Genomic DNA, 57671 nt, shown 5'->3' with positions numbered 1-57671 from the left:
TTTGGTCACGGTTTTGGCCAGCCAGTTTGCTTTTACATTCGCCATGGCTTCGGCGTTATCCAGAAAAAGAATGTAGGCGTTCTTATCTTTAATGACACTATCTATCTGCGCCCATTTCAGAATGCCACCCTCTTTGGCATTGATGCGCATCAGAATCTGCCGACTGTCTATTTCGTAGATGTACTTCTGAAACAGGGCTTTACTCTGCTCCATCTGGGCGATACCCGTAATCTGAACCGCCCAGAAAAGGACGTACAGAATAGTGAGCAGCACGATAACAATGTAAATCCAGTAATTAGGATAAACGCCGGTCAGGCTGAGCACCACATTCAGAAAAATCAGGCCCAATGGCACAAATGCCCATTTCCAGTTGTCTTTCACCCACTGACGCAGGGCGATGTTGATGTACGTTTTTTGATCTAGTGCGTACTTTTTAGTTTTAACAATCATGGTACTTTACAGGAAAGTACAAAGATAGGGGGAAATAGGATGTATGATGTAGGATATAGGGTATATGATGTATTGATTCGCGCCAGCCACACCATATACCCCACACCATATATCATACCTATCTACCCTTCTTTCCTGAAGTGCAGCGCATTGATAACGTACTGCTGGCTATTGGTTTGGTGCATGAGTACGTAAACAGAGAACTGCTTTCCGTTTGATTCGTACGTACCAGTGCTATAGCGGAGTCGGTCAGCTGATCCCTCATAGGTCAACTGAAACCTGCGCGGGGGGTATTTACGAAAGAACGACCGGAGAATCAGTTGCGCATGGTCAGCCTGAACGGCGGGAAAATCTACCCTTTCCGAATCGATCACCAGTTCAATCGTTCGGGCAAAACCGGTCGATAATCGACTGGCATCCCCACTTCGCATGGAAACGACTACGGTTTGGGAGATGTTGTTCCCGACCGTATTTTTACCGGGTGTTACCCAGACTAGAAGGCCTAGAACAAAATGAATTAATGTGTGCATAATTGGTTAAATGAGACCACTTTGCTACACTATTTGCCAAAAGTATGCCAACTAGTTAACCCGCGCCGTTATTTCATCGGTTACCTGCTTTTTCCCCATCTTTGCGGGATACATTCGTTTGCCCGATTTACCTATGGATACGGTTCAACCAACGCTTATTCTTACCAGCGAACAGATTCGCCAGAAAATCAGACGGATTGCGTTTCAGATTTACGAAAATAATTTTGATGAAACAGCCCTGTTGATCGCCGGTATTTCGGGCGAGGGCTACCGGCTGGCTGAGGCACTGGCGCACGAATTGCAAACGATTGCTCCTTTCACCGTTCATTTAATCCGACTCGATGTGGACAAAACGCAGGTGTCTCAACCCACTGTTCATTCCACCATTGACTTTACTGACAAGGTCATTATTGTAGTCGATGATGTGCTGTATACGGGCAGGACGCTGGCATTCAGTCTGCAACCTTTCCTGCAGGTGCCGATTCGCAAATTACAGGTGGCCGTGCTGATTGACCGCAATCACCCGCGCTATCCGGTTGCTGCCGATTATAAGGGCTACGAACTCAGCACAACCATCAGTGAACACGTGGAGGTGATATTGAGTGATGAGCAGAAAAGAGGGGTATACCTGCGATAGTGCAGAGGCCGGAAAAGCGGGTATCCGCTTTTCCGGCTTAGGTTTAGGCCCTGGTACTCCGAATCAGGCCGATACCGGCGAAGAAAAAAATTCCGCCCAGAATAAGGTACACAAATGACGCCTGCGCTACGCCCCCTTTGGCAAAATCCATACCGCCATAAATCAGGCCAACCAGACCCACCAATGTAAGTACAATACCAAATATGCTTTTCGCATTCATAGACTCTGCTATTTACAGTGAATGATAAATTATTTACCAGACAACTAATAATAGCCGGTATTGTCTATTGAAACCCGAATATTCTTTATTTTTTCATTCCAGCAACACCAAAATATCTTCCTTCGTGAGCGATTTCATGAAGGTATCTTCGGTAGAAATCAGGCTTCCGGCCAGTTGTTGTTTGGCCCGCTGCAACGACAGAATTTTCTCTTCCACCGTGTTTTTAGCAATGAATTTATAGGAAAACACTGTTTTCTGCTGCCCAATGCGGTGGGCCCGGTCAATGGCCTGGGCCTCAATGGCCGGATTCCACCAGGGGTCGAGGATGAATACGTAGTCGGCAGCCGTCAGATTATGACCAAGTCCCCCGGCTTTCAGAGAAATAAGGAATAATTTGACCGAATCGTCTGTCTGAAACAGCGTTACCTGGCTTTGCCGGTCGGTGGTGGAGCCGTCCAGGTAGGCGTATTTGATTTTCTTCTCTTTCAGGTATTGCTGCACAACGTTCAGATGCTTGATAAACTGACTGAATACCAGAATCTTGTGATTTTCAATCATCGCGCTCTCCAGACGCATCAGCATATCGTCCAGCTTGCCGGAATCACCTTCGTAATCGGCATCGACCATACGGGGGTGGTTGGCAATTTGCCGGAGTTTGGTAAGCCCCTGTAGCACGATCATCTGCGATTTTGCCATACCCGATTCTTCAATATGGTCCAGAATCAGGTTTCGGTAATAGGATTTGGCTTCCTCATACTGGGTTTCCTGATCGGGCGTCATTTCGCAGTAGAGTACACTTTCTACTTTTTCGGGCAAATCGGTGGCTACCTGCGCTTTGTTGCGCCGGAGCATAAAGGGTTTGATGAGGTTATACAACCGTTCCGTTTTAACCTCATCGTGCCGCTTCTCGATGGGCACCTGAAACTCGTTTCGAAAAAATGACTGGTTACCCAGCAAACCGGGATTGATAAACGACATTTGCGACCATAAATCCAGCGTACTATTTTCGAGCGGAGTGCCGGTCAGGATAAGCCGGTGCTCGGTGTTAAGCTGCATGACCGCTTTGGTAATGTGCGAAGACGGGTTTTTTATGGCCTGCGATTCATCCAGAATAGCGTAGTTGAACCGGTAATCGCTCAGGATGTCGATGTCGATTCTAACAATACCATACGAGGTCAAAATAAGGTCGTAGTCATCAAATTGAGCCGTATTTTTATCGCGATAGGTGCCGGTGTACACCATCACCCGCAGGCCAGGCGTAAATTTCCGGGCTTCGAGTTCCCAGTTATACAGCAGCGAGGTGGGCATCACCAGCAGGCTTGGGTTGATGGCACCCGCTTCTTTCTGGCCCTGTAGCATAGCCAGTGTCATCACCGTTTTCCCCAGTCCCATATCGTCGGCCAGGCAACCGCCAAACCGGTACTGGCGCAGGAAATTCATCCAGTCATACCCTGCTTTCTGGTAAGGTCTCAGGGCACCATTGAAGCCATTGGGAAGGGGGAAACTTTCAATTTTCTCGAAGTCGCGCAGGCGTTCGAGTTTGCGGCTGATAACCGTTGTGGCCAGGCTGTCCTGCTCCAGTTCCTGCACCAGCGCGAGGTGATGTTTTTGCAGCACCAATCGTCCTTCCGTGTTGTCAGGCCCATCCAGGTACTCCATGAAGCCAAACAGTTCGGAGTACTTGGTAAACCAGGCATCCGGAATAACGGCTACTTCGCCATTGGGCAGCGTAAACTCGTGTTTTTTGTTCAGGATAAGCTTCCTTATTTTCAGGAAGGGAATTTCAAACTCCCCAAACCGCACGTTGGCGTATATGTCAAACCAATCGCGCCCTTCCTGAATGGATACGTTGATGCTCGAATAGCCCAGAAAATACCGCTTCGTATTCTGTACATCCTGCCGAATAAGAAAACCGGCTTCCTGCAATTGACTACTGTGATCCGACAGCCAGGTGAACACTTCTGTTTTTGGCAGGTCCAGCCGACCGCCCTGCAGGTCAATGCCTATATCACGCAGGAAAGCCAGCTTTCGCCGTTCCAGGTCCTTATCCCGACGAATTTTGTGGAAAAGATACGAGTCTTTATACGTTTCCATGCTCACATTACATGAGGGCCCCGCACCATCGAAGCGAAAGGTGAAATCACCGTACTGAAAGCCCAAATCGAGCATAATGGGCTGGTCGGGGTTATCGTTGTCAACCGCAGTACGGGTTCGGGCTACTTCATTGCCAAACACAGATACCGGCGCTTTTTGACTGGCCGGTTGCAGTTCTGAAATGGTCAACACGGGAACGGGAACCAGCGATTCATCCCGAATCTCGAAGCCTTTGGCACGCACATCATAAGCCGCAATGAGCGGAGTCACAAACCGCTCGTAGTACTGCTGCTCTATATTCCGGGGAATAACGATGTGATTTTTAGAAAAGAACGGGCGTATTTTTTTGCCGTCGACCTGTTTACTGAAATGATAAAGCCGGTTGCCTACAATCATGTAGGCAGGCTCATCACATATCATCAGGGCCTCTTTGAACTGAAAGTCGACCCGCTCCGTTTCGGTCCCTTTTCCATTCGTTCCGCCATCCGTATATGACTTTACGGGGTAACGAATGATGGGGAAATAGTGTGTTGAGGTCGGATTGCGGTCGAAATGAAAATAGACCCGCGCTTTTTCGGGCATCCAGTTGATGGGTTCCCAGGCAGGATTGCCATCATTGCCCATAATATAAAATGGCTTGCCGGGCAGGAGCGCCATAATCCGCGCTTTCATGGTTTCGAGGTACGTCCCGATCGTATCCTGCGCTCCTTTATCACCCTTTTGAGGGTCGTATATTTTCAGAAAAAAGTCGACAGCGGGTAGCTTTCGGGGATTGAACTTTTTAACGATCGTGTCCTGCTGAATACTGTCGATTAATTTGACCAGTTCAAAATCCCGTTCATCCAGCCCTTTCGCAAATTCACCAACATTCTGGGTAGAGAGCGTTTGGTTCTGCAGCGTTAACTCGCCCCGGCTATTACGCTGCACAACAAAAGCCTCGATGAGGTAGCCCAGAAACTCGTGATTCAGCAGCGAATACACAATTTGGAATGGTTGCAACGGCGAAACTTTCATGCAGACTGTCGTTCCCCGTCAATCCTCTCAGACCAACCAGAACGACCGTAAAAGGTGAACGCGTACGGAAAAAAAATTGACCGGATAAAGACATTGACAAATAGCCTGAAACGCAGGCAAAAGCACTCATAATGAATACATTATGACCAATTCGCATTTGTCAACGATTTCAAATATACGAATCAAAACAAAATGAACAAGTGAGAATTCTGCAAAACCAATAAACGGTAAGAATAGACGGCAGGAAATTAGTATCCGGTACGATTGCGGGAATGCATCCGCTGTTTGGCAGGGCCAGCAAAAAGAAACGATAAACGCGTTATCACCCATACCAGCGGTACACGCGTTAACCGGTAAAATAGATACCCGTTAACGATGGGCGATGCAGATGGGGTTTATAAATTGACCAGCCGGGCCAGATTCCGTTCAACAATTTCCAACACAACTACTTCGGGTTTCTCCGAACGAATGAGATCCGTACGAATCGAGTCGCTTTGCGTCATGTAAGCTTTTGAAAAGTAGCTGGGCATGGTTTCTGCCAGTGTCAACGTAAATGAATCGCCCATAAACAGCAGACTTGGTGCTTTTGCGATGGAACCCGAAAACCGCTGCGCCGGCCACCCGCCCGCCGGATTGGGAATCCGTTCGATTTCCCGGTAGCTCATAGGGGCCGGTGGGATTGTGTGGTAGTTTATTGAGTCGGTCAGGTCCTGATTCAACGCCATCATCACCACCAGATCACCCGAATATCCTTTTATAGGCACGATGGTGTAGTCCTTCTCCGACGCGTTAGGCAGGGCCGGAAAATCCTGCCGGATACGCTGAGTAATGGCTATTGTGGCCATCAGGCAACCGTAATTGTTCCAGTGCGTATCAGTTTTCATGTACGTCTGATGGGTCGATTTAGCGGCCAGCAGAGCAGGCCGAACATCAATAAACGGGACGTCGGTATGGTTGGTCAGGTACGCTTTGAGCAAGTCCAGGTTTGACGTTACCGACACTTCCTGCATGTAATCCGGCAAATTTTCGGGATAAATACTGTAGCTGTCCGGGGCAACAACAAAGTAAAATTTTATTCCCTGAGCGGCCAGTTGCTGCTGTTTATCCCGGAGTTTCCGGGCAATTAGTGCTAACGTTTCCGGCGAAAGAGGTTGTAATCCCAAGTGCTGATCGGCAACATTAGCCAGGTCGTTACCGGGGTAAAACCAACCGTTTTTGCCCAATACTACTTTTTGCGGCAGTGGTGATACACCCAGCACGTAGTATTTGAATTGGCTATACTGATAAAAGAGCGCATTCCGCCAGCCAAAGTTTTCTTTATAATACTGGTTGAATCCGCCGATGTACGATAATACACGGGGAAAATGAAACGTCGGCAATGGGGTAAGTACGTTCTTTTCGGTGCTCTTGAAAGCAGCAGAAAATTTAAAAAACTGGTCGAGGGTGGGTAGCACCAGACAGATGGCAAAAAGTATCCCTGTCAGAAAAAAACGATACCTGCCTACCCGATTTATTGACTGATCCAGGTGTTTTTCGGGCTCACCTGCCTGCCGAACGGTTGCGGTAGATTTGCGAAGTGATTCCATTGTTAAAATCGAAAATAGATAAAGGGGTTGTAGGTATTGGCCGCCATGTACATGACCGACACAATAAATAAACCAAACAGGCCTACTATATAAACCGTACTCAACACGTAAGGAGTTATGGAATTAACGAACGCAGGTTCTATCCGTGCTCTCAGCCGATGCAGGAAATGGTAAGCCGGCATTGAAAAGATGATACCCAGCAACAGCGTTAGTCCGAGTTCGACGGTAGTGAAGTAGGAAAGGGGCAGGATGGTTTGCGTTACCTTGCCCATGCCCGCCATTTTTTGCAGATAGTCGATGGCACTCGACAGGTTATCGGCACGGAAGAAAACCCAACCAACCAGCACAATGAGCAAGGTGTACAGATGAGAAAACAGGGGCCAGACCCGTCCCAGCCATTTACTCAGACCCGCCCGTTCCAGTGCCAGAAACGCCCCGTGATACAGCCCCCATACGATGAAACTCCAGCTGGCACCATGCCACAAACCCGTTACAAAAAAAACGATAAACAGATTAACGTAGGTACGGACACGCCCCACCCGGTTGCCCCCCAGCGGTATATATACGTAATCCCGAAACCAGGTCGACAGCGAGATGTGCCACCGTCGCCAGAAGTCCTGAATAGAACGGGCCGAGTAGGGATAGTTGAAGTTCTCTTTGAAATCGAACCCGACCATTTTTCCCAGGCCAATGGCCATATCGGAGTAACCCGAAAAATCAAAATAAATCTGTAATGAATACGCCACAGCACCCAGCCAGGCTGTTTCGGCCGGATACGTAGCCGGATTGGCGTTAAAAACAGTATCGGCTACGGCAGCAAACGTATTGGCCAGCAGGAGTTTTTTGGCCAGGCCAATGATAAATCGTTCGGCTCCAATACCAAACTTTTCGAGGGTAACAGTACGCTGGGCCAGTTCGGGAGCAATATCGGCGTACCGAACAATAGGCCCCGCTATCTGGTGCGGAAACATGGCAACATAGGCGCCAAACTCAATAAAACTACGATTCGCCCGGATACGGCCCCAGTAAATATCGAGCGTATACGATATGCCCTGAAAGGTGTAAAAGCTGATACCAATGGGTAGCGCAATGGCCGAGAAAACAGTAGTATCAACCTTGAAAAGACCCATTATCGCACCAAGCGACCCGACCGACCCAGCCAGAAAAAACGCGTACTTATAATAGAACAGTAACGATAAACTGCCGGCCAGTGAAAGAGCCAGCCCCCCCCGTCGGCGTCCGGTTTCGACCAGCCGACCTGCTATGAAATTGATGGAGGCCGATAGCAATAACACCAGCACCACCGGCCCTTCTCCCCAGGCGTAAAAAACCAAACTAGCGGCAAACAGAAAGGCATTGCGCCACTGCTGGGGCAGTAGGTGATAAATGAGTAGAAAGGAGGGTAAAAAAAGAAACAGAAAAATTGCTGAACTGAACAGCATAATTTAGAGTATATTGAAAGAGTATGGAAATAGGTTTTTATCATGCGTATCAACCGGGCTATACAAGAATAATATAATGCCGTCAGACTCTATACAAAAGAAGGCATCTTTTTTCTAACGGTTGTTATAGCTACACAGACTTCGTTATTTTGAGTGTGTCAGGCTACCTCTTTTTTTTGATTGATTACCAGTTTTTAGTTCTTGTTAATACATGTAGACTTTATCATGCGTAGCCGACAAAAATGGAATCAGTTACTTTTTGATATCAGTAAATCGGTCGCTGCTATTTTACTGCTTGTCCTGGCCGTAAACAGTTGCACCAGAGAATACCCGGCATCCGTCGGGAATATTATTCCACCCGTAGTGATTACTCCCCCCGCATCATCGTCGGCCTGTTCCTGCACCACATCGCCTGGAAGTACTACCACGTCACCCGGTACCAGTACTACCACATCGCCTGGAAGTGCTACCACGTCGCCCGGAACCAGCACCACATCAACTGCCGCCACAAAGGTGGATACACTAGCAATCAAACCGCCTGCTTTTTCGCCCAACGGGGGCAATTTTTATTTTAGCACTATCGTCAAACTGGCAGCCGATTCGCTTCCTCCGGGAGCCATGTATGAGTATTCGACAGATAATGGAAATAACTGGCAAACAGGCCAGCAATTTACCCTCACAACCGGCGCGCGGGTTCTAACCCGGTTACGGGTAGGCGATAAGGTTTCCGGTAGCCGGGCGGCTGTATTTTCGCTTTTTTACAAACGGCTGCTGGTCATTGGCAACAGCATCATGTTTCACGGACCGGCTCTCAACTTGGGCTGGACCAACTCGAATGGCATGGCGGCATCGGCCCCGGAAAAAGACTTCGTACACCTGCTCACGACCCGACTCCAAACGATTAATCCTGCCACCACGCTGCAACTCCAGGCGGGCACCGGGCTCGAACTCGACTTTGGCAAACCCACCTACCTAATGGACGAGTTCGATGCGCCAATGCAGACGTTCAAACCCGACCTGATTGTTATTCGAATTGGGGAGAACGTATCGGACGGGGAGGTGCAAACCCGGAAATTTGAGGGTCAGTTTCGCCAGTTTATCGACCGGCTCATTCAGCTCAGTAGCGGGCAACCCGTTAAGATAGTAACAACCACCAGTGTTTGGGAGAAACCCCAGACCGATGCTGTAATCCGAAAAGTGATTGCCGAAAAAGGCCTGACGCTGGTTGATTTGGGTTGTATGGTAGGGCAAAGTCAATATTTCGCGGGGCAGTATGCCAACAAAGGCGTTGCAGCCCACCCCGGTGACGTAGGTATGCAACGTATTTCGGATATGATCTGGGATAAGATACAGTAGCTACCCATGAATAAATTCATTAGTGTGCAGGTAACCCGTATGCTGTGCGTTCGGCGTTTGACATACTGGTAAAAACAAAACTGTATTGTATCTTTATCTATGCTGAGTGGCGTAATAAATAATTGACTACTAGTTTGTTATTTGTGGTTTGTCTAAAAAAAAATATTGTACAGAATCAAACGCGTCCGCTGGTTTTAAGAGATTGGCACAATTTTGGCCCCCATTATTCCAACTAACAATTATGCCTGTCGTGGTGAATAATATGCTTTTTCGGTTTAGGGTCCTCATTTACTTGCAGTGGGCTATCCTGGGTTTGTTTGGAACGCTGTTTGTCTCCACTGTTTCTGCACAAAACACAAACTGTCCCTCTTGTGTGCAGCTCAGCATCCGGCGTTTGACCGCAGCGGAATTGAATCCGCCCCCGCCCCCACCGCCGTCCACTACCTTACAGACGCCGTCTTTTGAGTCCTCTGCGCGGGTGGTGCCTTTCGGTGAAACCGTAAAAGTTGTTGCTTCCAGTTTACCAGCCGGAGCCGTTTTGGAGTATTCGACAGATAACGGAAATACCTGGACCGCGGGGAGTCAGGTTCCGGTTAATAATAAAATAGACATTTCAGCACGTGTTCGTCTAAATCAGACATACTCCTCCGTAGTTAAGGGCAGCTTTACTCCTTATTTCAGACGATTGCTGGTCATTGGTAACAGTATCATGTTTCACGGACCCGCTACTGAACTGGGCTGGACCAACTCCAACGGCATGGCCGCTTCGGCACTCGACAAAGACTTTGTCCACCTACTCATGGCCCGACTCCAAACGATTAACCCTGCCACCACGCTGCGGCTACAGGCAGGTACCGGACTTGAACTCAACTTTGGCAAACCTACCTATGTCATGGATGAGTTTGATGAACCAGTTCAGACGTTTAAGCCGGATCTGATCGTGATTCGGATTGGGGAGAACGTATCGGATGGTGATGTGCCGTTACGTAATTTAGAGGGTCAGTTCCGCCAGTTTATTGACCGGATTATTCAACTCAGTGGCGGGCAACCTGTCAGGATCGTGACGACTACCAGTGTTTGGAACAAACCGCAAACGGATGCCGTGATCCGAAAGATAATTGCCGAGAAAGGAATGACACTGGTCGATTTGAGTTCTATGGTGGACCAGGGCCAGTATTTTGCCAGTCAGTATGCTAATGGCGGTGTAGCAGCCCACCCCAACGATGCAGGCATGCAACGTATTACTGACCTGATCTGGGAGAAAGTCAACCAATAGGCTGTCTTTTCTGAGCCTGTTGCCCCGTTCAGATTTTGCCCGTACTTTTGTTCGATTGGAAACCGTATGCATGCATACTAATTTTTCGTCAACAAAATTATGGCCGAAGCCTTCATTTACGATGCCGTCAGAACACCGCGTGGTCGGGGCAAAAGCGACGGTGCCCTGCACGATGTGCAACCCATTCAACTCCTGACCACAGTACTACGCGAAATCCGCGACCGCAATCAGCTCGATACCGCCCTGGTAGACGATATAATTATGGGTTGCGTTACGCCCATTGGCGAGCAGGGGGCCGATATAGCCCGTACTGCCGCACTGGAAGCAGGGTATGCCGAGTCTGTGGCAGGCGTACAACTCAACCGCTACTGCTCATCCGGCCTGGAAGCGATCAACATGGCAGGTGCTTATGTGATGTCGGGGCAGGTAGATGCCATCGTGGCCGGGGGCGTAGAGTCCATGTCGCGGGTGCCGATGGGGTCCGATGGGGGTGCGCTGTTCATGAATCCACAGATCGTGGCCCGGCATAAGATTGTACCGCAGGGCATTTCGGCCGATTTGATTGCGACCAAATACGGCTACTCCCGCCAGGATGTAGACACCTTTGCGGCCGAATCATACCGCCGGGCCGTGGACGCTCAGGCCGGGAATCGGTTTGCCCGAACGCTGGTTCCTATAAAAGACGATATCGGTATGACCCTGCTCGACCGCGACGAAGGCGTCCGACCCGGCACCACAGTGGAAAGTTTGGGAAAACTCAAACCAGCCTTTGCTGCCCTGGGGCAGATGGGATTAGATGCCCTGGCCCTGCTCAAATATGCCCAGTTCGATACAATAAATCACGTTCACCACGCCGGTAACTCGTCTCAGATTGTTGACGGAGCCGCTGGCGTACTAATTGGCAGCAAAGCATTTGGCGAAAAATCCGGCCTGAAACCCCGTGCCCGGATCAAGGCCTTCGCCATTGTTGGTTCGGAGCCGACCATTATGCTCACCGGACCCATTCCGGCCACTCACAAAGTACTCAAACGAGCCGGTATGACCATCAGCGACATTGATCTGTTTGAGGTCAACGAAGCCTTCGCGGCCATACCTCTTCTCTTCATGGACGAGTTCGGAGTCGATCACAGCCAGCTGAACGTTAACGGAGGAGCCATTGCCCTCGGTCATCCACTGGGTGCTACCGGAGCCATCATTTCGGCTACTCTCATCGACGAACTCGAACGCTCCGGCAAGCAGTTCGGCCTGGCAACCCTCTGTATCGGGGGCGGCATGGGCATTGCCACTATTTTTGAACAGATCAATTTTTAGTCGTTCATGGTCACTGGCTCTCATTTCTGTTGCATGCTACCAACGGCAGTAAATGACAACCAATGACCATGTTAATGCTAACCAGTGACAATTACCAACCATGATAAACTACTCCCTCGACCAAAACATCGCTATCATTACCTGGGCCATGACCTCCTCGCCCATGAATGTCCTGAATGATGAGTCGATACCACAGTTTGAAGCCGCTCTGGAGCAGGCTTTTGCCGATGAATCGGTGAAGGGTATCATCATCACCTCGGCAAAACCAGAGTTTGTGGCGGGTGCCGACCTGAAAATGATCCTGCGGAATAACGACAAAGACCCGGCCGAAATGCTGAAGGTTACGGCGGAACTGAACCGTATTTTTCGCCGGATGGAAACGTCCGGAAAGCCGATCGTAGCCGCTATGAATGGCACAGCTCTGGGTGGTGGCTATGAAATCTGCTTAGCCTGCCATCATCGCATTGCCCTCAACAGCCCAAAGTCTGTTATTGGTTTAGTCGAAGTAACCATCGGTCTCTTGCCGGGCGGGGGTGGTACACAACGACTCCCCCGCATGATTGGCATACAGGCGGCCCTGTCGCTGATGCTGGAAGGCAAAAAAGCAGGGGTGCCCGAAGCCCTCAAACTGGGTATGGTCGATGAGATTGCCGACAGCCCGGACGATATGATGACGAAGGCGAAAGCCTGGATTGCCGCCAACCCCACACCCCTTCGCCCCTGGGACGAAATTGACCGTAAGACGGGAAAAATCGTTGGCAAAGACAATTTCAAGGTGCCTGGCGGGAACGTTCAGAGTGCAGTAGGTGCCCAAACCTTTGGGGCCGGAACGGCCATGCTGATGGAAAAAACCAAAGGTAACTATCCCGCCCCACTCGCTATTATGGCCTGTGTGTATGAAGGCTTACAGGTAAATATGGACCGCGCAATCATGATCGAAGCCCGGTATTTTGTGCAGGTGGCTACGTCTAAGGTGGCGAAAAACATGATTCAGACTCTCTTTTTGGGTATGAACGAAGCCAACAAGGGAATCAGCCGCCCAAAAGAGGTACCCAAAACGGACGTGAAGAAGGTGGGGGTTCTGGGAGCAGGTCTCATGGGTGCGGGCATCGCATATGTCTCAGCACAGGCGGGTATCGAGATCGTTCTAAAAGACATATCGACAGAGGCTGCCGAAAAGGGAAAAGACTATTCACGGCAGTTGCTCCAGAAAGGCGTTGAACGCGGTAAAGTAGATCCCGGCAAGGTAGAAGGCATTTTGAATCGAATAAAGCCGACCGATTCGGTGCAGGATTTACAGGGTTGCGACCTCATCATCGAAGCCGTTTTTGAAAACCGTGCGCTCAAGGCACAGGTGACAAAAGATGCTGAACCGATGCTGGCGACCGGTGGCGTATTTGCCTCCAACACCTCTAGCCTACCCATCAGCGGGCTGGCACAGGCTTCGGCCCGGCTAGAGAATTTCATTGGCATTCACTTCTTTTCACCAGTCGATAAGATGGCACTGGTCGAAATCATCGTGGGGCAACACACGTCCGAATATGCTCTAGCCGTTGCGATGGATTACGTCCGCAAGATTCGAAAAACCCCAATCGTTGTCAACGATGCGCGGGGCTTCTACACCTCGCGCTGTTTTGGCACTTACTCGGCAGAGGGCATGGAGATGCTCAAAGAGGGAGTGAATCCGGTGCTCATCGAAAACGGGGGTAAAGATGCCGGTATGCCCGTTGGCCCCCTGGCCGTTACGGACGAAGTGGCCCTGGATCTTGTCTACAAAATTGCCGAACAGGGCGTTCAGGACGGAGTTGTTCGTGAAGACGATACACGCTACCAGGTATCCAAAACATTCGTTGACCTCGGGCGAACGGGTAAAAAAGCGAGAGCAGGTTTCTACGACTACGCTGATGACCGAAGCAAGAAACTATGGCCGGGTTTACAGACTCTTTTTCCGCAGGCAGAACAGCAACCTACGCTGGAGGAAGTAAAAACGCGTCTGCTTTACCGGCAGGCCATCGAAGCCGTTCGATGCCTGGAGGAAAATGTTGTCCGCACCAAACTGGATGCCGACATTGGCTCTATTCTTGGCTGGGGTTTCCCGGCGTACACTGGTGGTGCTTTGTCTTTTGTAGACTTCGTTGGTATCGAAACATTCGTAACAACGCTGGACCGGCTGGCCGATACGTACGGTGAACGATTCCGGCCTACTGCGACGCTGCGGGAACGCGCAGGCAGAAAGACGCTTGTTTAGGCGGTTGAAAAGCCAGCCCAGCAGGATCATACTAACCGAAAACTCATCCGGTGGTACTTTGTTGGGCCAAATTGCCGGATGGCGGCCCGGTGAACGGGCGTTGGATAGCCTACATTCTGCGCCCAACCGTAGGCTGGAAACTCCCGGCCGAGTTGCGCCATAAGGTCGTCCCGGTAGATTTTGGCCAGTACCGAGGCTGCCGCAATGGACAAATAATGGGCATCCCCTTTGATGATGCAAGTATGTGGAATCAGCGGGTAGGGTACGAACCGGTTTCCATCCACCAGCAGGTGCTCCGGCATAACGGACAACGCATCCACTGCCCGGTGCATAGCCAGAAAGCTGGCTTTAAGGATGTTGATCTGATCAATATCGGTATGCGATACCTCAGCTACGGCCCAAGCTATTGCTTCCCGCTCGATATCAGTTTTCAGCCTTTCGCGTTGCCGGTGCGATAACTGCTTGGAGTCATTCAGGATTGGATGCGTGAAATCTTTTGGCAGAATAACCGCTGCCGCCACCACCGGCCCGGCCAGGCAACCCCGGCCCACTTCGTCCAGACCTGCTTCAATAGCATCGGCGTTATAGTATGATTTCAACATAGCAGGGGTTTTCTTTTGCTTGCGCATGGCATCAGCCAAACAGCCCCAAAGATACAAATCAGCTTGCTACGCCTGGCTACTATGGTAACGGCGTAGTCAAAATAGCCAGACAGGTTTTGATGCCTGAGCGCAGATTACCCAGCCGCAGATTTTCGTTCGGGCTATGTTGGTTGTTATCCATGTTGACCAGGGGAACAATCACTGCTGGCACCTTTAATGCCTGAATAAACGGAACAACGGGCACGGTACCCCCCATGATCCGGACGATGACGGGATCCTTACCAAATCCATTGGTTACGGCTTTACGCAGCCAGTTACCCATCGGCTCATCGATACCGGTACGGAATGCGGGCGTACCGGCATTTCCCTCAAAAAAAACGATTTGAGAATACTTCAACCGCTCTTCAGGCGTAGGCACATGCTCCAGCACGGTAAATCCCTGCTTTTCGATGTGTTTGCGAACCAGATCGATCATCCGCTTACCATCCGTTTCCGGCACTAACCGAATATCGAAACTCGCTATGGCTTCTTCAGGAATGATGGTTCCGGAACCTTTGCCAACCACAGCGGCTTTCATGCCCCGTATGTTGAGCGATGGATACTGAAGTGATTCCTGATAATTAGCCCCTACTTTTTCTTCTTCGGCAATCAGCAAGTTCTTGTTGATTGCCTGCTTGTTGTCGGGTACAGCGGCCATGATTTTTTTGGTGGCATCATCAAACGCAATACCATCGTAAAAGCCCGGAATCAGCACCCGGCCCTGCTCATCTTTCATGGATGTGATCAGCCGCGCCAGCCGGAATGCCGGATTCGGCGAATAATTACCATAGTGACCGCTGTGTTGCTGGGTAATGGCACCGTAGGTTGTCATGGTAAAACCGGCATTCCCCCGGCACCCGAACGTTAGCGTCGGAATGTTCGACGAGTGTATCGGGCCATCCATCACGATCATGTAATCGGCTTTCAGCTTGTCTTTGTACGAATCCAGGGCGCTTTTCAATCCACCGGAACCCTTCTCCTCCTCGGTATCAATAATTATCTTGATGTTGAAGGGTGGCGTTTGTTTTTCTGCCTGTGCGATATCGAGAGCGTTCAACAGCATGACAATTGGCCCTTTATCGTCCGAGGTTGAGCGACCGAACAAACGCCATTCATCGTTGACGCCCGTTTTTGGCCTGTCCCCATCCAGCTCTTTGTACTCCCCAGTGCCTGCTTTTTCTTTGAATACAGTCACCCACGGGTCTTTCTGATTCCATTCGGCAGGTCGCACGGGTTGACCATCCATATGGAAGTAGAATAAAACGGTTTTTGTGGCTTTCGGACTGGTCTTTTCCGCTAAAAACAGCGGTAATTGACTGGTTTTGAGAACGGTCGTCTGAAACCCTCGCTTGGCGAATGCTTTTTCGGTCCAGGTAATGTTTTTGAGAATGTCTTCGGCATTGACGGCATCATTGGGAAGAGACACATAATCGCTGAGTTCGTCGATAGCGGGCCATAGCTGCTTTTCGACTAACGCATCCATCTTAACTTCGCTTAGCTTCTGGCCCGACACCACCAGCGGGATGAATGGCATTATAAGCCAGCAAACCATTCGAATCAGTTGTACAAAACCGGTCTTTGTTCTTCGCTGATCACTTACTGATTGGATCGTTTGTCGGGTAGTCATGGTCAAAACCTGTGTTAATTCGTGCAGCATCGAAATAAGGCAACCTGACCGACAATACCAACCAATCTATGTTGAATCCCTGTTTACACAATATAAAATAGCAGATTAGCTACAAAAGTACGAATCACGATAAATCTGCATAGCACTATCGTCTGTCCTTTTGCCGTGCATCATAGGGAATGTACCTGATTCTTAGGGCCGCGAGTCCGTTAAAAAGATTCTTGTTCAACGTGGCAAAATATGAGTCATTCAGGGTGTCAAAGTACCTCTTTCGCTCCCCGATATGATTTTGCTGGAACTGGCTGATTGTACGGTCGTGCTTGGAGTCATTCAGGATTGAATACGAGGAATCCATTGGCGAAACAACCGCTTCCGTCACTACCGGCCTGGCAACCCAGACCTACTTCAATGGCATCGGCATTATGGTGTGATTTCAGCGTAACAGACGCGCACAGAATTCACCAATAAATATAACTCCCGACCATGTTGACCACAGCCGGGAGCGTAAAAACTCTAAAATACACAATCTAGACTACGAGCCGCACATCTCGCACCCTTCCGGGTCATCGAGGGAGCAGGTCATGGCGGCATATTGCTGTTCTAGATCCGTTACCATCGGTACGGGTTGGGGCGTAGCGTTCTGGGCGTGCTCCTTGGCGTACTGAACGTAGTCGAGGGGTTTTTCGACCGCTACGGCTTCGGCGGTTACCGGCTCCAGTTGTGGTTCGGCCTGGGGCTGCACAACGGTGAACTTCACGGCATCGGAAGCGGCTTTCGTGCGGAGGTAGTACATACCCGTTTTCAGGCCCGCTTTCCAAGCGTAGAAGTGCATGGAGGTCAGCTTACCGAAGTTGGAGTCCTGAATGTGGATGTTCAGCGACTGCGACTGGCAGATGTACGCCCCCCGGTCGGCGGCCATGTCGATGATGTGCTTCTGCTTAATCTCCCAAACCGTCTTGTAGAGGTCTTTGATATTTTGCGGAATGTTCGGAATCGCCTGCACCGAGCCATTGGCCAGAATCAGGTTGTTCTTCATCGCATCATTCCACAAGCCCAGTTTCACCAGGTCTTTAAGCAGGTGCTTGTTCACCACCACAAACTCGCCCGACAGTACACGACGGGTGTAGATATTGCTGGTATACGGTTCAAAGCACTCGTTATTACCCAGAATCTGCGAGGTCGATGCGGTGGGCATGGGGGCCAGCAGCAGCGAGTTCCGAACGCCATGTTCGACCACCTCTTTCCGCAGGCTTTCCCAATCCCAGCGATTCGACTTAGGCGTTACCCCCCACATATCGAACTGGAAAATGCCTTCCGAGATGGGTGAGCCTTTCCAGGTTTCGTACGGACCAGATTCTTTGGCCTGCTCCATGGAGGAGGTCATTGCTCCGAAGTAGATAGTCTCGAAAATATCTTCGTTCAATCGGCGCGCTTCATCCGATTCAAACGGCATCCGCAACATGATGAACGCATCGGCCAGCCCCTGTATACCGATACCAATGGGCCGATGGCGCATGTTGCTCCGACGGGCTTCTTCTACCGGGTAATAGTTGATGTCGATAATCTTGTTGAGGTTGCAGGTAGCCGTTTTGGTTACCTCATACAACTTCTGGTGATCGAGCCGCATTACGCCGTCCGGGTCACGCTTGATAAACTTCGGCAGGGCGATGGACGCCAGGTTACAAACCGCAATTTCGTCAGGAGCCGTGTACTCGATAATCTCGGTGCAGAGGTTACTCGACTTGATCGTGCCCAGGTTCTTCTGGTTCGACTTCTTGTTGGCGGCATCCTTATAGAGCATATAGGGCGTACCGGTTTCAGTCTGCGATTCCAGAATCTTGAACCATAACTCCTGTGCCTTTATCGTCCGGCGGGCGCGACCTTCGCGCTCATATCGCGTGTATAAAGCCTCAAACTCATCGCCATAGCAATCAGCCATGCCGGGACACTCGTGTGGGCAGAATAATGACCAGACATCATCATCTTCCACGCGCTTCATGAACAGATCGGGGGTCCAGAGGGCGTAGAACAGATCGCGGGCACGGCCCTCTTCTTTACCAGAGTTCTTTTTCAGGTCCAGGAAATCAAAAATATCGGCATGCCAGGGTTCCAGGTAAATGGCAAACGAACCTTTACGCTTCCCACCGCCCTGATCCACGTACCGGGCCGTGTCGTTGAATACGCGCAGCATCGGCACAATCCCGTTTGAGGTACCGTTGGTGCCTTTAATGTACGTTCCCGTTGCCCGGACGTTGTGAATGCTCAAACCAATACCGCCCGCCGACTGCGAAATTTTGGCGGTCTGCTTCAGCGTATCGTAGATTCCGTCGATGGAATCGTCCTTCATGGTTAGCAGGAAACAACTCGACATCTGCGGCTTGGGCGTTCCGGCGTTGAACAGGGTTGGCGTGGCGTGCGTAAACCACTTTTCCGATAGCAGGTTATAGGTTTCAATGGCCGCGTCAACGTCCTCCATGTGGATACCAACCGCCACCCGCATCAGCATGTGTTGCGGACGTTCGGCAATCCGGCCATCCAGTTTCAGGAGGTATGATTTTTCGAGCGTCTTGTAGCCGAAGTAATCATAGCCATAATCCCGATCGTAGATAATAGTCGAATCCAGCAAGGCCGCATGTTGCCGTACCACGTCGTACACCTCCCGTGAAATCAGGGACGCATTTTCGCCGGTTTTCGGGTCTTCATACTGATATAGTTTTTTAATAGTACCCGAAAATGACTTGTTGGTTTCCTTATGCAGGTTGGAAATAGCAATCCGGGCGGCCAGAATGGCGTAGTCCGGATGCTTGGTCGTCATCGAAGCGGCTGTTTCGGCAGCCAGATTGTCGAGTTCAGTTGTCTTTACACCGTCGTACAGACCATTTACAACTTTCAACGCCACTTCTACGGGTTGAACATAAGCGGGATCGAGACCATAGCACAGTTTCTCGATACGGGCGGTGATTTTGTCGAACTTGACGGACTCCCTACGCCCCTCGCGTTTGATTACATACATATGTCTTTGGATTAGTTATATAGAAAATGACAGATACGGCTTATATAAGGTAACAGGGAGTTAACAAAAATATATAAAAGATAACAAAATCTAACTTCAGGAAACGGTAAAGCGAATCCGAATGGTGTTCTAAAGTTCCACTGAAATAGACGGAAAAGCAACCCGGAAGGTTCGGGCATCTGAGCAAATCCCTGAAACGTTCAACTCTATCACTTAGGTTAAGAAATTGTTAAGTCGTCAGTGTGAATGACTTAGCAATACGCCTTTGGAGAGCAATTCTTAGAAATAAAAAAAAACAGATTTTATCGGTCGGATAGGTAAACCAACTGGTGGTTATCACTATTCCGTGGAGGAAAAGTATTTACGGGGAAATATAGAAAGAAAACGGGGTTAGGTCAACCAATGAGGATACCTTTATTAGCTAACGGCCATACTTTAATTCATTCGCTATCAGGCACAAAAAGAACCGAAAAAACAGTTGCCAATCCCTGGAAAACACCTTACCTTTGCAGTCCTTTTCGGTCGGAAACCGAGAAGATGACAAGAAACTGAGATTAATCATGAAAAAGGGCATTCACCCGGACTACCGCGACGTGGTATTCCACGACCTGTCGAGCGATTATAAATTCCTGACGCGCTCCACGGTTCAAACCAAAGACACTATCGAGTTTGAAGGCCAGACCTATCCGCTCGTAAAGATTGAAGTTAGCTCGCAGTCGCACCCGTTCTATACGGGCAAAAACGTACTGCTCGATACCGCAGGTCGTGTGGACAAGTTCCGCAAGCGTTACGGTACCAAAGAGGGTGCCGTTCAAACTGCCGCTCCTGCCGCTTCTGCCGACAAGGCGTAAGCTTCAGACCAAAGATTAACACGAAAGACTCTCCTGTTGCGTTCATAGGCAGCGGGAGAGTCTTTTTTTGGACCATTCCGACCCTTTTTCATGGCGGCTTTCTCTGGAGCAGGCATAATCGCCTGCCAACCGACCGGCGTAGAATCCATTACCTTACTTGTGTAACCTGCACAGTTATGAAAAAAATCCTCATCATTGAAGACGACCGGCGGATTGCCCAGAACATTAGTCGCGGGCTGCGGGAAGAAGGCTATGCAACGGAGGTCGTATATGAAGGACTTAACGGCCGGCAAATGGCTCTGCAACCGGGTATCGACTTGCTAATTCTGGATATTAACCTGCCCGGTTTAAATGGGTTTGAAGTATGCCGGAGCGTCCGGGCGGAAAAACCTCAACTCCCCGTTATCATGCTTTCTGCCCTGGGTGAGGTGGAAGACAAAGTAGAAGGTCTTACGCTGGGTGCCGACGATTATCTGGTGAAACCGTTTGATTTCCGGGAGTTGGTAGCCCGGGTAGCTGCGTGCTTCCGGCGCACTACGCTGACCACCGACCCAGTTGATGACGAAGTATGGACGATAGCCAATCTAACCATCAATCTGACGACCAAAGAAGTTCGTCGAGACAAGGTTGCGATTGACCTGACCGCCCGTGAATTTGCCCTGCTGGAATACCTGATGCGCAACCAGGGGCGTGTCCTCTCTAAAATGGACATTGCCGAAACGGTATGGCATCTGCATTTCGATCCGGGGACCAATGTGGTGGAGGTGTACATCAATTACCTGCGCAAAAAAATTGACCGCGATTTTATCCCTAAATTGATTCACACCCGGCCGGGTATGGGGTACGTCTTGAAAGAGGAATAACCAACAGCCTATCGAGCGGGCACCCGGAGCTGGTTTTCCGTCATTATCTTCAATCGGTATGCGGTTCTCCCAAAAAAATCTGTACGGATTTCCTTCCTCCGTTTCTGCCATCAACGACCATTCCCTCAAATCATTTTGCGTCTGATGGGCCAGTTCGTTACCTTGACGAGGTAAAAACAGATTAGCCTGTGATCTCCCTGGTTTAGGCCCTAAAAGGCCAGGCCGCATTCTGCAAAGCGGCCCTATTTCTTCTCTGCGCACTGTCTCCTGTTGTCAGGTCCGGTTTTGCGTGGCCTGTCCATACCCTATGCGACCGATAGGGGCAAAATCACTGTTTGTACAGTACGCCTTCGGGGATAGCAAATCACATTGCACGCACAAAACAACCGCCGGGCGATAATACGCCCTGACGCGGCTTGCAAGCCTATAAACCAATGAACAAAATGATCAATAATAATTGGTACGAGACCTTCTTTTCCGGTATAAACTGCGAAATGTGGACAAAAGCCCCGACAATGGATTGGACAAAACAGGAAGTAGCTTTCCTGGTAGATACACTGAATGTTCAGCCAGGAGCGACCCTTTTAGATATTCCCTGCGGCTTCGGGCGGCACGCCCTTGAACTGGCCAAACATGGTTTTCGGATAACTGGCGTTGATATATCCACTGAGTTTCTGTTGGCACTAAACGAACGGGTTGATGCAGAACAATTGGCTATTGAAGTCATTCAGGGTGATATGTTGACGACAACTATTAAAGGCTCATTTGATGGAGCTTACTGCCTGGGTAATAGTTTCGGGTATGTCGATTACAGCGGTATGGACATATTCGTTAAAAAGGTAGCAGCCGCCCTAAAACCAGGTGCCCGCTTCGTTATCAATTCGGGTATGCTAGCCGAAAGCATATTGCCCAATTTCCCTAAAACAGGCCATTATGTGCTCGATGAATTGACAATGGATATCAATAATTCGTATGCCACAGGCGATAGCTGTATGCTAACCGAACTGACCTACACCAAAGCGGGGCATACGGAGGTACACTACTTCAAGCACTATGTATTCACGCTTTCCGAAATAAAACGATTGCTGGCAGGGCATGGATTACGGACAATCGACGTTTATAAATCAACGGAGAAGCAACTATATCTGTTTGGTGACCAGCAACTGTACCTGGTCGCCGAAAAATCGTAGCCCTGAGTAGGTAAAATTTTTTAAAAATGTCTTTTCCATTAAACTCCAATTCATTTTCTCATGAATCAGTCAGATAAATCAACTCCCCGCGCGGACGCGCCCGGCATGGATTCGCCCCGTGAGGATACGTCAGAACAAGCTAAATCGGGCACCAGCCGCCGTCAGTTTATACAGGCAGGGGCGCTGGCAACGGCCGGCTTCTTTATTGTTCCCCGGCACGTGCTGGGTGGCCCCGGCTTTGTGGCCCCCAGTGATAAACTTAACGTTGCCGGCGTAGGCTTCGGTGGTAAGGGCTTTAGCGACGTAACCAACTCCTACAACAAGGGAGCGAACAATGTGGTTGCCCTGTGCGATGTGGATTGGGGTCTGCCCCGCGTAAAAGAAATGTTTACCAAGCACCCCAATGCCAAGCGGTACAAGGATTTTCGGGAGATGCTGGACAAGGAAGGTAAAAATATCGATGCCGTAACGGTGTCAACGCCAGACCATAATCACGCCATTGTTGCCATGCACGCCATGCAACGGGGCAAGCACGTCTACGTACAAAAGCCGATGACGCATAATATTTACGAAGCCCGTATGCTTACCGAAGCAGCGCGTAAATATAAAGTTGTTACGCAGATGGGAAATCAGGGATCATCCAACCCCCAGCAGCTGGAAATGGTATCGTGGTTCGATAAGGGTATGATTGGTAACGTACATACCATTCAGCTCTGGACCAACCGCCCGGTTTGGCCGCAGGGTATCCCCGTACCACAACCAGCTCCCGAAGTACCCTCCGATCTGGATTGGGATCTTTGGATTGGGCCAGCGCAGAAAGTTGGCTATACCCCCGCTTACCACCCATTCAAGTGGCGCGGCTGGTGGAACTTTGGCGCCGGTGCCCTCGGCGATATCGGTTGCCACATCATGGATACCCCGTTCCGGGTGCTGGGTCTGGGCTACCCGACTGAGGTAGAGACCAGTGTAGGTGCCGTGTTCCTGAAAGACTGGACCCCGGAGTATATTCCGGAAGGATGTCCACCCTCTTCGCACGTGGAAATTATGTTCCCGGCAACGGCTAAGAATAAATCCGAAGTGAAAATGGTGTGGACAGACGGTGGTCTTCGCCCGTTCCGCCCTGAGTTTTTACCCGAAGGTGAACCCATGCCCGAAAACGGTGAAAACGGCGTGATTATGGTTGGCGACAAAGGCATGATTATGTGCGGCATGTACGGCGAAAATCCCAAGCTGTTCACCAAAGACGGCAAGAAAATAGAGGGTGCGCCTAAGCCGGACATCGTGAAGCAGATGCCGGAAAACGGTCATCAGATTCTCTGGACCGAAGCCTGCAAAGCAGGATTCAACAGCAAGGAACACAAGGGGCTCACCTCATCCTTCGACTTTGCCGGTCCGCTGACGGAGTCGGTACTAATGGGTAATCTGGCCATTCGGAGCTATATGGTTCGCACACCAAATGGCAAAGGGTTTAGCTACCCTGGCCGTAAGAAACTAAACTGGGATGGTAAAAACATGAAGATTACCAACTTCGATGAAGCCAACCAGTTCGTAAAACGCGAGTACCGCGAGGGCTGGTCATTAACGGCTTGATATGAATGAACCGCACAGGCGGCTCCGAATGTAAAATGGACAATGGTATAATGATAACCAATCTCATTATACCATTGTCCATTTTACGTTATTCATCCAGCTATTTCCGCTGAAACCCTTCATTGAAGAAGATGGTCAGCCCATCCTTCCCGGCCACGATAATATCTTTCCTCCCCGTTTTGTGCAGGTCTGCAACGGCGAAGTAGATACCCGTTCCTTTTCCAACGCCCGCCGGACCAGAAGCAATATCGTGCTTTACGAACTGCTTCTGTGCAGCATTCCACGTAAAATAGTATAGCCCGACAGAGTCTTCTGCACCGGGGTCTTTTCCATTATGGGCCCGATACCGTTTACCCGTAACTAGTTCCGGCCGACCGTCGCCCGTAATATCGACCCATTCCAGGCAGTGATACTGCGAGTTTTTTTCATCAATTACGTGCTTTGTCCAACTCCGTTGCCCGGTATTATTTTTCGTTTGTTCATACCAGTGCAACCCATAATTATGGCCCTGCCCTACAACCAGGTCGGTCAATTTATCGCCGTTTACATCAGCAGCAATGACGGGTACGCTAGCCGTACCGAGCGAGAATTCTTTGTGTAATTCCCAGCTACCTGCTATCCGGTTAGCAGGCGCTTCGAGCCAGCCATCAGATACGATCAGATCACCCCGACCATCGCCATTGATATCACCAAAGCCCAGTCCATGTCCCTGCGTGGGAGCTACCGTAATGGTTTGAAACTTCCCTGGTGATACTAATTTCAGGTATTTCAGCGGATGACCCGGATTGTTTGGCACAATATCCAGTTTCCCATCGCCATCTACATCCCAGGCACGGGTGGTTTCCACATTACCTACTTTACTGATTTCGTGTAATGGCCACTGCGTTTTTCCGTTACCGGCGGCTGGATTCTCGACCCAGCGCAACGTCTGGTCAAACCAGCCGCCAGTGATAAAATCCAGCCGCCCATCGGCATTGACATCCATCGGAATGGTGGAGAAATCGTCAAAATACTGGTCTTTTCGGGGTTCATTGCCAATCAGGTGACGCTGCCGAAAGTGTGGTCCCTCGTACCAAAAATCACCGGAAACGATGTCCAGCGTATCATTCTTATCCACATCGAATACCCCAACGGATTCGTAACTCTCAGCGGCCACAAAATACCGCCGAAAACGGAGCGCAGGTTCGGGAGCCGTCAGGCTAACCAGCAGGAAAGGAAACAACAGACTCAGTGAGGCTCGGCGCATGGGCATTGCTGGTTTTTTCAACTGAAAGACTTTTTCGGCCAGAAAATACCTGATTTGTTTGCCCAAACCACCCTTACCTGTTTTGTAAAGATCCCCTGTCGGGTATTTCCGGTCTGGCCAAAGCTGAAACGTTTACATAGGCTGTTTGCACTTTTAAATGCACCCAGCCTGGAAACATTACTATATTTCGTAAGACAATGACAACGTTCGTGAAATGGGCAGGTTAGCGTATGTCAGAATGATTATTTTCTCAAATGGACAAGGCACAAAATTTCCTCATTGTTAGCCAGACAAACGCAGTTTTAACTCAGTATTATTTTTTAATTACTACTTAACTGTTTTTTAATTTTTTTCTAATGTTAATGAGTAGTTATACTGAACTTAGGGTTTTCCCTACAAATAAGTTTTTCCCCTTTTAGTGCTATTGGCTAAAGCAGGTTGTCTCACTTTTCTTCTTAACCATTAAAAAAAGTTAAAAAGCAGTATACTATGAAAACATTCTTACCTTCTCGAGTCTCGTTCAGCAGGCTGCTCAGTGTACCCGGTACGCTGCTCCTGCTGGCTTCACTTTCGACTGGCGGAGCATATGCCAGTACTCCATCGGCCTCAAATCCGCCTAACTATAAGCCGGTCAGCAAAGCTGACCGAACACTTACGGGTCGCGTTACCGATGAAAAAAATGAAGGCCTGCCCGGCGTTAGTGTTATCCTGAAAGGCACACAACGCGGAACAGTTACCGACGTTAATGGGCAGTACAAACTGGAAGTACCCGATGGCAGTTCGACCCTGGTTTTCTCCTTCGTAGGGTATCTGTCGAAAGAGGTTCAGGTTGGCAATCAGGCCTCCATTAACGTAAATCTACAAGCTGACAGCAAGGTGCTGGACGAGATCGTAGTAATTGGTTACGGTACCAGCAAAAAGTCTGACCTGACCGGTGCCGTATCGGGCGTGAAGGAAGCCGAACTGATGGAACGGCCTGCTCCTTCGCTCAACCAGCAACTTTCGGGTCGTCTGCCGGGTGTGCAGGTCAATACCAACTCGGGCCGTCCCGGTGGCCGGACTACCGTTCGGATTCGGGGATTTAGCTCCATCAACTCGTCCAACAACCCGCTTTACGTGGTGGATGGCGTGATGCTGCCACAAGGCACGGGCGACCAGTTCAGTAACCCGATTGACTATATCAACCCGAACGATATTGTTAACGTTGAGGTACTGAAGGACGCGTCTTCAACGGCTATTTATGGTGCTCGTGGTGCCAACGGCGTCATCCTGATTTCGACCCGCAAAGGGAAAGCCGGTGAAAGCCGGGTTACCTACGACGGTCAATTCAGCGTAAATACCATTGGTCCCAACAAGCCACAGGTGCTGAACGCCAAAGAGTACTTAGCGACCGAAGATTTGGCCTACGCCAACATGGCCAAGTACGATCCCACTGGCTGGGCGGCTGGCAAATGGGCCTATCTGGACCCAAAGGTTAGACGGACTGCTTTCAGTGCGGCTCACCCAGGGGTTTTTGATGCTAATTTGAACCCCCTCTACGATACCGACTGGTTTAAAGAATCAGCACAAAACAAACTCTCCCAAAATCACCAGTTAGGCTTTAGCGGTGGTAACGAGCGTACCCAGTATTCGCTCTCGCTAAACTACCGCGATGATCAGGGATTGATCAAAACCTCGTACATGAAACGGTATTCGGGCCGCTTTTCGCTCGACGATCAGGTAAAGAGCTGGCTAAAAATCGGAGGTACGCTGAGCTACAACAACCAGACCGAAAACCTGGTGGACGTGAATGACGCGGTAGCCCGGCAAATTGTGGAAGACTTCCCCTTCCTGCCCGTGCGGTATCCTGACACCGGTATTCTTGCTGAAAACCGGGATTACCCCTACGCCGAAGGAACGATGAGCTCAGTACACCGGCTTCTGGATCGTAAGTATATCCAGAATACCCAAACAATCCTGGGTAGCCTGTTCACCAACATCACGTTTGGAAAAGGGCTGGAGATGCGTACGGTATTGGGTGCTAACGTCCAGACCCAGGAAATCAATCAGTCGCAAACCCGTACGCTGAACATTGGTAACAGCGGTAACGCGTCGACCAACAACAACAAAACCTCGTTCTGGTCACTGGAAAACTACCTGACCTACAACAAACAGATTGGTCGGGACCACTCCTTTACGGGTTTACTGGGTATCTCGTGGCAGGAGACCAACACGTTTGGCTTTGGGGCCAGCGTTAGCGGCTTTGCCACCGATTACTTCACCTTCAATAACTTAGGTGCCGGGGCTATCAACCCATCGGTTTCGTCGGGGGCATCGCGCTTTGCCTTTAACTCGTACTTCGGACGTATCAACTACGGCTTCCGGAACAAATACCTGTTTACGGCTACGGGCCGGGCCGATGGTTCCTCCAAGTTCGGAGAAAACCACAAGTTTGCCTTCTTCCCGTCAGCAGCACTGGCCTGGCGGGTGTCGGAAGAAGACTTCCTAAAAGGAAACGCCATTATCTCGAACCTGAAAGTACGCAGTAGCTACGGCTTAACGGGTAACTCCGAAATTCCTGCTTATTCATCGCTGTCACTACTAAGTTCCAACTACTCGACTGTCTATAATGATGCACGGTTTGGCGGAACGGGTATCAGCCGTTTGGCCAACCCTGACCTTCGCTGGGAGAAAACGGCTCAGACCGACGTAGGTTTGGAAATTGGTCTGCTCAAAGGACGGATTACGCTGGAAGCCGATTATTACTACCGCCTGACAACCGACATGCTCCTTGATGCCCCCGTACCGCAGTCGAGTGGTTATGGCACCATCCGGCGCAACGTAGGGTCGATGGAAAACAAAGGATTCGAGTTTGGCCTGAACACGGTAAACATTAACCGGGGCAGCTTTAGCTGGAACACAACGTTCAACATCTCGTTCAACCGCAACAAAGTACTGTCTCTGGCAACCCCGTCTGACATATTCAACGTTGGTGGCCCTAACTTCACGAACCCCACCAACATTATTCGCGTTGGCGAAGCGGTTGGTTCATTCTGGGGCCTGACCCGAGTGGGTGTGTGGAGCGAAGCTGAGCGCGAAGAAGCCGCCAAGTTCACCAGCTATCGGAACGGTTTGACCATTCTGCCCGGCGATATCAAGTACCTGGACGTGAACGGTGACAAAGCCATTACGGACGCTGACCGCAGTATTATTGGGAATGGTAGTCCTAAAGGATGGGGTGCATTCACCAACAACATCCGGTTTGGCAACTTCGACGCTACGTTTGAGATGCAGTTTATGTTTGGTAATCAGGTAATGCTGATGAACCTGCACCCCAGCGAAGACCGGCAGGCACTGGCCAACAGCTACACCTCCGTGCTGAACGCCTGGACACCAACCAATCAGGGTAGCCAAATTGCCGAAGTTCGGGACACACGGGCAGGCTATGTAACCAACGTGGATAGCCACTGGATTAAGGATGGTTCGTTTCTGCGGGGCAAAAACCTGCTGTTTGGCTATACCTTCCCGGTTGCCGTAACGAACAAGCTGAAAATGAACCGGCTTCGCGTGTATGCATCGGCTCAGAACTTCTTCCTGCTGGTGAAAGACCCCATTGTTGGCGATCCAGAAGTAACACCAACCAACCAGGGCGGGGGCAACAGTGCTTTCTCGCAGGGTATGATCTGGCACAACTATCCAAAACCAACCACATACCTGCTGGGTCTCCAGATTGGGCTGTAAACAACTGGTAGACATTAGTGGTCATTTATGGTCATCAAACGTCATTGATAAATTTCTTTATTGCTCTCATGACCATGAATGACTCCTAATGACCATAAATGACAATCTTCAAAAAATTCAAATTCACTGAAATTCATTATGAGACATACACTCGTAAAAAATATAGGTAGGGTTATGCTATGCGGAATAGCCCTAACAGCTCCTTTAGGCTGTAAAGACTTCCTGACCGAACAGGCACCGTCTAACCTGACTCCTACCAGTTTTTATACCATTCCTGACCATGCGGAAGCTGCGCTGGCCGCCGTTTACTCCGATGCCCGCTTTATGGGGGGCGATGCTGGTATCTTCTCCAGCAACTGGCAGTTGCTGGAAGCGCTAACCGGTACGTCTACAACGGAAACCGCGCAAAACTCCGATCTGAACAACCTCTATAGCCTGGTACACGACGGCAATACCGGTCACGTGGTTAACTACTGGAACGGCTTGTATAAGGTTATTGCCCAGGCGAATCAGGTGCTGGATAAGGTGCCGGGTATTACCCCGATGGACGCGGCTCAGAAAACTAAAATTCTGGGTGAGGCCCGGTTCCTGCGGGCTTCGGCTTATTTCACTGCCGTTCGGTTGTGGGGTGATATCCCACTGATTACAAAACCGCAAACAGCCTCTTCGGAAGATTTTCTGCCGGTTCGGACGAAACAGGAGGATGTGTATAAACTGATTGTTGATGATTTGACCGCTGCTGAAGCTGCCGGGCTGGCCTGGATGGACGTGAGTGGACGGGTCAATCTGGCTGCTGTAAAAACACAATTGGCCAAAGTATATCTGACCATGGCCGGAGAGCCACTCAAAAAAGGAGCCTCGCACTACAAGTTAGCCGCCGATAAAGCCTTTGAAGTAATCACCTACGCCAATGCGAATCCTTCGTTAATCAATCTGTTCACAACCTACGAAGATATTCATCGGGAAAGCACGAAGAACCGGGTAGAACACCTGTACATGCTTCAGTATAACACACTGGTAGCGGGTAACCCAATGAATAACTTTTATCCCAACTTTAAGCCGGTTACATTCGCCGGACCCGGCGGAACGGGTAGCTCAGTACCTACGCCCACCTTCTATAACTCGTACGAAAAGGGCGATTTGCGGGCCAAGAATCAGGAAGGTTATTTCTACACCAGCTATTATACGAATGGCAACGGTGCCCCGTTCGAACTGGGTGCGCCCTATGTGTTCAAGCATTTCAACCGTACCTCAAACGGTACGGCTGGCGTTGCCGGTACCCGGCAGAACAACCTGAACGTACCCCAGATTCGCTTTGCCGAAACGCTGCTGATTTATGCCGAAGCTCAAAACGAAGTGGGTGGTCCTACGCAGGCTGCTTACGATGCCATGAAGCGCATCCGCGACCGTGCTACGCTGACGACCCCTGCGTTGGGAACGTACAACCAGGCAACCTTCCGGGAAGCCGTTTGGCGGGAGCGCTGGCATGAGCTGTGCTACGAGCAGATTACCTGGTTCGATATGGTACGGCTCCAAAAAGTTTATAACGGCAAAACAAACGGATTTGACCCTTTCGTGGGTCACGTAAACCCAAGTTCCAATCAGCCCTTGCAGAAGAAGCACCTGTTGCTTCCAATACCCAAGCAGGAGCTGCTTAATAACCCTAATCTGAAGACACAGAATGAAGGGTATCCAGGCGTATAAACGAGGGTACACACCCATTAATTGAGTTGAATCTAAACGTCCTGACAATTTTGTCAGGACGTTTTTGTTTACGGCCAGTCACAGTCCCCCGACGTTTATCCGATGGCTTATGGTCTGACCGCCAGTTGGCCATAATGCTGTACCACCAAGAAACCACAATCGTTTTTTAATCGTTTATAGGGTAACACGATCTGATAACAGACACAATGAAAAAATTCCATTTATACGCGCTCAGCCTGCTCTTTCTGGCCGGTTGCGCACAGGGACAATCAAATGACCATGCCCCCGCAAAACTCCCCGAATCAAAATCGGGCGAAGCCGTTGCTACATTTGCCGGTGGCTGCTTCTGGGCGCTGGAAGAAGGCATGAACCAGCTTAAGGGCGTTCGGGAAGTAATTTCCGGCTACGCTGGCGGCACGGTTAAGAACCCAACCTATGAGCAGGTGGGCACCGACCGGACTGGCCATGCAGAATCGGTGCAGGTGTATTATGACCCCAAAGTCATTAGCTATCCACAACTGCTCGAAGCCTTTTTTGCGGGTCATGACCCGACCACTCTGAATCGGCAGGGACCCGATGTGGGCCGCGATTACCGGTCGGTGGCATTCTACCGGACGCCCGAAGAAAAAGCAGAAATCATGGCCGCTATAAAACGCACCAATGAATCCGGTCACTACAGCGGCAAAGTGGTGACAGAAGTGACCCCATTTACGGTTTTCTACCCTGCTGAAGTTTACCACCAAAACTATTTTGCGCTGCATCCCAACCAGCCTTACATTCAAAGTGTATCCTTGCCCAAAGTAGAGAAACTGCGTAAAGCGATGGCCGGGCACCTTAAAAATAGTACATCGCTAACGATGGTTGAATAGAAAGCAGTGCTAAAAAATCAATACATCATCCGTAAAGGATACCCAATTAGTAAAAATAGCCGGTCTGAACCGGCTATTTTTGTGCCATGAATACAACCGCTTCTTTTCCCAGGCCACAACGAAACAGGTTCATCCAGAATATCCTCTCGTTTTTCCTGAACAGACGGGCACTGGCAGTTGGACTCGTTTTTTCTTCCGACAGTTTGTTGTTCGGTAGCTGGGTTTCACACATTCCATACGTGAAAGCGAAACTACTCCTCTCCGATGCCGAACTGGGGCTTACGCTCTTTGCGATGCCCGCCGGGTTACTCATCATGAATCCGCTGACGGGCTTTATCATTGCCAAACTGGGCGAAGCACGGTCCTGTTTCTGGGCCGCCATCGGATTGACCCTGGCAGTGTGCATCCCCATTAATGCCCCCAACATCTACATAATGGCTTTCGGACTGTTCCTGGCTGGTCTTTCGGGCGCACTCATCAACGTAGCCATGAATACAAGTGCCACCAACCTGGAGCGGTCGCAGGGTATCGTCATCATGTCATCCTGTCACGGGATGTGGAGTTTGGGGGGGCTGTTCGGTTCGGGCATCACCGGGGCAGTTATTGCCCTACACGTGCCTCCTCCGGTACATATGGCGGTAATGGCCGTACTGATTTTGGGGCTCACCTTCGTGTTGCAACCCCAGTTGAAGCAGATACCGTCGAGCAGCCGGACAGAATCGGGTGAGAAAGCGGGTTCCTCTTTTGTACGACCCAATCGGGATTTACTGCTGATGATTCTGATTGGCCTGGCCTTAGCGATGGGCGAAGGACTCGCCTTCGACTGGAGTGCCGTTTACCTGCGCGAAACGCTGGGGGCCAGTGCGCAGATTGCCGCGCTGGGCTTTGCCAGCTTTTCGCTGACAATGACCGGTTTCCGCTTCCTGGGCGACGCTATTTTACCCAAAATTGGGGCTACCCGCTGGTTACAGATAGGCGGGGTTTTGGGCGCTTTGGGTATTTTAGTGGCTATCGCCCTACCCTTCCCGTCCACTGCTCTTGCTGGTTTCGCTCTGCTGGGGGCGGGTTGTTCGCTGGGAGCTCCCGTTCTTTATTCTGCTTCGCTACGGGTGCCGGGAATTCCGCCAGCCGCCGGACTAGCCACGTTTGCCACCTTTAGTTTCATTGGGTTTCTGGCCGGTCCGCCCATCATCGGTTTTGTGTCCGAAGGCTTTGGACTTTATTACGGTCTGGCACTTGTGGCCGTAGTGCTCTTAATTTCGGCTGGGCTGGCGCGGCTGGTTAAACTATTCTAGTTCCATTTCCAGTAAGACACAACTATCGGGATGAATTGTCTACTCACCGAATCAACGTGATATACCCCTGTTTCTGGTCAACTTTAACCTTCTTACCCCGATATAACTGATACTGTATGCGCCAGGCATAAACGCCCTGCGCACATACCTCATCCCGATAGTAGCCATTCCACTGAAAAGGTGGACTTGTCGTTTTGAAAATCACTTCGCCCCACCGGTTAAAAATGGCGAGTGAGGTAATGGTCAGGTCACCGCACCCGAAGGCGGAAAAGGTATCGTTCATCCCATCGCCATTGGGGGTAAAGCTGTTGGGTGCGTAGAGAATACAGTCGCAGGCTCCGTAATCTATTTCGATCGAGTCGGTCACGGTAGCACAGTCGTTACGAACGCTGGCCCGGAACACCCCAGAAGTACTCACCGTACGCAACGTATCGGAAAAGCCATCCTGCCAGCTAAATTTACCTTCGGCAACAACGGGCTTTATCGTGAACTTTTCGGCCCCGCAAAGTTCCCTGTCAGGTCCTAAATCCAGACGCGGGGGCTGGATGTAACGTACCTGAATCGTATCAGTAGCTACGCAGCCGGCCTGCGTAACGCGTATACTGTACTGGCCCTGCTGCTTTACGGAGTAGGTATTTTGTGCCGAACCGTCCTGCCAGCGGTACTGGGAGGCTGGCGTTTTCGGAACGCTTAGTGTAAGTACCTGACCAGTACAGAGCGTTGTATCGGGGCCGAGGTCGAAATCAATGGCATAATTAACCGTGATGGAGTCGGTCAGGGTTTTGCAGGCCGTGATGGCGGTAACGGAGTACTTGCCGGGTTTGGTTACCTGAAATTTCGGACTGGTACTGCCATCCTGCCAGTGGTATTCTCTGGCTCCGGGCACAGTTCCATCGAGTAAGAGCGAATTCCGGCGGTTACACAAGGTGGTGTCCTTACCCAGTTCAAGTTCAACGGGCAGCAGGGACACGTCATCGACAAACAGGTAGTAAAATCCCAGAAACGCTGGTTCTTTATTGAAACTACCGATGGTCAGGTACTGCTCCCCCCCTTTAGGCGTGAGAAAACCCGAAATACGCTGCCACTGTAATACGCCAATGCTACTGCGCGGATTCGTGTCCAGAATTTGTGGTGTTGCGTTCAGCCGTTCAGTTGTGGTACCGGTAAGTGGCTGATTAGAGAAATGGGCACCAATAGTTTCGATGAGGTATTTATTTGGCGTGTCCGTTGCCACGTACATTTCATAATAGTAGCACGTACTAACCGATAGCGGCTTTGTTAGTTTTATACCCATGTATTCGGCCCAGCCCTGGTCGAAAAACAAGTGTCCGACTCCCTGCCCTGAGTGAGGGGTTAAAATGAGCTGACCGAAATCAAAACACCGGTGGTAAAAATCAGGGGTGGCCCGGTTAGGGTTATACCAGGGAATGGCTTCTTCGAAGAGATTATCCTGACGCGGACAGTTTCGGTAGGTTTCAAAACTCCCGTTCGGAACAAGGTTCTGGCTGGCAACCCACTCCGGCAGGAGGATTGCAATGCCAAGAAATAGCCAGATAAACCGTATTCGCATAATCCTGATGCGCCCTTGCTACGTTCAGGAACGGGAACCGCCGGGGCAGATTTTCAGATGAAGGTATCGAATATACGGCTTTTTGACCGAACGCGTTTTATCCGGCATTCAGCTTGTTATAATCAAACCAGCGTTTCAGGCGCAGGTTAATGAAGCGTTTTAGGTATACTTCGTTCAGGTATACGTTTGAGAAGTTATCGAACCGTTCGCACTGAACGCCGATATAAAAGAAATAAACGGCTTCGCCGAGCATAGGCAACAGTTTTTTTTCCTCATCACTAATTTTCGTTACGGATTCATATCCACTTAGAAACTGATCCTTCTTCGTCAAAAACTCGGTTTCGTCCGGTTCGGTACTATGAATCTGCATAATGTAATAGGCGATGTCATAGCACAACAGGCCGTTGCCACAGAAGTCAAAATCGAATAGGGTAACCATACCGTCCGGAGTAATGTTAAGGTTATCGAACCAGATGTCTAAATGCACAACGCCCCGGCGTACGTTGTCGTCGTCGATGCGCGCAAACACATCCAGCAGGTAACGCTGGGTAGCATACATGAAAGCCATTTCAGGAGATTCGGCGGGTAGGAAAAGAGCTAGTTTTTCTACAGAATCCACTACCAGTACCTGTGCCGTATAGGTATTCCGTTTCAGGGTCAGGTTGTGAATAATCTGGTGAAAACGGGCCATAATCTGCCCGATTTTGTAATGTAGTTCAGCCGAAAGCGACAGTATTTTTTCACCCTCGGCAAAGGAAAACAGCACCCCCATTCTGTCCCCTTCGGGTGCGTTCAATGGTTGAATGTAGTTGCCATTATGGTCAGCAATTGGGTACGATACAGGCAGGCTATTTTCCTGTAGCAGCGTTAGCAGCCTGATTTCTTCCTTTATCTCTTCCTCCGTACGCCAGTTCAGGCTATACACGCGGAAAATGGCTTTTTTGCCACCATCAGTGACTAGATAAGCGTGATTAATGCCTGCTTTCAGCAACCGACAAAATGTATTAGGCCCAAATGAATAGTTCGACTGTAGAAACGGAACCAGGTGCGTTGCCGATAGAATAGAAGAGGTGACGGGAAAAGGCTGCATGTGTAGTGGTTGATGGTTTTCTACGGTTGGTTCTGGTTCTTTTTTTTATTCCAGCCATTACCCGAATGAGAATCAACCGGTAATGGACAAAATCGTATTCGCATAATTTAATCTCACAATTATCAGACTAACCGGTTTAGAGATAAATCACCCCAATCACCAAGCACATGAACGAGAATAAATTCACTCGGTTTTTCGACCACTTTGCGTCTAAAGCTACTAAAGCAACCGGCTCTTCGGGAGCTTTCCTACTGGCCTCCCTGTCCATTATTGTCTGGCTCGTTACCGGGCCTATTTTTGATTATTCGGATACGTGGCAGCTCATAATAAATACCAGCACAACCATTATCACCTTTCTGATGGTGTTTCTGATCCAGAAAGCGCAGAACAAAGACTCGCTGGCCATGCAGATTAAATTAAATGAACTGCTTGCCGTAAATAGAAAAGCCAGCAACAGACTATTGAATGTAGAGGACCTGACTGAAGAAGAACTCCAAAAATTACACCAGTTTTTTTGTAAACTCGCCGAGGAATCTAAAAACGAAGCAACCCTGTCGGAGTCCCATTCCATAGAAGAGGCCCAGGATATACACGAAGATAAGGTGGCCGCCATGCATGAACGAATAGCTTCCCGAAAAAATCCGAGGAAACAACCGGCAAACAAATAGATAAGCAGCAGGTTACCTACTCATAGCCATCATCTGACAATTTTATATGTATTTTTGTTCATGTCAGCAATGCTTTCTGTTAGCGTGATTTGGCACTTATCTTTTCTACGGCCTTTTGACGCTGTATATTTTACCAAGAAGCTATGCTATGAGTCAGCCGTTCGCTACGGAATCTACTTCCCAACCCACCCAGGAAGCCGCGTTATTCCAGCCTTCGTTCGATCATTTACATGCGGCACTTCGTTCCGGCTTGACAGCGACCTGGTTCTGGGATATTACCAATGATAGCCTATACGGTGACCCTACCCTGTTCAACATGCTGGGTATTGAGCAGGATAAGATTAACCTTCCCACCCATGTATTCACGGATGTAATCCATCCGGATGATCGCCAGCGGGTAATCAATTTGATTGATGAAGCCAAGAAGAAAAGGAGTTGCTTTGAAGCGGATTATCGGCTAATGACTGCCCGATCTGAATCCAAATGGGTTTTTTCCAGGGGGCAGTTTACGTACAATCAACAGCACGAGCCCGTTACTTTCTCGGGCATATTAATTAATGTTAGCGACCGGAAAGAAATTGAATTGAAAGCGCGTATGGCCGATGAAGAACTTCGGCTTGCCATTGAATCAGCCCAGTTAGGCACCTGGGATTACAACCTGTTTACTGACGAATTAATCTGGTCTGACCGGACCAGAGAACTTTTTGGCCTGCCCGCTTCCACGCCAGTCAATTACCCGTTATTTCTGCAATGCCTGCATCCGGATGATCGTGATGCAACAAACCAGGCCATTCAGGCGATTATGCAATCCGGCGGTACCGGGCATTTTCATCATGAATACCGGACGGTAAGCGTTGTTGACAGGGAAAATGTACGCTGGTTACGCTCCAGTGGGCGTGTTTTCTTTACTGAAAAGCAGGAGCCCTACCGGTTTATCGGTATGGTTATCGATATAACTGCCGACAAGCAGAATGAAGAAACGCTTCAGCAACGTGTCGATAAACAAACCCGGGCACTGGAACAGCAAGCCCATCAGTTGCGCACAACGCTGGATGCCTCATTGAACAGTATCATTGCCATAACGGCCGTGCGGAATGAGCAGAATACGATTGTCGATTTTCGAATGGATACGGCCAATAAGGCTGTTATTCACAGTCTGTCCAGAACACCCGAAGAATTGGTTGGCCAAAGCTTATTGACGGTGTTTCCGGGTAACAAGGACAATGGTTTTTTTGATCTTTACGTACGCGTAGTCAACTCCGAACAATCGGAACAGACTACGCAATATTACCGCGATGAATTGGGGCTGGAAGGCTGGTTTGAGGTATCGGCAGTAAAACAGGATGGAGAAAGTGTAGTCGTTACCTTCAATAATATTACCCACCTAAAACAGAGTGAGCAAACAGCACAGCAGCAGGCCACCGAATTAAATACCGCCAACATAGAATTGAAACGATCCAACGAGAGTCTGCAACAGTTTGCTCATATTGCGTCACATGATTTACAGGAGCCGCTCCGACGGATTCAGTCGTTCAGTGATCTGCTTCAGAGCCAGTTTGCCGATAGCCTCTCTGATGGGGAGAAAGATATGGTTCGGCGGATTCAGAAGTCGGCCGGCCGGATGCAGTCCCTCGTTAAAGATCTTTTGTTCTATTCGCAGCTGAGTAGCCAACTGGATTCGTTCAAGCTAATTTTGCTTACCGACATCATTGAGGACGTACTGAGCGATCTGGAAATAACGATAGCGGAAAAAAAAGCAACCATCAAGGTTGCCTCCCTGCCCGAAGTGCGTGGCAATGTGTCTCGGCTACGGCAACTTTTTCAGAATCTGATTGCCAACGCTCTTAAATTCAGTGCGACTGGCATTGCTCCTTTTATTCAAATTGACTTCCGTGAGGCAAGTCCTGATGAGTTGCCCGAAATGCTTCAATCCGCAACCCGGCAAGATTTCTGGTTAATCACCGTAAAAGATAACGGAATTGGGTTCGATGTGCGGTACAAAGACCGGGTGTTTACGCCCTTCCAGCGTTTGCATAGTCCGGTTACCTACAGCGGTACCGGTATTGGTCTGGCTATCTGCCAGCGGGTTGCCCAAAATCACGGGGGGGCTGTTGATGTCGATAGCGAAATAGGTAGCGGATCTACCTTCAAAATTTTCCTGCCCGTTCCCGACGCTATTTCTGCATAATTCTGTCCTGACTGCTCAAAAAAGCTTCTTGAAATTGGCTGAACGCCCGTTTGGCAGCCGCCACAACGGCATCGGCGTGGAGTGCCCCACGCTGCGTTATGAATTCGCCACTCCTGCGCCACTGTTTACCCGTATCCGTACCATATCCCTGATAGAATCGGGAAGCCACCGGGAGGATAGACTGAATAGACGTGCTTTGTTGCAATAATCGGTTGATCACGGTCCCGCCCAGCATAGAGCCTTCACCTACGTAAACGGCTCCCAGTAAATCAACGGCAGTCCAGCTGGTAAACAAAGCAGGCATGGGTGAGGATAGCGGCTCATTTAACTGTGCTAGGTCGGCTAACAGCCAGGGAGTTTTTAGCCGCTCCTGTGGGTTATACTCCCGAAAAAAATCAGGGTGGTGTTCGATAGCGATTTCCAGCGCCTGATGGAATGCCAGGTGCGTGCGGAGCAAATGACCGTACTGAATTGGAGATAGGGTGCCGTTGCGTAAGGATTCTGTGTAAAAAAGCTGTTCTGTCTGCTGGTGCATCTGTTGCGTTTCCTGGCGCAACCGGTCTAACAAAAGGCTCATTTATTATCTATTCGGGTGTTATTTTCCAGCCAGAAATCGCACACCTTCGTTAGCGCGACACCTGTAGCCTGATAACTACCGGGCTTCACAACATACGCGTTAATACCAGCATCGTAAGCCTGCTGAATATCCCGCGGACTGTCAGACGTGCTGAATGCCACAATAGGAAGATACCTGGTCCGGTCAGAAGCCCGTGCTTTCGCAATTACCTCAAAGCCGCTAACCCCGCCCAGGTCTAAATCCAGGAGAACTACTTTAGGCAGGGCGTTTTTCTGTTGCTCGCTATTTGTCAGATAATCAAGTGCTTCAGGACCCGTACTAAGAATAGTATACGTAACGGGTCTATCCAGCTTACGCATCAGGCGGCTAAATATATCCGCATCATTCGGATTGTCTTCAACATATAATACATCTACCATGATTTCTATAGCTAGTACCGGTTACTTCGTTGGAAATGAAACAAAAAAAATCGTGCCTTTGTTTGGCTCGCTCTGGAACCAGATTCTCCCGTGGTGACGGTCAACGATACGCTTCACAATTGTTAAGCCAACCCCGGTTCCCTCAAAGTTCCGGGCATTCTCCAGTCGCTTAAACAGTTCAAACATTCTGTCGGCCTGTTTCATATCAAATCCGATGCCATTGTCTTCTACGGAGTAAACTACCTCATTATCATTCTGGTAACCAGTCACTGTAACAAGTCCGTCCGGTGCTAATTTGGTATACTTGGCGGCATTGCCGAGCAGATTGGTGAACAATTGAAGCACCATCAACGGATCGGCGTAGATTGACGGTGTATTGCCAATTTCCATGCGTAGTGAACGCCCCTGAACAGTTACCATAATATCCTCCCGAATATCGTTCAGTAATTTGTTCATATCTATATGCTGGGTGTCCAGTTCACTACGGCCCATCCGCGAATAATACAGTATGTGCCGGATCAGGCGACGCATCTTGTCGGTTGAATCTATTACTTTATTAAGCAGCGAGTTTGCATCCGGCACAAGGTCCTTTCCGTACTCTTCGAGCAGAATTTCGGAATAACACCGAATAGAGGATAGGGGCGTTCGCAAATCATGCGATACGGTGTAACTAAACGCATCAAGTTCTTCGTAAGCCAGCTTCAGTTGCTGGTTAAGCATACGAATTTCATTGGCCTGTTTGTTCACAATCTGCAACGCATCATCGCGCAGCTTGACAGCCGCCGATACCTCTGCTTTGCTCCAGGGCTCTGAGGTATTATGAACCATTTGTGTCCAGGAAGCAAAACTGGTTCGGGGACTGATTTTCCCAACGCCATTACCGTCGAACGTAACGGGCTTGTTCGGGTTACCCGCCCATGACACTTCCTGAACCCGCTCCGGCTTGAACCAAAAGATATATTCGTTCAGCTCACGCGACAGTACGATAGCCAGCAAACCCGCGCCAACTTCCCTAAATCCCTCGGCTGGCGGGTATAGATTTGGAAGTTGACTGGTTTCCAGGAAAGTTGTCGTATTGGTGGTACTCATCCAGTCGGCCATGCCCCGGATAGCCGATTCGTCGGGTGTCTGGCCCAGTCGATACAGCTTACCGTCGAATAATAAGGCGGCTCCGGGGGCACTGGTCACATCCAGTGCCGTTATAGGGAACTGAGTAATTGCCCGTACAATCGTATCGCTCAGCAATAATTGCTCGTGTAACCGTTGCCCTGCCTGCTGGTATAGTTGCTGGGCGGCAAGGTCCTCCCTATCCTTACGAAACTCCAGGGCTACGGACAAAAGCTGACTCACAAATTTAGCCGTCCTGCGCGCCGGATAATCAACAAAAAGGGGCGTTGTATTGTGGCAGGAAATAAGTCCCCACAATTCATCCTGGTATATCAGCGAAATACTCATGGAAGCCTTCACCCCCATGTTTTTCAGGTACTCGATATGAATGGGTGATACCGCCCGCAGAACAGAATACGTCAAATTCAGCGGCTTGTCATCGGGCCGGTCGGGTTGCGACAGAATTCGGGATGGGGTGCTGTCCACATCAGCAATTAACCGAACCAGATTAACTTTGTACAACTCACGAGCCTGCTTCGGAATGTCGGATGCGGGATAATGCAGGCCCAGGAACGGTTCCAGCTGGTCTTCTTTTTCTTCCGCAATCACCTGCCCGTGCCAATCGGCACCAAACCTGTACACCATTACCCGGTCAAAACCCGTAATAGATTTTACCCGACGGGCGGTATTCTGCAACAGTTCTGTCAGGGTTTGGCTGGTCTGTACTTCCGTAAGCGACTCAGTAATCAGTCGCTGATTCAGTAAGGTATGGCTACTATCGGTATCGCGGGCGTCAATGGCAGGTTCCCATTCCAGTACGATAAGTCCTGCATGCTGATGGATAATCAAATTCAACGCCTGATCATTCACGGTCATCTGATACGGGTTCAGGGTTTCCCACGAACCGTTTGGATCATCTGCCTTCAGCAATGACATCAGCCTGCCTGCCGGTATGTCTGTTTTAGCTACTACACTTTCCAATGGCTGCCCCATCACCTGAGAGGCTGACAAACCAAGTAGATCAGCGATATTTTCGCTGGCATGAACAATGGCATACGTGTCAGGATGGATGGCCAGTAAATAGCCGTATGACTGAATCTGACCGAGAATATGAATAGGCTCCCGGTCGCAGTTAGACAGGTCGACGTTTGCTAAACTCATTGACTAAAAACCTCTTGCTTTAAACGTAATCGCCAAGACGCGCAAACGAGAACGCTGTGCATTAAAGCGTATATAGAACAACGTAGCAAGATAAGCACACAGCGTTAAATTTCCATAAAGACTTATCCAACGAACCCGACAGGCCTAACGCCTGAGGTAGTTGTCCCGGTAACCCTATGAATGTCTGTCCGCTATCTATCTAACAGAAACAGTTTGCCTAACGTATAAAACCTTGTGTCCAATTGGATTTTGGTAATCGGCAGTTCGAATCCCGACATGGCTGTTACGGCCGACCGCTTACCTGCACCCGACGAAACTACTCCTGGAGCACCTAGTTGATGAACCCCGGTGGCGGGTGCGCCATCGGGACAAACGTAGGATACTGATGATTACCAGTCGATTCGGGATTGAATCAACCCCGTTCAGACACTGACTCACCGAACAAAATGGGTACCTTTACCAGTCTATGTCTTTTCCCTGGTTCACTCTTTTTCTGGCAATCACCCTATCGGTTAAGGCTCAGAAGCCCATTCCGCCGACGGTACATACCGACCCGGCCGGGGCGCTAACGGTTTATCGGGATAATCTGACGCGTCTTCGTCACGAACACACGGCGCTGCGCGAACTACCCAACCTGCCGTTTTTCCTGTTCGGCATGGGCGACCGGCTCAAACTCATCTACCGCAACGGGCGCCTGCTGAACGCCCTGACGGGTAACATTGAGGAACAGTGGCGGGTGAAAGAAGAAATCATTGTTCCGTCGGAATACCTCGTTCATCTAGTGTTGACCGATGGGCAACAAATCCAGATCCGGGAAAATGAAAGCGGTGTCTGGCTGCTACAGCCGCCCAGAAAACCAAAATTGATTCCGGGTACCCGCTCCCGACTGAATCTACCCGGTTTCACCAAACAACCGTGGGGCCCCATACTTCGGGTGTTGCATCAGGAAGTCCTCATCAACGTCATTCACGGACGACCCGTCCCTAACTTCCTGGTGTATCTCAAACCCTGGTATCGGGATGCGGCACTGATGGGTATGGTACTGCGGGAAACGAACAATCTATCCCTGATTCAGGACTGGATTATGGCTATAAACAAACCATTCGACCGCAACAACCACGGCATTCCTGAAGTTGACAATCTCGGTCAGGTACTTTTTCTGGTGTCACTGGTTTCCGATAAAAAGCATCCCGTTGTGCAGTCGGTGCTGGATTCGGCAGGCCATTTCCGACGGGGCAATTACGTGGCGGGTCAGACCGATGATGCTGAACACCCGGTTTATCAAACCAAATGGCTCAAATATGGTCTGAAATCGCTCGATTTGCCCGACCCTTACAGCATTCCCAAACAATATGATAGTTATTCGGCGCTATTCTGGTGGGCGTACCGGAATGAACACGTAGCCGGGCCGGAATTTGATAAAAAGATAGCCATTAATTCTCCTTATTATGTTTGGGCAGAAGATCACTTCTATACCCAAAGGCGCGGAATGGTGGGCACCGTCGACTACCCCCTTAGCTGGCAACAGCACGATAGCGATGCGCATTATCCGGGCATGACCGTGTTGGATAAAGACCTGGCAAAACAGAAGTTAGCCTTCACCCACGCCTGGCACGCAGCCGAGATGTTTCTATTGCTGCATGTTCCGTGATGGATGTAGACGAAAGCGGGAAGAAATAAGAGGGGAGATGGTTTCCTGTGTCTCACCTTTCCCTTTCTATCAGCGTGAACCGCCGATAGTGATGCCCGCTTTCACGCTGAAATACGAGTTTTTGGCCGTTAGCGTGAGTCGGCTGGCGTTGTTGGTTACGTTCGTATCACCAATCAGGTTGTAATCTGCTTCGAGGTACACAAGGCTGAACTTAACACCCACTCGACCCATACCACCAATGGTCGTTGTTGCGGGCAACGGATAACGGATTGTCTGGTTTACCTGCTCACTGGCATCAACATAGTACAAACCCGTTCCTACACCCAGATAAGCCCGCAGTGAACTCACAATCGGGATAGTATAGTTTGCCGTCACCAAAGCCGATGAGACAGATTTGGCTTTACTCTGGTAATAGATAACATTGTCCAGAAATTCGGCCCGCTTCACCAACGCCTGCTCCAGACGAATTCCCAAATCAAGATTTTTTACTATTTCATATTGGGGTTCAATTAAATAGACAAACCCACCCTTACTGTCAGTGGCATTCGTAGACTGGTAGGCAGGCAAAGCATACCCTCCGCCGATTTTCACTTTGAAAGGTTTGGCACGCTGGGCGGGTTTGGCATCCTGAGCAATAGCGGCAAAAGAAGTCGAAAATAAAAGGATAAGAAATAATGTACGCATGAGATTAATGATTTGTCTACGAGCCATTAATGGCAGAAAAGTCAACCACAGTGGTTTATGTCAGTGTTGCAACCGGCACGTTTCCATCGGCAGCTATACTCTGTACAACCAAATTCCTGTTTGCGTTGCAGCATACCTGTTCAAAACATACGGAAACGAAACAGCAGGGCAATATTAGTCCATTTTCGCCGGATACGGACGACGGCTTCCCATTTACCCGGACTTTATGACCTGGCCTGCGACACAAAGCGAGCCGTACCAGGGAACGATATTTATTACACTCTCCCCTATTTTTACTCATCCAGAAAAATGATACCGTCGCGCGTTATCCAGGCCCGTGTAGTAGCTTCGTATTTATCTATCTGGTCTCCCCCACCCCCCCGGCGCGGGTCATTTCCCTCTTTCATCCAGGTCGCCAGCCGCGCACTCAACTCTTTTTTGGCCGGGGCAAGTCCGGCATCATTGGCCCGGTTATGGATGTTGTACGGATCGTCTTTCAGCACATACAGTTCTTCGGCTGGGCGTTTGCCAAAGCCCAGCGCAAACAGCGGTTTCACGGCAGTATCGTTTCGATGATCCATCATGTAAATTTTGGTAGGGCCACCGTCCACATCGCCAAAAACAGAAGGTGTATTGGGTATAGATTCATCGCCCGCAGGCATCCGGTCGGGCCGAAAATTTCGGATATAGAGGTACTCTTTTGTCCGGATTGCCCGCATGGGGTAACCGGCTCCATAGTCGAACTCAGGTCGGCATAAACAGTGTCGTTCCCGCTCCAGAAAAACCTCCGGCCGATGCTCGGTTTGCTGTCCACTCAGTATGGGTATCAGGCTGAGCCCATCCAGCACAGGACGTTGTTTGACATCGGCCCAATCCAAAAACGTAGGCATCAAATCAATCAGATTTACGAACGACTCGTTGCGGGCTGGTTGCTTTTCCTGTTTGGAGAAACGGCTGATCAGCAGCGGAACCCGCGTTCCGTAGTCGTACAAATTGGCTTTGGCATGCGGAAATGGCATCCCATTGTCAGACGTAACGACAATGATCGTATTTTCCAGTTGGCCCGCGCTTTCCAGCTTTTTCAGCAACCCCCCAATTTCGCGATCAAGGCGCTCCACCTCTGCCAAATGATCGGCCACATCACCCCTTATTTCAGGTACATCAGGCAGGAAGGCGGGCAAGCGGATTACCTGTGGATCAATACCCGCTTTTTTGCCGCTGCCCAATTCATAAGGCCGGTGTGGGTCGTTGGTCCCAAACCAGAAAAAGAACGGTTTTCCTTTTGGCAACTGATCAATGAGTGTATCAAATTCTGCCATTTTTCCGGCGGGATTCCTGGTATAGCCCATCTTATGAAAATCGCCCGGTGCCCACCCTTTCCGGTCGAAGGCGACCTGATAGCCTTCCTTTTCCAGTAGCTGGACGTAGGTTGGAATTTTATAGTCGAGTTTTCCACATAGGTTCACACCTTCGCCGAGGTTGTGTGGATAACGGCCCGTCAGGATAGCCGCCCGCGATGGGGTGCAGGAAGGGGCAGCGCAATACGCATTTGTAAAAACGGTGCCATTGTGGGCTAATCGGTCAATAGTAGGCGTTCGGATGGTGCTATCCCCGTATAAACTGGCGTAGGGATAACTCCAGTCGTCGGCCAGAATGAACAGGATATTGGGTTTTGGAGGAGCGGCTTCTTTACACGAAAAAAAGCCGAGCGTAACCAGCAGAAAAAAGCCCGGCAGGCAGTAGTTGACTCGCATAACGGAACGGTAGTTTCCTTAAAAGTAGCACGAAATAGTATTCGTCAGGCTGCTTTTACCGAAGTTGTTCAGGATATCTATTTCCAGCCGTCTTTGCCCGGTAAGACGATTTTAACGCCCGCAGGTGCGCTATACGACTGTTTTAACTGGTCCGGTTCGGGAAGCGCTCAATAATACACTCTGCCTGTTTTGTCAACTGAGCGGTGATACGGGCTGGGTCGACAACCGCGTTTTCGGCAGTACCGCGCCACACCAGTTTGTGTGTCTGGGCATCAACGATATCGACAACGAGCGTACCCTCTTTGTAATTTTCCTGTGTGTACTGAGTGCCGCCCCAGCCCCACCAGCCGGGTCCCCAACTCCGGTAGCCCCAACGCCCCCAGCCTAAACAGGGACCGTAGAAAGGAGACAGCGTGGTAGGATTGGCTACCGTTCGGGTCTTGTCTTCCACAAAGAAAAGCCAGTTAGTGGGCTATCAAGGGTCCATTTCCGCCTTATCTGGCCGCAACAATCAGCACTAACCCCAGCACATAACACATACCCATCAGTACCAGATAGCGACCCGACTGCGCCGGGGCACCCCGAAACTCATGCCAGGTGAAAACGCCCCATAAAACGGCGATGAGGGTGGCTCCCTGCCCCAACCCGTAGCTGATGGCGTACCCGGCCGTGCCCGATGCCAGTATACTCGATGCCATACCCAGACACCAGACCATGCCACCCAGTATACCAATCCGATGATTACGCCGACTCACATCAGCGTAGAAAATATCACCATCAGCCGGTTTACCGGCAAACCGACGCAGTATCGGTAAGAAAAGGGGCGTACTTACTACGATACCCAGTGCAAAAATTACCAGGGCGGTGTATGGGGTCAGGCTGCCAGGGTCGGGGTTCTCAAAATCCATCGTCATGGATTTGGCAACAAAGTAGAAGAAGAAACTCAGTAGAAAACCACCCGCCAGCGAAGCCAACACGCCCAGGGTGCTCACCGACTGATCGGTAAGCCGTTTGGCCCGGTACGCCATTGCGCTGAAGACAATGGCCAGAAAGATAACCAAAACCCCGCCAACCAGTAAACCGATATTCCCCGCCGGAGACAGTAGATAATTGACAAGTACGCCAAGAATCAGTGCCAGTCCAATGCCAACCGGCGCTGCCACCGATAAACCGGCCAGTTCGATACCGGCCACAATGAGTATGTTGGCGATATTAAATAAAAAACCACCAACAAGGGCGTAGAACAGATTTTGGGTAGAACCCTGTCGTATATCCGTCAGGAACGACCGGCCCGACTCGCCAATACTACCCAGCGTGAAAGCCAGCAACAGACTCAGGATAAGAATACCATAGGTGTAATCACGATAAAATATAGTAGTTGGTACCGATTGAGTGGTTAGTTTCTGAGTATTGGCCCAGGAGCCCCAGCAGAGCATAGCCAGAAAGCAGAACGCCACTGCCAGAGAATAGTTTGTGATGATAAACATGAATCATTGAGGAAGTCTAAGTTAAGAGTGTAGCAATTTACAGAATATACCTATTACAACAATGTGTCGATAATCCGAAAATCAGTGTTTTGTAATGCATTCCGATTGTACGGTTTCCTACCTTTACAGGCATGAATGTCATTTACTTGTTCTTTGCTTTCCTGATTGGTTTAGCCATCACCGTTCAGGCGGGTGTAAACGCTAACCTGCGCCAGTCCCTGTCCAGCCCGGTTCTGGCCGCCGTTGTTTCATTTGGCTCGGGGCTGGTGGCGCTGGTGCTGATGCTGCTGGCATCGGGTGGTTCGGTACCCGCTATGGACGTAATCAGGCAGGTAAGCTGGTGGAAATGGATGGGGGGCGTGATGGGAGCCGTTTATATGATAACGGTTATCGTCAGCGTGCAGAAAATAGGCACGGCCAACCTGGTCAGCTTGAGCGTGGCGGGGCAGTTGACGGCGGCCATTGTGCTGGACCATTACGGGCTCCTGAACTTTGCGGTACATCCCGCCAACGGCTGGCGGCTGCTGGGTGTCGGCCTGATTGTGGCGGGGGTGCTGCTGGTGGTGAAAAACTAAGTAGGTCATCCGTTGATTTTAGTTCGGAACAGATTGACGTAAAACCAATTACCCGTGTCCATAAATTACCGCTTTTACCCTTCCTTACTCAACACCTTCTCCCGCTACCTACAGGGCGGCAATCTGTCAGCTCAAATGCTGATTGACTCCATCAATCGGGTGCCCACGCCCACCACGACAGCGCAGGAACGGGGCATATCGTTTGAAGAAGCTATCGTGAAAGGCACAGACGAGGAACGGTTCGACCCGGAAATTATTAAGAAAGTGCGAAAGCTGCTCCCCCGACCCATTGTGGATACGCAGGTATACTGCCAGTGGGAAATCGAGGACGTGTTATTCTACGGCTACGTAGACCTGATTGGCAAATTCAAGGCGGTGGATTTAAAAACGACGGGGTCGTACCAGAAAGACCGGTATCTGTTCAATCACCAGAACCTGTACCTCCACGCCCTCAAGCGCAAAGGCATTAAACTGATGGAGTACGTTATCACGGATTTTACCGATGTATACGTAGAAAGTTACGCCCTCACCCACCCCATCGACCGGCAGTTGGAAGAGATTCGGCAGCTAAAGGCATTTCTGGAAGAACACCGCCCGCTCATTACCGACAAAAAGATATTTGTTTCCCCCGGCGAGGAGCCGGATGCCCGCAGAAAGCCGCGTTGATATTTATCGGAACAATTCGCTCATTTCCAGCGAGATACCCAGCTTTTCGTCGGTCAGTGTACCTTCAATCACGTTTTGATAGGTATCCGGGCTGTGCATGATATGCACGATGCTGAAAATAGGATTCACCAGCCAGTACGACTGAACGCCAGCCGCAAAATACTGACGGGCTTTTTCGACCAGTTCTTCCTGCGTTTGCGAAGGTGATATAATCTCAATCACCCCAACGGGCACCTGATTCAGTTTCGTCTGGTCGTGCAATGGGTCAAAACGCATGGGAGGAAATATCCCGATGTCGGGTACGAAACGAGGGGTTTCCAGACTAATTTCAGAGAGAAAACGATACTGTTTTCCGTAGTTGGTAGCCAGCGCTACCAGTAAATTACTCTGGATGATTGAATGGTTTTTGCTGGGCGTGGGTTTCCCTCTTTCTACTTCGTACTCCGATAACTCCACGACTGCTTCCATAGCCCGCTTGTTTTACGTAAACGTATCAATTCTCTCCCCGAATAACAAGCCTTCGGGAAGTCGGTTCGTCGTACTTTTGCGGCCATGTTACAGCGAACACTTTACCTCTACCAGCGGGCGTACCGGGGCCTGTCGCCGTCGGTGTGGTTGCTGGCGGGCGTGATGCTCATCAACCGCTGTGGCACCATGGTATTGCCATTTATGACGCTGTACCTCACGCAGCAACTACACTACTCCGTAACCCAGGCGGGCACGGTGATGGCGGTGTACGGGGCGGGGGCCTTTGTGGGTACATACCTCGGAGGTCGACTGACGGACCGTATCGGTTTCTACGCTATTCAGGTCTTTAGTTTGCTGATGGGAGGTATAGCCCTCATACTGCTTCAGTTCGTCACGGATTTTCACCTGCTATGCGGAAGCGTGTTCATATTCACCCTGCTAGGCGATACCTTCCGCCCGGCCAACCAAGCGGCCATTGCTTACTACTCCGATGTCGAGACCCGCACGCGGGCATTCTCGTTCAACCGACTGGCTATCAACCTCGGCTGGGCCGTTGGCGGAGGGCTGGGCGGGTGGTTGGCCAGCATTCAGTACAACCTGCTGTTCTGGGTTGATGGACTGACGTGTCTGGCGGCCGGTATCGTATTATGGCGGTTTCTACCCGTACCGACAGAGAGCCCTGCCGATAGACAGACGGGCGGTTCGGCAGTACTGGCACAGGCCAAACCGGTATCACCCCATCTATTACCCCACCGCGACCCATTTTTTATCGCCTTCGTGGTATGTAATACGCTGTACCTGATTGCCTTCATGCAGCTTTTCACGATTGTACCGCTGTTTTTCAAAGAGCGACTGCACATAAGCGAAGGGTCCATCGGGCTGTTGATGACCCTGAACGGGCTGCTGGTGGTGGCTATCGAAATGGCACTGGTGTATAAAGTAGAGGAGCAGAAACGGTCTAAAATAAACCTGATTATAACGGGCGTTCTGCTGACAGCGGTTTCGTACGCCGTTCTGGCGCTATCCGGTTTTCGGAACTACGACGACCTTGCATCGACCGGACCGGTAATTGCCCTGCTCTATATTCTTTTCGTTACGTTCAGCGAGATGCTGGTCATGCCTTTTTTACAGTCATTCACGGTTGAGCGGGCCAGTCCGGCCACGCGGGGGCAGTACCTGGCCCTGTACGCGATGGGGGGCGCACTGGCCCAAACTGCCGCTCCCGCCTTGGGGTCGCTGGTGGTGGCTGGTGCGGGCTTTTCGGTTCACTGGCTGGCTATTTCGGGAATTAGTCTGCTATCGGCGGGTGGTTTCTGGTGGCTGGGCCGCCAACTACCTGCCAACCCTGCCTGAATTTCTGGCAGAGCAGGCATTTCTACCTCTTAATGCCCAATCCTGACCGCTTGCAAAAATAGGGCAGCATCTTTCCCATTTAGTTAACATATTTGCCTATAAGGACTTTCCGACAAATAATCCCCTGTTATCTATATGCAACTCGAAATCAATGGCCTCTCCAAAACGTACTCCAATGGAGTGCGCGCGCTTCAGCACGTTTCACTCACGATTAAACAGGGCATGTTTGGTTTGCTCGGCCCGAACGGCGCGGGTAAATCATCGCTGATGCGGACCATTTCCACCTTGCAGGAAGCAGATAGCGGCAGTATCCGGCTGACGGGTTTGCCCAGTGGTGACGAGCTAAACGTACTGACACAGAAGGACGCAGTGCGTCGGGTACTGGGCTACTTACCCCAGGAATTTGGCGTGTATCCACGCGTTACTGCCGAGGCCATGCTCGACCATATTGCGTCGCTCAAGGGCATTGCAAATGGCAGTGAGCGAAAAGAACTGGTGCAGGGTTTGTTGCAGAAAGTGAATCTATACGACGTTCGGAAGAAAAACCTCGGCACATATTCGGGGGGAATGAAACAGCGGTTTGGCATTGCCCAGGCCCTCATTGGCAGCCCCCGACTCATCATCGTCGATGAACCCACCGCCGGTCTCGACCCTGCCGAACGGAACCGGTTTCATAACCTGCTAGCCGAAATCGGGGAGAACACCATCGTTATTTTGTCCACGCACATCGTGGAAGATGTAACGAATCTGTGCTCCGACATGGCCATTATCTGCCTTGGCGAAGTGGTAGCAACGGGCAACCCAAACGAGCTTGTCAAAGACCTGAACGGGAAGATATGGCAGAAGTCGGTGGAGAAAGCCGAAATCGAGACGTACCGCCAGTCGCACCGAATTATTTCGACTCAGCTCAAAGGGGGCAAAACCCGCCTGCATGCCTACAGCGATGTACCCCTGACCGATTTCGATTCCGTTGCCCCTGACCTGGAGGACGTGTACTTCGCGAAGATTTCGGAGGGCACAGTAGTGGGAGCGAGGAGTGAGGAGTGAGGAGTTGCTGACGCAAGTACCAGACACTCAATGGCTCTTCTCTGCTAATACCTTTAGTAAACCCACTAAAACATCAAACCCATCATGGAAAAGACAAAGCATTTTCGCGAGTTGATTGTTTGGCAGAAGGCCCATCAGCTGGTACTGGCCGTTTACAAGCTGACCAAGCTATTCCCTAAAGAAGAGTTGTTTGGACTCACATCCCAACTGAGACGAAGTGCAGTGTCTGTACCAGCCAATATTGCCGAAGGCTATCGGAAACGCGCTATTCCAGACAAATCGAAATTCCTGAATATTGCACAGGGCTCACTGGACGAAACACACTATTACCTCATCTTGGCACAAGACCTTGAGTATGGCAACACGGAACTGATGCAACAAAATCTTGAGGAGGTAGCCCGGCTATTGACTTCTTATTATAACGCCGTAGAAGCCAAACGATAACTCCTTACTCCTAATACTACTACTCCCCATGTTCCTAGAAATTTTCCGTTTTGAACTCGCTTACCGGCTCAAACGCCCCGCCACGTACCTCTACGCCCTAATTCTGTTTCTGTTTACGTTTCTCTTTGTCATTTACGGCAATGGGCCCGCATCGGAGAAAACGAACATCAACTCACCCTACGCTGTCAGTCAGTTTGTGGTGGTGATGACCATTTTCGGGATGCTGGTGGCTTCGGCCATTATGGGTGTACCCGTTTATCGGGATGTGGAGCACAACACCAAAAACTACTTTTTCAGCTTTCCCATCACGGAGCGGGGCTACATTCTGGGGCGATACCTGGGCTCCTTCGTGGTACTGCTGGGCATCATGTCCGTTGGGTTGCTGGGCATTGTCATCGGCTCGCTGCTGGGACCGGTCTTTAACTTAGCGGACAATGTCGAACGCTTCGGCCCGATACGATTCCGGGATTACGCTTACCCGTTTCTGCTGTTCGTTTTGCCCAATATGTTTCTGGTGGGGAGCATCTTCTTCGCGCTGGTAGCGTTTTCGCGGCAAGTATTTACGACCTACGCAGGAAGTATTCTACTGTTTATTGCCTACCTGCTGGGGTCTACGCTGTCGCAGGATTTGGAGAACAAACACCTCGTCAATCTGCTCGACCCGTTTGGCTCCTACGCTTATGATGCCGCTACCAAATACTGGTCGCCGGTGGAGCAAAACGCATTGCTGGCCCCCCTGGAAGGTGATTTACTCACCAACCGGCTCATCTGGTTCGGGGTGGCGCTGCTGGTATTTGCGGGAACGCTCTTCCGGTTTAGCTTCTCCCGGTTTCTGGCCGTGAAACTGGGCAAAAGCCGGGAGAAGAAAGGGGGAGACGTGCTCGAAAAAGCCCCTTCGCTGGCGAGTTTACCCACGCCGAAACCGGTGTTCAGCACGGGCGTTTATATCCGGCAGATGCTGGGGCAAGCCGGGCTGGAGTTTCGGAGCATTATCCGCGACCCATATTTTATCGCCATCATGCTGGGAGCCATTTTGTTCCTGTTTCTGGATGGCTGGTTTGGGTCGCAGATTTACGGTACGCCCTCTTTGCCCACCACCTACGCCATGCTGGAAGCCAGAAACGGTACGTTTTTCTTCTTCGTGCTGATTGTCATTATCTTCTACACCGGCGAGGTTGTTCACCGCGACAAAGTGGTGCATTACGATACCATTGCCGATGCCCTGCCCGTTCCGGACTGGATGAACTACGGCGCCAAACTGCTGTCCATGACCTACATTTGCCTGTTGCTGTGCGGACTGGTACTCGTCTCGGGTGTAGTCAATCAAACTGTGAAAGGTTATTTCAACTACGAGTTCGGGCTGTATATCCGCGACCTGCTCGGCATTGCCTTCACGCAGTATTTCCAGTACGTGATGCTGGCGTTTTTCGTGCATACGCTGGTCAACCAGAAGTTTGTCGGGCATATCGTTACGCTGGTGGTATACATCGTTATCTGGGCGGTCCCCCAGTTTGCCGAGTTTGGCTACCGGCTGGCCCTGCCCTTTTCGGGGGGTGGTGTGCAGATTTCAGACCTGAACGGTTTCGGGCATTACCTGGCCGGGCTATTCGCGTTTCGGCTCTATTGGTACACGTTTGGTGGATTGCTGCTGGTACTGGCACTGTGGTTCTGGAACCGGGGTTCCGACAGCGGTTTCAAAGCCCGCTGGCAACTGGCCCGGCAGCGCATCGGGCGGGGGTCTATGGCCCTGTTCGCGCTGTGTCTGGTGGCCTTTGTCAGTACGGGTGCCTGGATTTACACCAATGTCAGCGTGAAGAATCGCTACCTCTCCGCCGATGAACAGCGCGCTCAATCGGCCCTGTTCGAGAAAACGTACCACAAATACGCCAACGTGCTGCAACCAAAAATTACCAGCGCAAAACTGAACGTCGATGTTTTCCCGGATGAATTCAAAGCCCTGGCTACGGGGCAATTTATCATCGTCAACAAAGGCGACAAGCCCATTGACTCCCTGCATTTTACGATGCCGATTGATAACTTCCACCGGCAATTGACCAAATTCCTGATTGACGGCAAAGAACCCGTAAAAATCCTGAACGACACCAACCTGGGCTATTCCATTTACCGGCTCCCCAAAACCCTGAACCCCGGCGATTCGGCCCGTATGGAGATGACCGTAACGGGGGAATATGTGGGCTTTGCCAACAGCGGCAACAACCGGGATATTGTAAGCAACGGGACGTTTTTCAACGTGGGCATTTTCCCGGGCTTCGGCTACGATGAAAATCAGGAGCTGACCAGTGACAAATACCGGAAGAAATACAACCTCGCGGTGAAAGAATGGACACTTCCCAAACAGAATGACCCCGCCGGTCTGCGTGATTTCCTGTTCACCGACGATGCCAACTGGGTTACGTTCGAAGGTACCATCTCCACTACCCCCGACCAGACGGCCATTTTGCCCGGTCAGTTGTTGAAAACCTGGACCGCCAACGGCCCCGATGGAAAACCCCGTACCTATTTCCAGTACAAACTTCCCGGCTTCTCCGACTTCTTTTTCAGCATGTGTTCGGCCAAATACGGGGTCAAACGCGACACATGGACGGGGACCAATGGCCAGACGGTTGCGCTGGAAGTATACCACCACCCTACCCACGACCGCAACCTCGACCGATTCATGGCCAGTATGAAAGCGTCCCTAAGTTATTACAGCAAAAACTACGCGCCGTATCCGTATCCGGTGTTGCGGGTGCTGGAATTTCCGCGCTATGCCACTTTTGCGCAGTCATTTCCCACTACCGTTCCGTATTCGGAGGAGTTTGGCTGGGTGGGCGATTTCCACGACCCGGATAAAACCGACTACGCCTATTACGTGACGGCACACGAAGTGGCGCACCAGTGGTGGGGGCATCAGATTATGCCCAGCCGGACCCGCGGAGCCAACCAGATTTCAGAGACGATGGCGGAATATTCGGCTCTGATGGTGCTCAAGCAGCGGTACGGCCCCGATGCCATGCCCAAGTTTTTGAAGTATGCTCTCGACCAATACCTAAGGGGCCGGGCCAATGAAGACAAGTTTGAAGCCAACATGCTCGATAACGATACACGGGCTTACGTCTGGTACCAGAAGGGGTCGATGCTTATGTATGCGTTGCAGGATTACATCGGCGAAGCCCGTGTGAACCAGGCCCTGAAGAACTATATGAAAGCGGCCCGGTTCCGGCAGACAGCCCCATTTACGACCTCACTAGAGTGGTATGGTTTCCTGAAGGCCGCCACGCCCGATTCGCTCAAAGGCTGGCTGACGGACAATTTCGAGAAGCTGACGCTCTATGATAACCGCATCACCAAAGCCGAAGCGAAGTCCATCGGCAATGGCCGCTACCGCCTGACCCTGCGCGTGAAAACGGCGACTGAGTACTACGACAAAACCGGCAAAGAACTGAGCAAAGGCAAAGCGCCCATTCTCGTCGACATTGCCGTGCTCACCAGCGATGGTAAAAACAAAGACGGGTTAACCACCAAAGTACCGCTCTACATGCATAAACACAGCCTGACCCCCGGTGAGCATATTATTGAGGTAACCGTGAAAGGCAAACCCGTCAAAGCCGGTATCGACCCCTATAACAAGCTGATTGACCGCGTTTCGGACGATAACCTGGTGAACGTGGATATGCCCTGAAAAGCCTTACGACTAATAGCAAACAATCGCGAAAACGACCGGGCTCTTTGCCCCCCGGACTTTCTTTGCGAACTTTGTCACAAAACCAGCGCGGTTACCAGTCTTTTTACGCGCTGGTTTTGTGGCAATCCGCTCTTTCACTCTTTCACTCTTTCACTCTTTCACTCTTGAAACTCTGGCAAAAAGAAGGTACGCCTGCCGAATCCACGGCCATCGCTGAGCAGATTGAACGCTTCACCGTAGGGCGCGACCGGGAGATGGACCTCTACCTGGCCCCGTTCGACGTGCTGGGCAACCTCGCCCACGCGCAGATGCTCGAAACCATTGACCTGTTGACCAGAGATGAACTCACTCTATTACAGAATGAATTGAAGGTCATTTATCAACAGATTGATCAGGGTACTTTCCAGATTGAGGAAGGGATTGAAGATGTGCATTCGCAGGTAGAACTGATGCTGACGCGGGCGTTGGGCGATGTAGGTAAGAAGATTCATTCGGGCCGGTCGCGCAATGATCAGGTGCTGGTGGATCTGAAACTCTTCACCCGCGACCGGCTCTGGCAGGTTACCAACAGCGTTCAGCGCGTTTTCGACCGACTCATCAGCCGGTCAGAACAGCACAAAGACGACCTTCTGCCCGGCTACACGCACCTGCAAATTGCCATGCCCTCCTCCTTCGGTTTGTGGTTTGGTGCCTACGCCGAAGCCCTCGCTGACGATGTTCTCACGCTGCAAACCGCTTACCGGCTGGCCAACCGAAACCCATTAGGTTCGGGGGCTGGCTACGGTTCGTCGTTCCCGCTGAACCGGACCCTCACGACCGAACTGCTGGGTTTTGAAGGGATGCACGTCAACGTGGTGTACGCCCAGATGAGCCGGGGAAAAACCGAGCAAACAGCCCTGACGGCGCTGGCAGCCGTGGCCACAACCCTCTCCCGCATGGCCATGGACATCTGCTTATACAATAGCCAGAACTTCAGTTTCCTGACCCTGCCCGATGCCATGACAACGGGGTCCAGCATCATGCCGCACAAGAAAAACCCCGATGTGGCAGAGTTACTACGGGCTAAAACCAACCGGCTCAAAGCCTTGCCCATGGAGGTGACGCTCGTGATGAGTAACCTCCCCTCTGGCTACCACCGGGATATGCAGTTGCTGAAAGAGATCCTGATGCCCGCCTTCGACGAAATCCTGGATTGCCTGGCCATCACCGACTTCATGCTGGAACACATTCAGGTAAAAGAGAACCTGCTCGACGAGCCCAGGTACGACCTGTTGTTCAGCGTGGAACGGGTAAATGAACTTGTATTGCAGGGCGTTCCCTTCCGCGAAGCCTACCGAACCGTGGGAAAAGAAATTGCGGAACATACGTATACCCCACCCCGCCAGTTGCATCACACCCACGAAGGCAGCATCGGCAATTTAGGCAACGACCTGATTCAGGAACAGATGGCGCAAAACATAGCCGGTTTCGGTGCCGACAGGGCACAGCAGGCTATCGATAAGTTGTTGGCCTGAACCAGTTAAAACACTGTGACCGGGGCAGGCTGGTCCATACTACACACTTCACCCTTTTTCCTATCTGCGCAATCGCCTACCCAGCCTGGAGTTAACCAGCCAATTCGACTGCCCCGATCACGATACCAAAAAAAGTAATCTCAGGTCTGGTATATTTCTGGAGGGAGAGTACGGCCATGCGTACACCGGGATACCGGCCATTCAGGTTTCTTTCAACGCGAATCAGGTGGAGCACGATAGCAACCTGTACCGGGTGATAGCATCGGGCTATAATACAGGGGGTGGTGATCGAACCAAATTCAACTCGGTAAAAACGAGTTGAATTTGGCAACGTGTTCCAGGCAGACCAAAAAAACGTTTCCTTTCAGAATCACTTTATACTGCGCTTTATGGCATAATATAGTAAATATTTTTAATTATACCGATGCAGTAAAATTTTATTTATTTTAATCTGATTTTAACAGCTGAAGTTACGCAAAGTGGTTAAGTGGACAAATTATCTTTGGTCATGCAAACGAACCTTGATTTATATACAGACTATCTGCTCAGTTCATTCGGCCAAACTTCAGCTACCAACATGGCCCGCCTGATGGATGACCAGCTTAGCCATGATGATGTTACTCGATTTTTAAGCCATCCTCATCAACTTGGCCAAACNCTCTGGAAAACGGTTAAGCCATTAGTTCGAAAGCATCAAGTTGAAGACGGCGTGCTGATCGTTGATGACTCGCTGGTCCACAAGCCCCACAGTCAGGAAACAGGCTTAGTCAGTACCTATTTTGACCATGCC

Annotated in this window: 44 protein-coding genes and 1 pseudogene (1 of these 45 running past the window's edge); 24 read left to right on the top strand and 21 right to left on the bottom strand. The window is 50.5% G+C overall.

The window, feature by feature from the left end; translation table 11 throughout:
• Positions 1 to 450, bottom strand: the 5' portion of a protein-coding gene (locus tag B157_RS0116105; RefSeq protein WP_020604333.1) for a hypothetical protein. It extends 138 nt beyond the left edge of the window; 450 of the gene's 588 nt are visible here — the first part of the coding sequence; its start codon is at positions 448 to 450; the stop codon falls past the left edge of the window.
• Positions 451 to 572: 122 nt separating this feature from the next.
• Entirely contained in the window at positions 573 to 980 is a 408-nt protein-coding gene (locus B157_RS0116100; protein ID WP_020604332.1) for a DUF4783 domain-containing protein, read from the bottom strand.
• Positions 981 to 1113: 133 nt separating this feature from the next.
• Here B157_RS0116100 and B157_RS0116095 point away from each other — a divergent pair, with 133 nt between their 5' ends.
• Complete coding sequence (locus tag B157_RS0116095) at positions 1114 to 1617, top strand: phosphoribosyltransferase family protein (RefSeq protein WP_020604331.1); 504 nt, start codon at positions 1114 to 1116, stop codon at positions 1615 to 1617.
• A gap of 43 nt (positions 1618 to 1660) precedes the next feature.
• On the opposite strand, the gene B157_RS39025 is transcribed toward B157_RS0116095, so the two are convergent.
• From B157_RS39025 to B157_RS39770, 5 genes are all read right to left on the bottom strand, one after another.
• The gene (locus B157_RS39025; protein WP_020604330.1) at positions 1661 to 1837 is read right to left on the bottom strand and encodes a hypothetical protein; all 177 of its coding nucleotides are present in this window, start codon (positions 1835 to 1837) and stop codon (positions 1661 to 1663) included.
• Positions 1838 to 1930: 93 nt separating this feature from the next.
• A complete protein-coding gene (locus B157_RS0116085) occupies positions 1931 to 4945 on the bottom strand; it encodes a DEAD/DEAH box helicase (protein WP_020604329.1) in 3015 nt (1004 codons plus the stop codon).
• Positions 4946 to 5340: 395 nt separating this feature from the next.
• The gene (locus tag B157_RS35495) at positions 5341 to 6531 is read right to left on the bottom strand and encodes an alginate O-acetyltransferase AlgX-related protein (protein WP_020604328.1); all 1191 of its coding nucleotides are present in this window, start codon (positions 6529 to 6531) and stop codon (positions 5341 to 5343) included.
• 2 nt (positions 6532 to 6533) lie between these two features.
• Positions 6534 to 7973, bottom strand: a complete 1440-nt coding sequence (locus B157_RS0116075; RefSeq protein ID WP_020604327.1) for an MBOAT family O-acyltransferase — start codon at positions 7971 to 7973, stop codon at positions 6534 to 6536.
• A gap of 248 nt (positions 7974 to 8221) precedes the next feature.
• Positions 8222 to 8506, bottom strand: coding sequence for a hypothetical protein (locus B157_RS39770; RefSeq protein WP_245565098.1), 285 nt, complete (start codon positions 8504 to 8506; stop codon positions 8222 to 8224).
• Here B157_RS39770 and B157_RS0116065 point away from each other — a divergent pair.
• The 4 genes from B157_RS0116065 to B157_RS0116050 all read left to right on the top strand — a co-directional run bounded on the left by B157_RS0116065 (position 8487) and on the right by B157_RS0116050 (position 14164).
• Positions 8487 to 9329: an SGNH/GDSL hydrolase family protein gene (locus B157_RS0116065; protein ID WP_020604325.1), complete on the top strand. Its 843-nt coding sequence runs from the start codon at positions 8487 to 8489 to the stop codon at positions 9327 to 9329. The two genes, B157_RS39770 and B157_RS0116065, sit on opposite strands and share 20 nt — an antisense overlap.
• Positions 9330 to 9702: 373 nt before the next feature.
• The gene (locus B157_RS35490; RefSeq protein ID WP_245565096.1) at positions 9703 to 10605 is read left to right on the top strand and encodes an SGNH/GDSL hydrolase family protein; all 903 of its coding nucleotides are present in this window, start codon (positions 9703 to 9705) and stop codon (positions 10603 to 10605) included.
• A gap of 99 nt (positions 10606 to 10704) precedes the next feature.
• Positions 10705 to 11916 (top strand): acetyl-CoA C-acetyltransferase, encoded by a 1212-nt coding sequence (locus B157_RS0116055; RefSeq protein WP_020604323.1) that lies wholly within the window; start codon positions 10705 to 10707, stop codon positions 11914 to 11916.
• 100 nt (positions 11917 to 12016) lie between these two features.
• Positions 12017 to 14164, top strand: a complete 2148-nt coding sequence (locus tag B157_RS0116050; RefSeq protein ID WP_020604322.1) for a 3-hydroxyacyl-CoA dehydrogenase NAD-binding domain-containing protein — start codon at positions 12017 to 12019, stop codon at positions 14162 to 14164.
• A gap of 26 nt (positions 14165 to 14190) precedes the next feature.
• On the opposite strand, the gene B157_RS0116045 is transcribed toward B157_RS0116050, so the two are convergent.
• The 3 genes from B157_RS0116045 to B157_RS0116035 form a co-directional block, all read right to left on the bottom strand.
• Positions 14191 to 14766 carry a ribonuclease HII gene (locus B157_RS0116045; RefSeq protein ID WP_026308738.1) on the bottom strand — a complete coding sequence of 192 codons (576 nt, stop codon included), beginning with the start codon at positions 14764 to 14766 and terminating at the stop codon, positions 14191 to 14193.
• A 79-nt stretch (positions 14767 to 14845) separates the two neighbouring features.
• Positions 14846 to 16432 (bottom strand): M20/M25/M40 family metallo-hydrolase, encoded by a 1587-nt coding sequence (locus tag B157_RS0116040; protein ID WP_157618463.1) that lies wholly within the window; start codon positions 16430 to 16432, stop codon positions 14846 to 14848.
• Positions 16433 to 16964: 532 nt separating this feature from the next.
• Complete coding sequence (locus tag B157_RS0116035; RefSeq protein WP_020604319.1) at positions 16965 to 19445, bottom strand: ribonucleoside-diphosphate reductase subunit alpha; 2481 nt, start codon at positions 19443 to 19445, stop codon at positions 16965 to 16967.
• Between the two features lie 560 nt (positions 19446 to 20005).
• Between B157_RS0116035 and B157_RS0116030 the strand changes: the two genes are divergently transcribed.
• The 4 genes from B157_RS0116030 (at position 20006) to B157_RS0116015 (ending at position 23939) form a co-directional block, all read left to right on the top strand.
• Positions 20006 to 20296, top strand: a complete 291-nt coding sequence (locus B157_RS0116030) for a type B 50S ribosomal protein L31 (RefSeq protein ID WP_026308737.1) — start codon at positions 20006 to 20008, stop codon at positions 20294 to 20296.
• 176 nt (positions 20297 to 20472) lie between these two features.
• On the top strand, positions 20473 to 21159 hold the full coding sequence (locus B157_RS0116025; RefSeq protein ID WP_020604317.1) for a response regulator transcription factor: 687 nt from the start codon (positions 20473 to 20475) through the stop codon (positions 21157 to 21159).
• A gap of 443 nt (positions 21160 to 21602) precedes the next feature.
• On the top strand, positions 21603 to 22349 hold the full coding sequence (locus B157_RS0116020; RefSeq protein ID WP_245565095.1) for an SAM-dependent methyltransferase: 747 nt from the start codon (positions 21603 to 21605) through the stop codon (positions 22347 to 22349).
• A gap of 60 nt (positions 22350 to 22409) precedes the next feature.
• Positions 22410 to 23939 (top strand): Gfo/Idh/MocA family protein, encoded by a 1530-nt coding sequence (locus tag B157_RS0116015; RefSeq protein WP_020604315.1) that lies wholly within the window; start codon positions 22410 to 22412, stop codon positions 23937 to 23939.
• A 100-nt stretch (positions 23940 to 24039) separates the two neighbouring features.
• On the opposite strand, the gene B157_RS0116010 is transcribed toward B157_RS0116015, so the two are convergent.
• Positions 24040 to 25185 (bottom strand): FG-GAP repeat domain-containing protein, encoded by a 1146-nt coding sequence (locus tag B157_RS0116010; RefSeq protein WP_026308736.1) that lies wholly within the window; start codon positions 25183 to 25185, stop codon positions 24040 to 24042.
• Between the two features lie 489 nt (positions 25186 to 25674).
• Here B157_RS0116010 and B157_RS0116005 point away from each other — a divergent pair, with 489 nt between their 5' ends.
• From B157_RS0116005 to B157_RS0115990, 4 genes are all read left to right on the top strand, one after another.
• Positions 25675 to 28905 carry a SusC/RagA family TonB-linked outer membrane protein gene (locus tag B157_RS0116005; RefSeq protein WP_020604313.1) on the top strand — a complete coding sequence of 1077 codons (3231 nt, stop codon included), beginning with the start codon at positions 25675 to 25677 and terminating at the stop codon, positions 28903 to 28905.
• Between the two features lie 138 nt (positions 28906 to 29043).
• Positions 29044 to 30609: a RagB/SusD family nutrient uptake outer membrane protein gene (locus tag B157_RS0116000; RefSeq protein WP_026308735.1), complete on the top strand. Its 1566-nt coding sequence runs from the start codon at positions 29044 to 29046 to the stop codon at positions 30607 to 30609.
• A 206-nt stretch (positions 30610 to 30815) separates the two neighbouring features.
• Positions 30816 to 31478 (top strand): peptide-methionine (S)-S-oxide reductase MsrA, encoded by a 663-nt coding sequence (gene msrA, locus B157_RS0115995; RefSeq protein ID WP_020604311.1) that lies wholly within the window; start codon positions 30816 to 30818, stop codon positions 31476 to 31478.
• An 86-nt stretch (positions 31479 to 31564) separates the two neighbouring features.
• A complete protein-coding gene (locus B157_RS0115990) occupies positions 31565 to 32773 on the top strand; it encodes an MFS transporter (RefSeq protein WP_020604310.1) in 1209 nt (402 codons plus the stop codon).
• Positions 32774 to 32816: 43 nt separating this feature from the next.
• Here B157_RS0115990 and B157_RS0115985 read toward each other — a convergent pair whose 3' ends face one another.
• A complete protein-coding gene (locus B157_RS0115985) occupies positions 32817 to 34343 on the bottom strand; it encodes a T9SS type B sorting domain-containing protein (RefSeq protein ID WP_020604309.1) in 1527 nt (508 codons plus the stop codon).
• 97 nt (positions 34344 to 34440) lie between these two features.
• Entirely contained in the window at positions 34441 to 35433 is a 993-nt protein-coding gene (locus B157_RS0115980; protein ID WP_020604308.1) for a phosphotransferase enzyme family protein, read from the bottom strand.
• A gap of 167 nt (positions 35434 to 35600) precedes the next feature.
• On the opposite strand from B157_RS0115980, the gene B157_RS0115975 reads away from it, so the two are divergent.
• Complete coding sequence (locus tag B157_RS0115975) at positions 35601 to 36101, top strand: low affinity iron permease family protein (protein ID WP_020604307.1); 501 nt, start codon at positions 35601 to 35603, stop codon at positions 36099 to 36101.
• A gap of 148 nt (positions 36102 to 36249) precedes the next feature.
• Entirely contained in the window at positions 36250 to 38289 is a 2040-nt protein-coding gene (locus B157_RS0115970) for a PAS domain-containing sensor histidine kinase (RefSeq protein WP_020604306.1), read from the top strand.
• Here B157_RS0115970 and B157_RS0115965 read toward each other — a convergent pair.
• Genes B157_RS0115965 through B157_RS0115955 form a run of 3 tightly spaced genes read right to left on the bottom strand, consistent with a single transcriptional unit; the run spans position 38276 to position 41553 of the window.
• Positions 38276 to 38866: a biliverdin-producing heme oxygenase gene (locus B157_RS0115965; RefSeq protein WP_020604305.1), complete on the bottom strand. Its 591-nt coding sequence runs from the start codon at positions 38864 to 38866 to the stop codon at positions 38276 to 38278. The genes B157_RS0115970 and B157_RS0115965 overlap by 14 nt on opposite strands.
• On the bottom strand, positions 38863 to 39285 hold the full coding sequence (locus tag B157_RS0115960) for a response regulator (protein WP_020604304.1): 423 nt from the start codon (positions 39283 to 39285) through the stop codon (positions 38863 to 38865). The genes B157_RS0115965 and B157_RS0115960 overlap by 4 nt, the downstream gene beginning before the upstream one ends.
• Positions 39286 to 39306: 21 nt before the next feature.
• Positions 39307 to 41553: an ATP-binding protein gene (locus tag B157_RS0115955; protein WP_020604303.1), complete on the bottom strand. Its 2247-nt coding sequence runs from the start codon at positions 41551 to 41553 to the stop codon at positions 39307 to 39309.
• 466 nt (positions 41554 to 42019) lie between these two features.
• Between B157_RS0115955 and B157_RS0115950 the strand changes: the two genes are divergently transcribed.
• On the top strand, positions 42020 to 43204 hold the full coding sequence (locus B157_RS0115950) for a hypothetical protein (protein WP_020604302.1): 1185 nt from the start codon (positions 42020 to 42022) through the stop codon (positions 43202 to 43204).
• 69 nt (positions 43205 to 43273) lie between these two features.
• Here the strand turns inward: B157_RS0115950 and B157_RS0115945 are convergent, their stop codons facing one another.
• The 4 genes and pseudogenes from B157_RS0115945 to B157_RS0115925 form a co-directional block, all read right to left on the bottom strand.
• The gene (locus B157_RS0115945) at positions 43274 to 43888 is read right to left on the bottom strand and encodes a porin family protein (protein WP_020604301.1); all 615 of its coding nucleotides are present in this window, start codon (positions 43886 to 43888) and stop codon (positions 43274 to 43276) included.
• Between the two features lie 293 nt (positions 43889 to 44181).
• The gene (locus B157_RS0115935) at positions 44182 to 45642 is read right to left on the bottom strand and encodes a sulfatase family protein (protein WP_020604299.1); all 1461 of its coding nucleotides are present in this window, start codon (positions 45640 to 45642) and stop codon (positions 44182 to 44184) included.
• A 142-nt stretch (positions 45643 to 45784) separates the two neighbouring features.
• Positions 45785 to 46096: pseudogene (locus tag B157_RS35485) on the bottom strand (DUF4136 domain-containing protein); the annotation flags it as partial.
• Between the two features lie 40 nt (positions 46097 to 46136).
• A complete protein-coding gene (locus B157_RS0115925; protein WP_020604297.1) occupies positions 46137 to 47129 on the bottom strand; it encodes a GRP family sugar transporter in 993 nt (330 codons plus the stop codon).
• Positions 47130 to 47260: 131 nt separating this feature from the next.
• Between B157_RS0115925 and B157_RS0115920 the strand changes: the two genes are divergently transcribed.
• On the top strand, positions 47261 to 47704 hold the full coding sequence (locus B157_RS0115920; RefSeq protein ID WP_020604296.1) for a DMT family transporter: 444 nt from the start codon (positions 47261 to 47263) through the stop codon (positions 47702 to 47704).
• A 54-nt stretch (positions 47705 to 47758) separates the two neighbouring features.
• The gene (locus B157_RS0115915) at positions 47759 to 48370 is read left to right on the top strand and encodes a hypothetical protein (RefSeq protein ID WP_020604295.1); all 612 of its coding nucleotides are present in this window, start codon (positions 47759 to 47761) and stop codon (positions 48368 to 48370) included.
• Between the two features lie 3 nt (positions 48371 to 48373).
• On the opposite strand, the gene B157_RS0115910 is transcribed toward B157_RS0115915, so the two are convergent.
• A complete protein-coding gene (locus tag B157_RS0115910) occupies positions 48374 to 48838 on the bottom strand; it encodes a Uma2 family endonuclease (protein WP_020604294.1) in 465 nt (154 codons plus the stop codon).
• Positions 48839 to 48922: 84 nt separating this feature from the next.
• On the opposite strand from B157_RS0115910, the gene B157_RS0115905 reads away from it, so the two are divergent.
• The 6 genes from B157_RS0115905 to B157_RS40525 form a co-directional block, all read left to right on the top strand.
• On the top strand, positions 48923 to 50191 hold the full coding sequence (locus tag B157_RS0115905) for an MFS transporter (protein WP_020604293.1): 1269 nt from the start codon (positions 48923 to 48925) through the stop codon (positions 50189 to 50191).
• Positions 50192 to 50326: 135 nt separating this feature from the next.
• A complete protein-coding gene (locus tag B157_RS0115900; protein ID WP_020604292.1) occupies positions 50327 to 51238 on the top strand; it encodes an ABC transporter ATP-binding protein in 912 nt (303 codons plus the stop codon).
• 84 nt (positions 51239 to 51322) lie between these two features.
• Entirely contained in the window at positions 51323 to 51682 is a 360-nt protein-coding gene (locus tag B157_RS0115895) for a four helix bundle protein (RefSeq protein ID WP_020604291.1), read from the top strand.
• A gap of 28 nt (positions 51683 to 51710) precedes the next feature.
• Positions 51711 to 55364 (top strand): ABC transporter permease/M1 family aminopeptidase, encoded by a 3654-nt coding sequence (locus B157_RS0115890; RefSeq protein WP_020604290.1) that lies wholly within the window; start codon positions 51711 to 51713, stop codon positions 55362 to 55364.
• Between the two features lie 167 nt (positions 55365 to 55531).
• The gene (gene argH, locus B157_RS0115885; protein WP_020604289.1) at positions 55532 to 56881 is read left to right on the top strand and encodes an argininosuccinate lyase; all 1350 of its coding nucleotides are present in this window, start codon (positions 55532 to 55534) and stop codon (positions 56879 to 56881) included.
• A 508-nt stretch (positions 56882 to 57389) separates the two neighbouring features.
• Positions 57390 to 57671 (top strand): transposase (locus tag B157_RS40525; protein WP_041952139.1); only part of this gene is annotated, 282 nt, incomplete at its 3' end.

It is taken from the genome of Spirosoma spitsbergense DSM 19989 (assembly GCF_000374085.1).
Lineage (GTDB): Bacteria > Bacteroidota > Bacteroidia > Cytophagales > Spirosomataceae > Spirosoma > Spirosoma spitsbergense.
Note: the sequence above shows the minus strand (reverse complement) of the source record. Positions and strands in the feature narration are given on the sequence as shown.

Coding starts and splice junctions, on each gene's coding strand:
- B157_RS0115920 (WP_020604296.1), top strand. CDS start 47,261: ATGAATGTCATTTACTTGTTCTTTGCTTTCCTGATTGGTTTAGCCATC.
- B157_RS0115980 (WP_020604308.1), bottom strand. CDS start 35,433: ATGCAGCCTTTTCCCGTCACCTCTTCTATTCTATCGGCAACGCACCTG.
- B157_RS0116085 (WP_020604329.1), bottom strand. CDS start 4,945: ATGAAAGTTTCGCCGTTGCAACCATTCCAAATTGTGTATTCGCTGCTG.
- B157_RS0116055 (WP_020604323.1), top strand. CDS start 10,705: ATGGCCGAAGCCTTCATTTACGATGCCGTCAGAACACCGCGTGGTCGG.
- msrA (WP_020604311.1), top strand. CDS start 30,816: ATGAAAAAATTCCATTTATACGCGCTCAGCCTGCTCTTTCTGGCCGGT.
- B157_RS0115990 (WP_020604310.1), top strand. CDS start 31,565: ATGAATACAACCGCTTCTTTTCCCAGGCCACAACGAAACAGGTTCATC.
- B157_RS0116025 (WP_020604317.1), top strand. CDS start 20,473: ATGAAAAAAATCCTCATCATTGAAGACGACCGGCGGATTGCCCAGAAC.
- B157_RS0115900 (WP_020604292.1), top strand. CDS start 50,327: ATGCAACTCGAAATCAATGGCCTCTCCAAAACGTACTCCAATGGAGTG.
- B157_RS0116000 (WP_026308735.1), top strand. CDS start 29,044: ATGAGACATACACTCGTAAAAAATATAGGTAGGGTTATGCTATGCGGA.
- B157_RS0115905 (WP_020604293.1), top strand. CDS start 48,923: ATGTTACAGCGAACACTTTACCTCTACCAGCGGGCGTACCGGGGCCTG.
- B157_RS0115965 (WP_020604305.1), bottom strand. CDS start 38,866: ATGAGCCTTTTGTTAGACCGGTTGCGCCAGGAAACGCAACAGATGCAC.
- B157_RS0116075 (WP_020604327.1), bottom strand. CDS start 7,973: ATGCTGTTCAGTTCAGCAATTTTTCTGTTTCTTTTTTTACCCTCCTTT.
- B157_RS35495 (WP_020604328.1), bottom strand. CDS start 6,531: ATGGAATCACTTCGCAAATCTACCGCAACCGTTCGGCAGGCAGGTGAG.
- B157_RS0115970 (WP_020604306.1), top strand. CDS start 36,250: ATGAGTCAGCCGTTCGCTACGGAATCTACTTCCCAACCCACCCAGGAA.
- B157_RS0116005 (WP_020604313.1), top strand. CDS start 25,675: ATGAAAACATTCTTACCTTCTCGAGTCTCGTTCAGCAGGCTGCTCAGT.
- B157_RS0116095 (WP_020604331.1), top strand. CDS start 1,114: ATGGATACGGTTCAACCAACGCTTATTCTTACCAGCGAACAGATTCGC.
- B157_RS0115960 (WP_020604304.1), bottom strand. CDS start 39,285: ATGGTAGATGTATTATATGTTGAAGACAATCCGAATGATGCGGATATA.
- B157_RS0116040 (WP_157618463.1), bottom strand. CDS start 16,432: ATGACTACCCGACAAACGATCCAATCAGTAAGTGATCAGCGAAGAACA.
- B157_RS0115935 (WP_020604299.1), bottom strand. CDS start 45,642: ATGCGAGTCAACTACTGCCTGCCGGGCTTTTTTCTGCTGGTTACGCTC.
- B157_RS0115945 (WP_020604301.1), bottom strand. CDS start 43,888: ATGCGTACATTATTTCTTATCCTTTTATTTTCGACTTCTTTTGCCGCT.
- B157_RS0116045 (WP_026308738.1), bottom strand. CDS start 14,766: ATGTTGAAATCATACTATAACGCCGATGCTATTGAAGCAGGTCTGGAC.
- B157_RS0115975 (WP_020604307.1), top strand. CDS start 35,601: ATGAACGAGAATAAATTCACTCGGTTTTTCGACCACTTTGCGTCTAAA.
- B157_RS0115985 (WP_020604309.1), bottom strand. CDS start 34,343: ATGCGAATACGGTTTATCTGGCTATTTCTTGGCATTGCAATCCTCCTG.
- B157_RS39025 (WP_020604330.1), bottom strand. CDS start 1,837: ATGAATGCGAAAAGCATATTTGGTATTGTACTTACATTGGTGGGTCTG.
- B157_RS0116020 (WP_245565095.1), top strand. CDS start 21,603: ATGATCAATAATAATTGGTACGAGACCTTCTTTTCCGGTATAAACTGC.
- B157_RS0115895 (WP_020604291.1), top strand. CDS start 51,323: ATGGAAAAGACAAAGCATTTTCGCGAGTTGATTGTTTGGCAGAAGGCC.
- B157_RS0116030 (WP_026308737.1), top strand. CDS start 20,006: ATGAAAAAGGGCATTCACCCGGACTACCGCGACGTGGTATTCCACGAC.
- B157_RS0115890 (WP_020604290.1), top strand. CDS start 51,711: ATGTTCCTAGAAATTTTCCGTTTTGAACTCGCTTACCGGCTCAAACGC.
- B157_RS0116010 (WP_026308736.1), bottom strand. CDS start 25,185: ATGCGCCGAGCCTCACTGAGTCTGTTGTTTCCTTTCCTGCTGGTTAGC.
- B157_RS0116050 (WP_020604322.1), top strand. CDS start 12,017: ATGATAAACTACTCCCTCGACCAAAACATCGCTATCATTACCTGGGCC.
- B157_RS0115910 (WP_020604294.1), bottom strand. CDS start 48,838: ATGGAAGCAGTCGTGGAGTTATCGGAGTACGAAGTAGAAAGAGGGAAA.
- B157_RS0116015 (WP_020604315.1), top strand. CDS start 22,410: ATGAATCAGTCAGATAAATCAACTCCCCGCGCGGACGCGCCCGGCATG.
- B157_RS0115950 (WP_020604302.1), top strand. CDS start 42,020: ATGTCTTTTCCCTGGTTCACTCTTTTTCTGGCAATCACCCTATCGGTT.
- B157_RS0116100 (WP_020604332.1), bottom strand. CDS start 980: ATGCACACATTAATTCATTTTGTTCTAGGCCTTCTAGTCTGGGTAACA.
- B157_RS0115955 (WP_020604303.1), bottom strand. CDS start 41,553: ATGAGTTTAGCAAACGTCGACCTGTCTAACTGCGACCGGGAGCCTATT.
- B157_RS0116035 (WP_020604319.1), bottom strand. CDS start 19,445: ATGTATGTAATCAAACGCGAGGGGCGTAGGGAGTCCGTCAAGTTCGAC.
- B157_RS0115925 (WP_020604297.1), bottom strand. CDS start 47,129: ATGTTTATCATCACAAACTATTCTCTGGCAGTGGCGTTCTGCTTTCTG.